At 68.3% G+C, this 56,885-nt stretch carries 49 protein-coding genes (1 of these 49 running past the window's edge); 26 read left to right on the top strand and 23 right to left on the bottom strand.

All coding sequences use genetic code 11. The features are described from left to right. On the bottom strand, positions 1-4,181 hold the 5' portion of the coding sequence (locus tag VGC13_RS31175) for a DEAD/DEAH box helicase (RefSeq protein ID WP_331129260.1). The gene continues 280 nt to the left of window position 1, outside the view; the window shows 4,181 of its 4,461 coding nt (coding positions 1-4,181); the start codon lies at positions 4,179-4,181; its stop codon lies beyond the left edge, outside the window. 343 nt (positions 4,182-4,524) lie between these two features. Between VGC13_RS31175 and VGC13_RS31170 the strand changes: the two genes are divergently transcribed. The 8 genes from VGC13_RS31170 (at position 4,525) to VGC13_RS31135 (ending at position 13,767) form a co-directional block, all read left to right on the top strand. Continuing rightward, the gene (locus VGC13_RS31170; RefSeq protein WP_331129259.1) at positions 4,525-5,592 is read left to right on the top strand and encodes a site-specific DNA-methyltransferase; all 1,068 of its coding nucleotides are present in this window, start codon (positions 4,525-4,527) and stop codon (positions 5,590-5,592) included. A gap of 184 nt (positions 5,593-5,776) precedes the next feature. Further along, positions 5,777-7,279 carry a hypothetical protein gene (locus VGC13_RS31165; RefSeq protein ID WP_331129258.1) on the top strand — a complete coding sequence of 501 codons (1,503 nt, stop codon included), beginning with the start codon at positions 5,777-5,779 and terminating at the stop codon, positions 7,277-7,279. An 8-nt stretch (positions 7,280-7,287) separates the two neighbouring features. Further along, on the top strand, positions 7,288-8,307 hold the full coding sequence (locus VGC13_RS31160; RefSeq protein ID WP_331129257.1) for a caspase family protein: 1,020 nt from the start codon (positions 7,288-7,290) through the stop codon (positions 8,305-8,307). Position 8,308: 1 nt separating this feature from the next. Next, the gene (locus tag VGC13_RS31155) at positions 8,309-10,066 is read left to right on the top strand and encodes a hypothetical protein (protein WP_331129256.1); all 1,758 of its coding nucleotides are present in this window, start codon (positions 8,309-8,311) and stop codon (positions 10,064-10,066) included. 436 nt (positions 10,067-10,502) lie between these two features. Further along, entirely contained in the window at positions 10,503-10,808 is a 306-nt protein-coding gene (locus VGC13_RS31150) for a hypothetical protein (RefSeq protein ID WP_331129255.1), read from the top strand. Further along, positions 10,808-11,158, top strand: coding sequence for a hypothetical protein (locus VGC13_RS31145; protein ID WP_331129254.1), 351 nt, complete (start codon positions 10,808-10,810; stop codon positions 11,156-11,158). The genes VGC13_RS31150 and VGC13_RS31145 overlap by 1 nt, the downstream gene beginning before the upstream one ends. Then, complete coding sequence (locus VGC13_RS31140) at positions 11,155-12,522, top strand: ThiF family adenylyltransferase (protein WP_331129253.1); 1,368 nt, start codon at positions 11,155-11,157, stop codon at positions 12,520-12,522. Before VGC13_RS31145 ends, VGC13_RS31140 begins: the two co-directional genes overlap by 4 nt. 528 nt (positions 12,523-13,050) lie before the next feature. Continuing rightward, the gene (locus tag VGC13_RS31135) at positions 13,051-13,767 is read left to right on the top strand and encodes a restriction endonuclease (protein ID WP_331129252.1); all 717 of its coding nucleotides are present in this window, start codon (positions 13,051-13,053) and stop codon (positions 13,765-13,767) included. Between the two features lie 45 nt (positions 13,768-13,812). Here the strand turns inward: VGC13_RS31135 and VGC13_RS31130 are convergent, their stop codons facing one another. From VGC13_RS31130 to VGC13_RS31115, 4 genes are all read right to left on the bottom strand, one after another. Then, positions 13,813-14,331: a hypothetical protein gene (locus VGC13_RS31130; RefSeq protein ID WP_331129251.1), complete on the bottom strand. Its 519-nt coding sequence runs from the start codon at positions 14,329-14,331 to the stop codon at positions 13,813-13,815. A 529-nt stretch (positions 14,332-14,860) separates the two neighbouring features. After that, the gene (locus VGC13_RS31125; protein ID WP_331129250.1) at positions 14,861-16,795 is read right to left on the bottom strand and encodes a poly-gamma-glutamate hydrolase family protein; all 1,935 of its coding nucleotides are present in this window, start codon (positions 16,793-16,795) and stop codon (positions 14,861-14,863) included. Positions 16,796-17,187: 392 nt separating this feature from the next. Continuing rightward, the gene (locus tag VGC13_RS31120) at positions 17,188-17,856 is read right to left on the bottom strand and encodes a hypothetical protein (RefSeq protein WP_331129249.1); all 669 of its coding nucleotides are present in this window, start codon (positions 17,854-17,856) and stop codon (positions 17,188-17,190) included. A 182-nt stretch (positions 17,857-18,038) separates the two neighbouring features. Beyond that, a complete protein-coding gene (locus tag VGC13_RS31115; RefSeq protein WP_331129248.1) occupies positions 18,039-18,980 on the bottom strand; it encodes an ABC transporter ATP-binding protein in 942 nt (313 codons plus the stop codon). A 216-nt stretch (positions 18,981-19,196) separates the two neighbouring features. Between VGC13_RS31115 and VGC13_RS31110 the strand changes: the two genes are divergently transcribed. Next, positions 19,197-19,424, top strand: a complete 228-nt coding sequence (locus VGC13_RS31110) for a DUF3072 domain-containing protein (RefSeq protein WP_331129247.1) — start codon at positions 19,197-19,199, stop codon at positions 19,422-19,424. Between the two features lie 268 nt (positions 19,425-19,692). Then, positions 19,693-20,202, top strand: coding sequence for a nuclear transport factor 2 family protein (locus VGC13_RS31105; protein ID WP_331129246.1), 510 nt, complete (start codon positions 19,693-19,695; stop codon positions 20,200-20,202). A gap of 60 nt (positions 20,203-20,262) precedes the next feature. On the opposite strand, the gene VGC13_RS31100 is transcribed toward VGC13_RS31105, so the two are convergent. From VGC13_RS31100 to VGC13_RS31090, 3 genes are read right to left on the bottom strand one after another with little or no spacing between them, the layout of a single operon-like run. Then, positions 20,263-21,114 (bottom strand): hypothetical protein, encoded by an 852-nt coding sequence (locus VGC13_RS31100; protein WP_331129245.1) that lies wholly within the window; start codon positions 21,112-21,114, stop codon positions 20,263-20,265. After that, entirely contained in the window at positions 21,111-22,889 is a 1,779-nt protein-coding gene (locus tag VGC13_RS31095) for a DUF4153 domain-containing protein (protein ID WP_331129244.1), read from the bottom strand. Before VGC13_RS31095 ends, VGC13_RS31100 begins: the two co-directional genes overlap by 4 nt. After that, on the bottom strand, positions 22,886-23,068 hold the full coding sequence (locus tag VGC13_RS31090; RefSeq protein WP_331129243.1) for a hypothetical protein: 183 nt from the start codon (positions 23,066-23,068) through the stop codon (positions 22,886-22,888). Before VGC13_RS31090 ends, VGC13_RS31095 begins: the two co-directional genes overlap by 4 nt. Positions 23,069-23,686: 618 nt before the next feature. Between VGC13_RS31090 and tnpC the strand changes: the two genes are divergently transcribed. Continuing rightward, positions 23,687-25,096, top strand: coding sequence for an IS66 family transposase (gene tnpC, locus VGC13_RS31085; protein ID WP_331129242.1), 1,410 nt, complete (start codon positions 23,687-23,689; stop codon positions 25,094-25,096). Positions 25,097-25,339: 243 nt separating this feature from the next. Here tnpC and VGC13_RS31080 read toward each other — a convergent pair whose 3' ends face one another. The 8 genes from VGC13_RS31080 to VGC13_RS31045 form a co-directional block, all read right to left on the bottom strand. After that, positions 25,340-26,062, bottom strand: a complete 723-nt coding sequence (locus tag VGC13_RS31080; protein WP_331129241.1) for a di-trans,poly-cis-decaprenylcistransferase — start codon at positions 26,060-26,062, stop codon at positions 25,340-25,342. Positions 26,063-26,093: 31 nt separating this feature from the next. Beyond that, positions 26,094-26,468, bottom strand: a complete 375-nt coding sequence (locus VGC13_RS31075) for a winged helix-turn-helix domain-containing protein (protein ID WP_331129240.1) — start codon at positions 26,466-26,468, stop codon at positions 26,094-26,096. Continuing rightward, positions 26,461-27,090, bottom strand: coding sequence for a hypothetical protein (locus VGC13_RS31070; protein ID WP_331129239.1), 630 nt, complete (start codon positions 27,088-27,090; stop codon positions 26,461-26,463). Before VGC13_RS31070 ends, VGC13_RS31075 begins: the two co-directional genes overlap by 8 nt. A gap of 476 nt (positions 27,091-27,566) precedes the next feature. Beyond that, positions 27,567-28,316 carry an ABC transporter permease gene (locus VGC13_RS31065; RefSeq protein ID WP_331129238.1) on the bottom strand — a complete coding sequence of 250 codons (750 nt, stop codon included), beginning with the start codon at positions 28,314-28,316 and terminating at the stop codon, positions 27,567-27,569. Further along, positions 28,313-29,281 (bottom strand): ABC transporter ATP-binding protein, encoded by a 969-nt coding sequence (locus VGC13_RS31060; RefSeq protein ID WP_331129237.1) that lies wholly within the window; start codon positions 29,279-29,281, stop codon positions 28,313-28,315. Before VGC13_RS31060 ends, VGC13_RS31065 begins: the two co-directional genes overlap by 4 nt. Beyond that, entirely contained in the window at positions 29,278-30,165 is an 888-nt protein-coding gene (locus tag VGC13_RS31055) for a hypothetical protein (protein ID WP_331129236.1), read from the bottom strand. The genes VGC13_RS31060 and VGC13_RS31055 overlap by 4 nt, the downstream gene beginning before the upstream one ends. Further along, on the bottom strand, positions 30,149-31,090 hold the full coding sequence (locus tag VGC13_RS31050) for an ABC transporter ATP-binding protein (protein ID WP_331129235.1): 942 nt from the start codon (positions 31,088-31,090) through the stop codon (positions 30,149-30,151). The genes VGC13_RS31055 and VGC13_RS31050 overlap by 17 nt, the downstream gene beginning before the upstream one ends. 765 nt (positions 31,091-31,855) lie before the next feature. Continuing rightward, a complete protein-coding gene (locus VGC13_RS31045) occupies positions 31,856-32,125 on the bottom strand; it encodes a hypothetical protein (protein ID WP_331129234.1) in 270 nt (89 codons plus the stop codon). Between the two features lie 1,268 nt (positions 32,126-33,393). On the opposite strand from VGC13_RS31045, the gene VGC13_RS31040 reads away from it, so the two are divergent. The 7 genes from VGC13_RS31040 (at position 33,394) to VGC13_RS31010 (ending at position 40,580) form a co-directional block, all read left to right on the top strand. After that, the gene (locus tag VGC13_RS31040; RefSeq protein ID WP_331129233.1) at positions 33,394-34,464 is read left to right on the top strand and encodes a M20/M25/M40 family metallo-hydrolase; all 1,071 of its coding nucleotides are present in this window, start codon (positions 33,394-33,396) and stop codon (positions 34,462-34,464) included. A gap of 13 nt (positions 34,465-34,477) precedes the next feature. Then, positions 34,478-35,227, top strand: coding sequence for an ABC transporter ATP-binding protein (locus VGC13_RS31035; RefSeq protein ID WP_331129232.1), 750 nt, complete (start codon positions 34,478-34,480; stop codon positions 35,225-35,227). After that, on the top strand, positions 35,224-36,861 hold the full coding sequence (locus VGC13_RS31030; protein WP_331129231.1) for a putative ABC exporter domain-containing protein: 1,638 nt from the start codon (positions 35,224-35,226) through the stop codon (positions 36,859-36,861). Before VGC13_RS31035 ends, VGC13_RS31030 begins: the two co-directional genes overlap by 4 nt. Before the next feature lie 26 nt (positions 36,862-36,887). Continuing rightward, positions 36,888-38,171 carry a sialidase family protein gene (locus tag VGC13_RS31025; protein WP_331129230.1) on the top strand — a complete coding sequence of 428 codons (1,284 nt, stop codon included), beginning with the start codon at positions 36,888-36,890 and terminating at the stop codon, positions 38,169-38,171. Continuing rightward, a complete protein-coding gene (locus VGC13_RS31020) occupies positions 38,171-38,719 on the top strand; it encodes a TlpA disulfide reductase family protein (RefSeq protein WP_331129229.1) in 549 nt (182 codons plus the stop codon). Before VGC13_RS31025 ends, VGC13_RS31020 begins: the two co-directional genes overlap by 1 nt. A 12-nt stretch (positions 38,720-38,731) precedes the next feature. After that, entirely contained in the window at positions 38,732-39,079 is a 348-nt protein-coding gene (locus tag VGC13_RS31015; protein ID WP_331129228.1) for a 4a-hydroxytetrahydrobiopterin dehydratase, read from the top strand. Between the two features lie 172 nt (positions 39,080-39,251). Continuing rightward, positions 39,252-40,580: a hypothetical protein gene (locus VGC13_RS31010; RefSeq protein ID WP_331129227.1), complete on the top strand. Its 1,329-nt coding sequence runs from the start codon at positions 39,252-39,254 to the stop codon at positions 40,578-40,580. 384 nt (positions 40,581-40,964) lie between these two features. Here the strand turns inward: VGC13_RS31010 and VGC13_RS31005 are convergent, their stop codons facing one another. Further along, the gene (locus tag VGC13_RS31005; RefSeq protein WP_331129226.1) at positions 40,965-41,465 is read right to left on the bottom strand and encodes a hypothetical protein; all 501 of its coding nucleotides are present in this window, start codon (positions 41,463-41,465) and stop codon (positions 40,965-40,967) included. Between the two features lie 67 nt (positions 41,466-41,532). After that, on the bottom strand, positions 41,533-42,210 hold the full coding sequence (locus tag VGC13_RS31000; RefSeq protein WP_331129225.1) for an ankyrin repeat domain-containing protein: 678 nt from the start codon (positions 42,208-42,210) through the stop codon (positions 41,533-41,535). Between the two features lie 61 nt (positions 42,211-42,271). On the opposite strand from VGC13_RS31000, the gene VGC13_RS30995 reads away from it, so the two are divergent. Next, on the top strand, positions 42,272-42,736 hold the full coding sequence (locus VGC13_RS30995) for a MarR family transcriptional regulator (RefSeq protein WP_331129224.1): 465 nt from the start codon (positions 42,272-42,274) through the stop codon (positions 42,734-42,736). 6 nt (positions 42,737-42,742) lie between these two features. Here the strand turns inward: VGC13_RS30995 and VGC13_RS30990 are convergent, their stop codons facing one another. The 3 genes from VGC13_RS30990 to VGC13_RS30980 all read right to left on the bottom strand — a co-directional run bounded on the left by VGC13_RS30990 (position 42,743) and on the right by VGC13_RS30980 (position 46,802). Continuing rightward, a complete protein-coding gene (locus VGC13_RS30990; protein WP_331129223.1) occupies positions 42,743-43,027 on the bottom strand; it encodes a hypothetical protein in 285 nt (94 codons plus the stop codon). A 330-nt stretch (positions 43,028-43,357) separates the two neighbouring features. Then, complete coding sequence (locus VGC13_RS30985) at positions 43,358-45,181, bottom strand: DegV family protein (RefSeq protein ID WP_331129222.1); 1,824 nt, start codon at positions 45,179-45,181, stop codon at positions 43,358-43,360. A gap of 229 nt (positions 45,182-45,410) precedes the next feature. Next, complete coding sequence (locus tag VGC13_RS30980) at positions 45,411-46,802, bottom strand: PIN domain-containing protein (RefSeq protein ID WP_331129221.1); 1,392 nt, start codon at positions 46,800-46,802, stop codon at positions 45,411-45,413. 212 nt (positions 46,803-47,014) lie between these two features. On the opposite strand from VGC13_RS30980, the gene VGC13_RS30975 reads away from it, so the two are divergent. The 6 genes from VGC13_RS30975 (at position 47,015) to VGC13_RS30950 (ending at position 54,054) form a co-directional block, all read left to right on the top strand. Continuing rightward, on the top strand, positions 47,015-47,920 hold the full coding sequence (locus VGC13_RS30975) for a deoxyribonuclease IV (RefSeq protein WP_331129220.1): 906 nt from the start codon (positions 47,015-47,017) through the stop codon (positions 47,918-47,920). Position 47,921: 1 nt separating this feature from the next. Beyond that, entirely contained in the window at positions 47,922-48,437 is a 516-nt protein-coding gene (locus VGC13_RS30970; protein ID WP_331129219.1) for a CAP domain-containing protein, read from the top strand. After that, positions 48,434-48,706, top strand: a complete 273-nt coding sequence (locus VGC13_RS30965; protein ID WP_331129218.1) for a hypothetical protein — start codon at positions 48,434-48,436, stop codon at positions 48,704-48,706. The genes VGC13_RS30970 and VGC13_RS30965 overlap by 4 nt, the downstream gene beginning before the upstream one ends. Next, the gene (locus VGC13_RS30960) at positions 48,703-49,158 is read left to right on the top strand and encodes a YhcH/YjgK/YiaL family protein (RefSeq protein ID WP_331129217.1); all 456 of its coding nucleotides are present in this window, start codon (positions 48,703-48,705) and stop codon (positions 49,156-49,158) included. Before VGC13_RS30965 ends, VGC13_RS30960 begins: the two co-directional genes overlap by 4 nt. A 489-nt stretch (positions 49,159-49,647) precedes the next feature. Next, a complete protein-coding gene (locus VGC13_RS30955; protein WP_331129216.1) occupies positions 49,648-52,677 on the top strand; it encodes a SusC/RagA family TonB-linked outer membrane protein in 3,030 nt (1,009 codons plus the stop codon). Positions 52,678-52,680: 3 nt separating this feature from the next. After that, on the top strand, positions 52,681-54,054 hold the full coding sequence (locus VGC13_RS30950; protein ID WP_331129215.1) for a RagB/SusD family nutrient uptake outer membrane protein: 1,374 nt from the start codon (positions 52,681-52,683) through the stop codon (positions 54,052-54,054). 227 nt (positions 54,055-54,281) lie between these two features. Here VGC13_RS30950 and VGC13_RS30945 read toward each other — a convergent pair whose 3' ends face one another. Both VGC13_RS30945 and VGC13_RS30940 read right to left on the bottom strand, forming a co-directional pair. Continuing rightward, the gene (locus VGC13_RS30945; RefSeq protein WP_331129214.1) at positions 54,282-55,535 is read right to left on the bottom strand and encodes a GGDEF domain-containing protein; all 1,254 of its coding nucleotides are present in this window, start codon (positions 55,533-55,535) and stop codon (positions 54,282-54,284) included. Between the two features lie 78 nt (positions 55,536-55,613). After that, complete coding sequence (locus tag VGC13_RS30940; protein WP_331129213.1) at positions 55,614-56,285, bottom strand: DUF1707 SHOCT-like domain-containing protein; 672 nt, start codon at positions 56,283-56,285, stop codon at positions 55,614-55,616. Positions 56,286-56,465: 180 nt separating this feature from the next. On the opposite strand from VGC13_RS30940, the gene VGC13_RS30935 reads away from it, so the two are divergent. Then, on the top strand, positions 56,466-56,672 hold the full coding sequence (locus tag VGC13_RS30935) for a hypothetical protein (RefSeq protein WP_331129212.1): 207 nt from the start codon (positions 56,466-56,468) through the stop codon (positions 56,670-56,672). The last annotated feature ends 213 nt before the right edge of the window (positions 56,673-56,885 follow it).

Raw genomic sequence — 56,885 nt, 5'->3', positions numbered from 1 at the left:
TGACCTTGGAATCGCTCGACCGTATCCACCGCAGCTCGTACCTGCGTCGCGGGATCCCCTGGGAAGAGTGCCTGAAGCCGACCGGCGATCAGGCTCATCTGTGCACGGTGCGGGACGACGATTCCGATGCCACGTCGCCAGAATTCAGCCGGAGCATAGGGTGCGGTCGGTTCCGGAACCGGGACAACTTGATTATGGGCATTGAGCTCGTTAGCCAGCCCACGATGGAGATGCCGCCGAAGAAGCCACACGAGCGAGGCCACGGCATCCGCTTCGAACGGATTGCTCTGCGCGCTCATCTGATCATCGTAGACCACGCATACCGCAGGATGCTCGGGATTGAGCAAGCGGTGGAAATCGTCGCTCCAGGGGAGCTGGTCCGGCCAGTCGGCGGGACGGGTGCTCGGCACATCGTGCCGGATCCTGAGCGCTGGCGAATGCGCGTACAGGTGTGCATCATAGCCGGCCGAGCGGGTGAAATCGATCAGCGTTGAGTTCGAGCGGAAGCTCGCATTCAACGGGACAGGATCCACGTTCTGCCGCCTCCGGATGTAGTTGTACACCGAACCGACCACGGCCTCGAGGCCTTCCGGCGGCACTGCCTGGTGGATCGGGGGCAACTGCAGGTCGTCGCCGGCGAGAACGCATCCGCCCCCTCTAGCACGCGTGGAAAAGACCAGGGTTGCTGAAGCCACATCCAACTGGGACGCCTCATCTACGACCATCAGGTCGAACCACTCTCGCTGTGTATGCTGCGCGGTAGGCTTTCCGCCCCCCGCGGTCGCCAGATTGTACATCTGCTGCGCTGGAGCGCCGACGATCACGATCTCTCTCGGCCCCGGCTGCTCCAGGCTGTTCCGCAGCGCCAAGGCGGCTGCACTGGGCTTGCTTCTGTTGAGTTCGATATTCTCCACATCCGGGTACGTAGTCACAAAGTCGTGCTCGACCGCCCGGTAGCTGCTCTGCACGCGCACAAGCCTGTATGGGCGTTCGCCCTGCGCCGGGATCAGGGTTCGGAGATCGTCTTGCAAGCGCAGGAGCAGGTTGTCCACCGCTGGATAGGTGTTGGCGGAAATCAGGAGCCGTAGTGGTTTCTCGTGTGCAACTGCATCCAGAACGGCTCCCAGCACCAGCGCACGCAGCGTGAAGCTCTTTCCTGTACCTGGAGGGCCCCAGATCAGCGTGAGGAGCTGGCGCAGTCCCGTTTCCCATGCCCCCCACTGGTCCGGCATGAGAATGCGTCCGTGGCCTGCCAATGCAGGTTCCAATTGGGCACGTAGTGCCACTACGTCTCTGCCGCTCGGTTCTGTTGCTAACTGTTGAGCGTCCCACAGCACCTCGGCAGCAGGCCGCACGGGAGCGGTGCCTGGCTGAGTGTTGCGAGGGAGCCCAAGCGCCTCGAGTGTGCGATCGTCATGCAGGGCGATAGCGGGATTCCCGATTCCAGCCAGGGTCAGCCGGACCTTGCTTGTCAGGAAATCCTGGTGCACGGGATCGAGAACGATGTCCTCATTGAAGTCCAGCCGCGCACCGGTGGTGCGATCGCGCGCGGATCGCGCGAGAGCGCGGATCGCACTGCGACCCCCTAACCGAAGGGCGATCGTTCCATTGGTGCGATCAATCGCTTCGACTGTCACCTCGGTGAGATGAGCTTGCTCGATCGAATCGCCCCAAGCCTTGATGGACGTGCCCTGTGTGAACAGGTAGGGATGCTGATCCAGAAAGCCCGCGGCGCCGCGAGGCGAGAGCGCGTAGCTGAAGTCTCCTGGACGCGCGTTGAACTCGCGCGAGTCCGCGTTGAGTTCGTAGACGAGGAGGTTCGGTCCAGGCGCAATCCCGTTCGGGACCGAGTTGGACAGCGCTGCGAGGGCGGTGAGTCGCTCAGTACCTCGGAGGCGGCGAACCAAGCAAGCGGACCGGAAGCGTGCCTCCCGCTCATGCGGAGGCATAGCACGCACGCGATGCACCTCGAGGGATTCCACCGCAGCGTTCAACTGGGTGAATTCCGCCCACAGGTACCCCTCAGGGGAAAGGCCGGTCGAACGCGGCTGCCTCTTCGGGAGATTCGGCGCCGAGAGACGTGACAACTGCCCCCGCAAGTGGCGCTCCAGTGAGGCGACCACCAGACCCAGTGCGTATATCTTCTTACGATTGGTCGCCTCGATCTGCTCCCCATGTTCGCGGCGGTATCGGGATTCGCGGTTCAGATCCCAGTACTCATGGATTCGCTCGGCGGGTACCAGGTTGCTCATGGACTCTGTATAGAGCGGATGCAGCGAAGGCGCACCGAGATTTGTGGAGTTGAACGTCCGGGCTACCTCGATCAACGTGTAGTGATAAGGGGTGGGCAGAGCAACTGTGTTCTGCACCACGTCGTGGACCAGCGTGAACGGGCTTCTCCGGGATCCGTCGTCAGGGTTCGGAAGGAGTTCGGGAGGTGGGAACAGCCACGCGAGGTGGCGAATTCCGGGATCCGCCACGATGTCTGCGAGGTAACGCGAAGCCAGGCGGACGAAGTGCCGGTATTGCGCCTCGTCCCAGAGATAGATCTGGTACGTGCTTTTGGTTGTTTTCTTGTCGCGGCGGCCAGCTAGAGTGTCTTGCTCATCCTGACTGGCCACCCACTGGAGAATTCCCTGCAGGTGACGCAGGAAAGCCAGGAACTCGCGCTTCTCAGCGCGCCCCGTGCGATCGTCCGCGAGCCAGACCTCTTGACCTCCCGCGTTGCCGCCCCACCGCCGGACCTCCCCCTGCTGCCCAAACGGACGCGGCTCGTGCCACTTCGCACGGCATCCCATTGCGACTGTCCTGGCCGTCGCGGGATCGTAGTCGATGAACAGGTACAGCCGCAGCGAAGGCCATTGCGGCATCAGTGCGTCACCACCGCTGTCAGGGATCACGCCCGCGAGGGCTTGCTCAAGAGCGTGCGCACGATACGGATAAATCGTACGGCGTGCCTTCAGGCCGTGATGCTTCTGCAGCGCCATTTGCTGCGTTTCAGACGAGCTACCCCCGGGTGCCAGCAGGGCCAGCACAGGAACATCAGGGACATCGTGGGCGCGGAGCACTTCGCTGGCGCCACGCGTCAGCCCGACGACGCGCGAAAGGTGGTGAGTGCGATCGGCGTCGGGCCAGCAGTGTCGTGGGTCCTGCGTCGGAACTCCGCCTTTGCCGCGGATGTGGGGATCACCGAGGAATTCGCACCCCTTGCAGCGGAAGCTGACGTGGTAGGGCAGTTCTTCCCAGGGGTGAGTGAGGAGCGCCGGAAGACGTGTAGCAAGCAGTTCCCGGATTCGCGGTGCATAGGCTTCGACGGCCGCGATCTCCAGATCAGACTCGAAGGCGGCCGACAACTCGGGCGCGGTCGGGACCCGGCCCGCTGCCGCCCAAGCCCTCGCTTGCGTCACCAGGTGCGAATCATTCGTAGATCCCGGAAGCACCGCCGGCGCAGCTACCACCGCGTATTCGTCAGCAAGCCCGTGTTCTCGCAGCCATGCTGCGAGCGCCATCGAATAGAAAACCACTTCCGCAAAGTAGTGAGCGCCAGGCTCACTGGTCATCTTGATGTCTGCCACCCTCAGCCGCTTCCGCGTGTCGGTGACGGCATCCATCAAAACGGTGCTGCCGTCCGGAAGGACTTCCTCGCGAAACCGGGGCGACACGGTAGAGTCGTCAATGACGTGCTGGGCGAGCGAGGGGAGGACCTGAATGAGGTCAGGCTGGAGGGAGCTTATGCTCAAGCTGTTTCCGTAGACATCCTGAATATCCTGAAGCCCAACAGATTGCCGGAAGATGCTCGTATCGCCTTCGAACTCCGCTTCCACCACGAAATCATAGGGGTTCAGCGAACCGAGTACCTCCGCGAGCGGGAGTGGGTTGGGGCGGCCGGATCCATTTGTCGCGGGGTTGATGTGAACACGATTGTTGCCGAAGATTGCTCGGATCTCCCGCACTCTCTCGTCCTGGTGCTCGTACCCCGCGCGTCCCACCAATCCCAGCCCTGCGCGGCCGACCTGGCGCGGCGGCATACCGCTCCACTCGCGCGCGAGATCGTTGTAGAGGTACAGTACGAACTGCCGCTCGCACCCAACGCGGAAGAACAGAGATAGCGCGCGCTTGCTCAAACGAAGCGAGGGAGCACGGCTCACCGGCGGGGTGACCAGGACGATCGGCGAAGGCATGGCGGGCTATTCTGATGGAGCACAACCGGGTAGAAGCACACAATATAAGGGGAGAACCGAAGTTTCTGGAGTGTGTGGCAGTCCCGGATGTACATTCAGTCATCTTCAGCCGTGCTTTTACATCCAGCGCCAGCCCCCGCCCTCTCGACGAGTCGACGAGCCGCTATTAGATTGTTGCGCCGTGAGGCGCGACCCACCTCGCGTCTCAACCGGATCAGCGGAGAACGGACGGGGGCAGCCCAAGCCCGCCGTCCGTTCCGCTCGTCGAGCCGTCTCGGCTCTCCCACCATCCATTAGGCATCCAGGCATGGCTGCACGCCAGAAGCTCCGCCCCAGCCGGACGATGTACATGGCTGCCGGCGACGCGCGCCGACTGCCTCTCTCAAACTCCTCCGTCGACCTCGTGGTCACCTCGCCTCCCTACTGGCAGAAGCGGGACTACGGCTTCCCCCAGCAGATTGGACGGGAGCGAACGGTCGAGGAGTACGTCGCCTCACTCCTGAGTGTGTTGAGTGAGCTCCGGCGAGTGCTGACCGCCTCCGGTTCTGTGTTCCTGAACATTGGAGACACGTACGTCGACGGGAGCTTGGCAGGCGTACCTTCCCATCTGGAAATCGCAGCTCGCCGGGCAGGGTGGCTCATTCCCAACCGGATTGTTTGGGCCAAGCCATCAGGGATGCCCTCTCCGCACCGCACGCGCCTGGTTGCGCGTCATGAGGCGATCTTCCACCTGACACCGAACGCGGATTACTTCTACGATCTAGACGGCTATCTGCAGTCCATGGACGATCGGGTTGACTCGGGAGATGTGTGGACGATTCCCTTACGCCCCAACAAAACACGGCACCTGGCGCCGTTTCCGCCTGAGATCGCGGAGCGAGCGATTCACCTTGCCTGTCCCCGACGCGCATGCGTGCGGTGCGGCCGGCCGGAGCGTCGGCGCGTAGAGGCCACCGCAGAGCTCAACCCCGCACGACCGCAGGCTCGCCGTGCGATGGAGCTCGCGCGCGAGCGAGGGATCACCGACGACCACATTCGCGCCATCAGAGCCACGGGGATCTGCGATGCCGGCAAAGCTCAGCAGTGGCAGACTGGGGCCGGGAAGAATACTGACCTGATCCAAGTCCTCGCTGCTGAAGCTAAAGAGAAACTGGGAGGGTATTTCCGTGAGTTCACCTTCCCGTTGCGCAAAACCGTGGGATTCCAGCCGTCATGCCGCTGCAGGCAGGGCATGCGCCGCGGAATCGTCCTCGATCCCTTCGCCGGAACGGGTACATCCCTCCAGGTTGCCGCCTCGATGAAGCGGATCGGAATCGGTTTTGATTATGAAGTAGAGCACCTCCAGTTGGCGGAAGCTCAGGCAGTCGGTGCGGAAGCCATCCCCGGAAATGCCGGACATGCTGCTGCTTGATGAGGTGTGCACCGCACTGCTGTTGGCGAGAGGAAGTAAGCGCGGCAGCCGGCCGGCCGCTGCACCGCAGGGGGGGCGCTCGGACCCGGAGCGGAGTGCGCCGGCCGACACGCTTGCCAACGGCCTGTTACCGCTTTAATACAGGAGAATAGAATTCGTCCCCTCCTCTGCTGCCCATCCCATCATGCCCGACGTAAAGCTTCCTCCTGAACACTTCCTCGACCTCGTGGACGGCCGGTTCGCGCAGACCACGACGGCAGACCTCGACAACGTATTCCAGCGTTTGGATGCCCACCCCGGGAAGCACCTGGTGGTGCACTTTCACGGTGGGCTGGTGTCGCGCGAGGGCGCGCACGCTTCAGGAAGCGTGCTCTTGGGCACCTACCGCGACGCCGGTACTCATCCTGTGTTCTTCGTCTGGAACACAGACCTGCTTACGGCCGTGGGTCGCAACCTGGACGAGATCGCGAAAGAGCGGGCGTTCCGGCGGCTGGTCCTTCGCGTGGGGCAGTTGGTGCTGGGAAAGCTCGGGGAGTCGTTGCTCCCGCCAGGCGCGCGCAGCACGGAGACGCTGGATCCTCCCTCTCTCAAGGATCTGCCTCGGGAGGACGACCTGGAGGCGCTGGAGCGGGCGCTGGATGATCGTGCGGCTGCTTTGCGTCCTGATCTGTCACGACTGGACGAATTGACGCCCCAGCAGGAGGAGCAGGCACGGCGGGAACTGGCGGCGGACCGTGTGATTAACGAGGAGGCGCAGAGGATCGCCGCTGGTTTGCGAAACCCCGCTGCCATCGAGGCCGAGTTGCGGACCCGCGGCTCGTCAACTGTGCGGGGCTCCACCACCACGCTGATGTCGGCTAGCATCCTCCGCGAAATCGCTGAGGAGACGCCTGAGCCGGGTGCCCGAGGCTTCGCCACCCTTATTACCCTGGCCCGCTTTGGGGCGAAGGTGGTGCAGGCGGTTGTGCGGCGGTACAGCTCCGGACGGGATCACGGGCTTTACGCCACCGTGGTCGAGGAGGTGCTGCGTGCGTTGTACATCGACAACGTGGGCGTGCTGGTGTGGAACGCCATGAAGAACGACACCCTGGACTCGTTCGGGGAGGATGGCGCCGTCCATGGCGGCACCGCGTTCCTGGAGCGCTTGGCTGCACACTGGCCGAAGGAAGGGCGTGTGACGCTCGTGGGGCACAGCACGGGAGCTATATACATCGGCCGCTTTCTCGAAGCTGCCGACCGCGTGCTGCCGGAGGACTGCAAGTTCGATGTCGTCTTTTTGGCTGCGGCCTGCAGTTTTCCCTTCCTTCACGAGCGGCTGGACCTGTTCCGCCGTCGCGTGGCCAACATCCGCTCCTTCGGGCTCTCCGACGAGGCGGAGCGGGCATACTGGGAGTTCCCGCCGGTCATGAAGGGCTCCCTGCTGTACTTCGTCTCCGGCGTGCTGGAGGAGGACGAGCCGGATATGCCCTTGGTGGGGATGCAGCGATACTTTTCGGCCGAGGGCCCGTATGACCGCCCTGACGTTCGCGAGGTGGCGGCGTACCTGGGGCCGGACGCGCGCGTGTGGGCCGGGGTGGACGACCCGCGTCCCGGCCGGCGCTGTACCGGCCCCAAGCACGGCTCCTTCGACGATCAGGACGAAGCCATGCGTGAAAGCCTGGCGCACATCCTCCAGCACGGGTTCTGACGTACTCTATGCCGAACACCGAGGATTTCGCCCTGGTTGTTGGCATCAATGACTACCGGTCGTTGGATGCTCTGGACGGGGCCAAGAATGATGCGAACGCCTTCTTGGGGTGGCTGCGGAGTCCTGTGGGGGGCGACGTGCCGGAGGAGAACGTCGGAGTCTTTCTCTCCTCCCCAGAGCCGTGGGCCCCGGGGCTGGAAGAACTGGTGGATTGGATGATCGACCTGGTGGCAAGGCGGTCGCCGGGGCTGGATCAGCGGATCGGGCGGCGGCTGTACCTGTTCATGGCTGGCCATGGGATCGGCCCCGACGTGGATGAGGCAGGACTCCTGGTCCCTACCACCTCGGCCGTGGCTGTGAAGTACCTGGCGGGAAGCCGGTACGCCAACTTTTTCCGCGCTGCCGCGCTGTTCGACGAGGTGCTGCTTTTCATGGACTGCTGTCGCGACCACGACTGGGAGCTTCCCGACGCATACTTCCCGTTCCGCGCGCGACCAGACCCTGCGGCTGCCCACCGGGTGAAGATCCTGTATGCGTTCGCTACGGGTTTTGGTAGGAAGTCGCGTGAGCGGGTGTTCGACGAGGGCGATGGAAGTGTTGGGGGCGTATTCACTCGTGCCCTTTTGGACGGCTTGGCCTGCAAGGCAGCGGCGCCTGACGGGCGGATCACGGCGGAAAGCCTGAAGCGGTACGTGGTGCGGCAAGTGGAGGCGCTACGCCTGCCGGGAACGGACCAGCGTCCTGACGTACGTGTAATCGATGACTTTGTCTTGCGTCAGGGTTGTCCCCCGCCACGGGTGACGGTGGTCGTCGAATTAACCCGGCCGGATCTCGGCTTTACTGTCCAAGATGCTGGGAACCGCATGGCCTTGGTGGACATCGCGCCACGCCAGCTGGACGGCGGGCAGATAGCAGTGGACCTGGTGCCCGGCCGCATTTACGTCTTCCGGGTCATGGAGGGCGGCCAGCAGGTGGCGGAAGACAGCTTGGAGGTCACGGAGACGGGGGATCACCATGTCCGCTTATGAGATGCCCGGCGCCACCGCCCTGCTGATCTGTGAGCCAGGCGAGGCCGAGCACGTGGAGGTGGCGATCTACGATGGGCTGCTGCAGCCCCTTCCCCTGGCATACAACCTGGGGCGGGTCGAGGTGCAGGTGGTGCCCGGCGCGTACAAGGTAGAGTTCCGAACCGGCGCACAAACGCGCTCCCGCATCGCTGTGGTGGCGGAAGGGGAGGTGCGTGAGGTATTCCTGGACGAGCGGCTGCCTGTTGCGTCGGCCGCGCCCATGGACGGCAGCAGCACTAGCCACGAGTACCAGATGGGCCCTGCCGCCCGTGAATCGCGGGAGCCGCCCCTCCCTCCGCCACCTCAGCAGGTCGGGGGAAGCCACCTCTTCCTGTTCGTCCGTGACCACGAGGAGGAATCCTGGTCCGGCGAGAACCCGGCTGCCGGGCTCTCGCTGCACCGGCTGGACGGCAGGCTGCTGTACGACCTTGGGCGTGCCGGCGCCCGAGACGACTCCCACGGGCGGTACGACGCCCAAGGTCACTGGACGTCGCTGCACGCCGATCTGGATCCCGGCGTGTATCTCCTGCGGCTGGAAACCGCGACCAAGGGGGTCGTGCAACAGGTGGTGCACCTGTGCCGAGGGTGGCAGACGCAGGTGTTCCTCCTCGCTCGCAGCTACGGTCGTGGGCACGAGCGGCGGCGACAGGCGGACCTGGCCCGCGGATCCGTGTTTATGGCGCCAGCGGGGGTTGGCTTTCGTCCGGCGGAACGGCAGTTGTATCTGACGGAGGTGGCGCTCAGAGCCTTGGCGGACGGGCGGGCCGTGCCGGGCGCGGAGCGCACACAGATGATGGGGGCGAAGTTCGAGAACCCCATGTTGGGGCTATATGGCGCCTTCCTGCATCTGCGGCGGCCCCGGATCGACCCCGATCTCATGCGGACGGTGTTCCACAACCTGTTCTGGATGCTGGGGTGGCACCCCGATGTGCTCGCGTTGGGATGGGCGCTGGTGGCGCGCTGGGCCATAGAAGGCCACTCGGAGAAGGCACTTGGGGACATTCGTTGGGTCGTGGAGAACGCCGGTGCGATGAGGGTCCCGCCCATGCTGCGGACGGCGTGTGACGCCGTGACGGCGGCCAGCTTCACGAACCCAGGTCTGGTGGCGCCGGACTCGCTCGCGGAGCGTGTCACGTCGCGAATGTTGCTCTCCGGTCCTTGGCTGCTTTGGACCGCTACGGCTGACGAACTCCGTGAAACGCCGCTGCCGCCCGCAGCAGCTCCGTCAGTGACCGACATCCTCGAGAACCTCCGGCCACAGATGACGACCAGGAGGAGAAGGGACAAAGGTCGCGCTACCGTGAACTCTATCCGGTTTGGAGAGGCGATACAGGAATGGGAGGCGGTGCGCGGTCCCGATGACCCGTTCTCGTCGGTTGGAATTGGTATAACTGACCGTGGTCCTGGAACTGTGCTGGCCCGGCTGCAGCGGAGCCTGGACGAGGTTTCGCACCGTTTGCAAGTTCAGCCTCACATTGCCAAACGCTTGGTGGACGATCCCTCGCTCACGCCCCTGGAGCGCCGTGTAGTCCTGGCGGCGTTCCCCGAGGCAGACCCCCTTTTTGGAGCGATGCTTCGTCGGGGATCGCCAGGCATGACGGCGCTCCTGCAGTCGACTCGTCCCACGGCGGCCGACCTTGCCGCCTCGTTGGGCGCACCGGCGGGGACGCTGTCGCGCGCCGTGCTGGCCATCACGGATCGGGTGTACCGGCTCATGTGAGCGCAGATAGGCGGGCTGATGCTTAAGCAGGGCCGAGCGGGCACCCGCGCGGCCCTGCTGTTCTTTGGGGAGGGGGTTTGTCCTCCGGAACCTGCAGACGGCCCGCAGCGGTTCGATCCGGGCATGATGGGCTCACGCTCCTGAGTGGTATCTCCACCTATTCCTCCCCGATACATACGCGTTCACTGCTGGACGTTTTAGTCCGCCGCTCGGTTACGACGGGCGCGGAGCGATGCACTGCGTAATTTTCAATTCACCCCAAGGGTTATTGCTCACGCTTGACCGCAGAGCCCGCCGGCGCTAACTTCGTCCGTGTCGATAACCCTTAGGGTTACGACTTCTGCCAAGAGGCAGGATAATCCGGCGCCGGAGCTGGCAGGTGTGCGATCCGGTGCCAACCACGACCCGCTCTTTGGCGGGCGACACGGAGGCATGAATGAGCCAGGAAGTGAAGCAGGGGGGTGTGTCCCCCGGGAAGGAGAAGGGTCGTTCGGACGAGCACCGCCAGGACGAGGTGGAAATCGTCATCAACAACACGCCTCGCATGATCCACCGGGGGCACCAGGCCGAGCAGGAGATCAAGCGCGTGGGCAGCGTGGCGCTGGCGGACGAACTGGTCCAGATCGTGGACGGGCAGCTCGTAGTGCTCGCCGACAGCGCCGCGGTGGTAATCAAGGGGGGTGAGCGGTTCCTGAGCCAGCCGCGTGACAGCGCGTCCTCGCACGACGACGGGAGGGCGTGATGGCGCATGCGGAAGAGCAGGTCAGGGAGCTCGCCGCCCTCTTCCCGGATGTGCAGCAGGCGGATGAAGGCGGGGTCACGTTCTACATGATCCCCGCCCACCGGCTGCCGGAAGGCTGCACCCCGGGCGAGGTCGATCTGCTGCTGTGCCCGGCGGCGCGGGACGGATACCCCTCCAGGCTGTACTTCTCCGCCCAGGTTCAGAGCGGAACGGTTCTGAACTGGAACGCGGTGCACCACATCCTCGGCCGCCGGTGGTACGCCGTGTCGTGGAGGACCCGTGAGGGGCTGCGCCTCGCGCAGATGGTATCCGCCCACCTGGACGCGGTTCGTCCGCGGAGGGCGGCATGATCGCCACGGCCACGCGTACCGAGCCGCCGCTCGGCCCCGTGCGGCTGCGGATTCAGCGCGAGCTTTTCGACCGCATGAAGCGCGACCTTACGCGCCCGCACCCCCACGCTGCTGAACGGGTGGGTTTCCTGTCAGTCGCGACGGGACGAGGTGAAGCGGGCGAGCATGTGCTCCTTGGCTGCGCGTACGATGGTCTCGACGACACGCGGTACCTCGAAGACGAGCACGTCGGTGCACGCATCGACGGCCGGGCGATCCGCGACGCGATGCAGCGGGTCCTGGATACCGGGCACGGCATCTTCCACGTCCATGTCCATCCCCACTCAGGGGTGCCCGGCTTCAGCGGGACTGATCGGCGGGAGCAGCCGCGGCTCGTCGAGAGCCTTGCGAATGCAGGGCCGAACCTCGCTCACGGCATGCTGGTCTTGAGCGAGGACGCCGCTCACGCGTGGGTCCGGCTGCCCGGGGAGCTGGAACTGGTGGTGCCGGCAGAGATCTCGATCATCGGTGACCCCATGGCCATGTTCTGGCCCGGCGAGGTCCGCGGGCACGGGGACGGACGGTTCTCGCGTCAGGGTTTTCTCGGTCCCGACGCTGAGTACATCCTCGCGAAGGCACGCATCGGAGTCGTAGGGATGGGTGGCGGGGGCTCTCACACCGTCCAGCAACTGCTGCATCTCGGGGCGCGGCGCCTTCGCGTCTTCGACCACGATCGGACCGAGTGGAGCAACCTCAACCGTATGGTGGGCGCCACCGTCTGGGACGCGGAGGAAGGCACGCGCAAAATCGGCATCGCCCGACGGATTGCGGCCGGGTTGCGGGCTGACGACGAGTTGAAGGTGTTTCCCGAAACGTGGCAGGATCACGCGGATGTGCTCGCTGGCTGCGACATCGTGCTCGGCGCGGTGGACACGTTTGCGGGGAGGCGGGATCTGGAGGCATTCTGCCGGAGGTTCCTGATCCCGTACGTCGACATCGGCATGGACGTGCATGTGGTTGATGGAGAGCCGCCGCGCATGGCGGGGCAGGTGATCGTCTCCCTTCCCGGAAACCGTTGCATGCATTGCCTCGGGTTCCTCACCGAGGAGCGATTGGCTCGCGAGGCGGCAAACTACGGCGCAGCCGGCGGGCGGCCACAGGTGGTCTGGCCGAACGGGGTGCTTGCTTCGACTGCGGTAGGAATTGTCGTCGATCTGCTGACGGGGTGGAGCGGCATTCGAGATCGTGAGATGTTCCTCTCCTACGACGGCAACCGCGGGACTATCGGACCGCATCCGCGGTGGCCGTACGTCGGTTCAGGCCCGTGCTCCCACTATTCGCTCTCTGAGGTGGGCGAGGCCCGTTTTCGAGCTGTGCTCAGGTGATCTTGCCAACTAGGTGGATGCAGAGAGATCCTCGGGGCCCTATCGTGCCCGGAGGATCTCTCTGTTGTGACTAAGGTCTAGGTCGGCGGCTGCGTGATCGATGCGGGTGAGGCGGTCACGCCAGACTTGCTTGCCGGTCGCACAGCGCGACATTAGCCTGACACACCAAAAGATTGCGGATCGGTATAGCTAACTACAGGATGTTGTGAGGACGGTACGCTTTTGCCGACGGTATGCCAGTCGCGGCGGGTTTGCGCCGGTCCAGGCTGCTGCCGTTGCGCATGTCTTGGTGGGCACTGCAGCCCTAGCGGGGAGATGGTCTTGATGAGAAGCGACCGAGCCGTGCGTCACTCCGAGTTCGATATCGCGTTCGACAGCGGCGATGGATGGCACCTGCGTGGTGATCGGCCACGCCGGCTCGTGTCTGCGAACGCTCGCGCTTTGCTGAGGACCATGGCCGGGCGGGAAGCCCAGCCCGGCAAGTGCCCGTTCTGCCGTACGGCCATGGCTGATTGCGGAATTCCTGCCGTGGATCCCGAGTCGTACATGGAGGGGGACGGTGACCTGATCGGCTTTGGGCTGCAGATGTGTTGGCGATGTGCGTACTGGAGATTCTGGTCTGCGAACTACGTCTGCATGGACCCGTCACTTTACGCTGTTGCTACCTCGGTCGCTGGACGGTTCTCGCCGGACCTCCCGGAAGGCTGTTCCGTCGAACTCGCACGAGCACTGCGCCAGTGTCCCAGACGGTGGCACGCGGTCACGCCTCCGGCCCTGGAGCGGTTTGTCGCGGATGTCTACCGGGCGAACCATGCCCTCTGCGAGGTCCAGCACGTGGGAAAGACGGCCGACGGTGGGGTCGACGTAGTGCTGATCACCGGAGGCGGGAGTCGCACGCTCATCCAGGTGAAGCGGCGTGCGCTGGACACAAAGCATGAGCCGGTCTCGACGATTCGTGAGCTCCTCGGCACGCTTGTGCTGGAGAACGGGAAAACTGGCATTGTCGTCAGCACGGCGACGGCGTTTACCAAACCAGCCGTACAGGCTGCCGCGGACGCGAGGCGGTGGGGCTACGTAGTGGAACTAGTCGATCGAGGCACTCTCGACCGTATGGTGGGTCCGCTGGTCCCTCGGCGTCCTTGGGGCGAGCTCTTCGGGTTGCCGGAGCTTGGTGTCGTCTCCGGCCTTATCCAGCCTCTGGTCGAAGAATCCTTCCAGCCTGATCAACTGGCGTTGTTCGAATAAATCGGCACGCCGACGTATGGCACCTCCGGAGGGGACCCGTGTGCCTCAGGTTCCGGGGTCCCTTCGCGGGTACGCCTGCTTCAGACGCGTGATGATCCCACGCAACGACTTCTCCACAACGTACGCTGCCCGCAAGACAAGTTCTGGTTCGACGACCAAGTGGCCATCGTTGATCCCCAACCCCTGGAATCTCCTCATCCACTGTCCCCGGATACGGCGCTCCACGTTGTCGTTCAGCATCGCTATCTCACCGTTGGCGTGCGCGACTGCCGACCGGACATCATTCAGCATGCGCATGAACTCTTCTGATTTCGCATCATCGAACAGCGGCACCTGAAGCTTATCTTGGTAATAGCGGACCGCGTTCGAAATGAAGTCTCCTCGCTTGGCCCTTAGAGAATCCGCACCCTCCTCTGACGGGAGCCACTTCGCTTCCGGGAGACGCTTAACTACTGACTCGAACACGGCAAAAAGCACGAACACGATTCCATAGAGCTCCAAGCGGGGTAGTTCGTCCTCCAGCAGGTAAATCTCGTGGAAACGCCGTGTCGCGCTCGACCTCATCGTCCCCAAAGGGGGATTGCTCCAGTTCGGACAGCACGAGCGTGCGGATCTCGTCTGGAGTTCCGCTGAGTCGCTTGAGGGCGAGTTCGGCGTGACGGCGCGCCACCAGTCCCTGCGTCGCGATGATGGCATAGCGCAGATCGAAATAATCAAGACGTGCCATAGGTTTCTGCCGAGTGCCGTTGAGTGGATGTGGGCGGGGTTGATCTAGACGGGTAGACTGGGTGGGTTGGGAGAGGTAGAAGGTGGGGTTCTGCGCCTGTTTTCCGCCGCGGATTCTGAGGCCTTTCTCGACCTTGTCCGTGACAGAATCGTGACAGAAAGGTGTCACGAGCATGGAGGGGATGGGGCATTCATCCCGGCCAGTGGTACGAGCAACGCACCACGATCGCCTGTGCGGCGTTCATCGGTTATGCGAAGGCTCTCGCACTGAGAAAGCCCGGCAATACCTGTCTCTTCACCAGCACGAGGAGCCCGGTACCCACCACGTCATGGTCGTCGATCAGCACGATCCGCAGCTCCCCGCACTTCACTTGCGCCGGATCGTATGCGGTGGCCTCGCAGCCGGGGCTGGCGACGTACCCGCGGCTGGCGACATGCCCAGGGCGATCGGATCGGTGATTTGCTCGCCGGAATGCGGATTCGCCAGCCCGTCTCGCAGCGCAGCCGCGTACGTCTCCGCCACCACGCGCGCCACGAGGTCGAAGCCGAAGCCCACGTACTCGGGGTCGTCGTTGGACGACTCGCGCGCGGCCACCGACTGCTCGATCTGGATGCCGCAGCTGCTGAGCCGGTTCACGATGTTGTCGCGGCTGCTGCCGCCCAGCGCGCTCCCCGGCGCCGCGATCGCCACGCGAACGTCGTCTGGCGCTTCCCGTAGCCGGCTGGCAATCTGCTCCTGCAGCACGTGCAGCTCTTCCGTGCGGTTGAAGCCCTTCGCGTTCTTTCCCCACGCATTCCCCCCGATCAGGATCTCTGTTCCCGGAGGCAGCCCGCTCTCGCGCGGGGAACCGTCTCCCCGGAATCCGTGGAACGATACGGCGTAGCGAAAGGGCTGCATCACCTTCTTCAGCATCGGGAAGGAGTGCTCGGAGATGTCCGCGGAGGTGATGTGCCACCTGGCGGAGGCTCCGCCCCCGGCTCGATACCCCTTGCAGGTCCAGCACTTCACGCCGTCCACGCCCGCGATGTTCAGGTCCATTAGCCGCTGGAGCATCCGCTCTGCCTGCGTGTCAGTGTGCTCCTCGATCATTCCCCCGTGCGGAGCGATGACCACCAGGTCAGTCCCCGTGCCGGAACCGGTCAGGTGCTCCGTGAATTCCGCCGCGGGAAGGATATCGACCACGCGGCGGTCCACCGTCGCGGTGATCACGGGGCCGGAGAACGACGCGCCGATGCGTTGGACCCCCGCGTCCGACATCTGCACCAGCCCCGGTTCGGCGCCGTGCGTCCCGGTCACGGTGTACAGGGCGTAGTCGGCCGCGCTGCGCCGCACGCGGAGCTGGAACCCCCGGCCAGCCGCCAAGCTGTCGATCGCGTCCTGCATCTCGCCGTCGCCGTTCAGCGCGGCTAGCACGTTCGGCGACACTAGGCAGTGCTCGGCCGAAAGCGGGCCGCTGGTCCGGACGACGGTGACGCCGGCGGTCGCGCTGCCCAGGTTGCTGTCGCCGGCCGGGTTGGCGGACGCTGCGGTGTTCAGGTCCAGGGGAAAGGGAGTGACGATGCCCTTGAGGATCTCGGTTCCGGAGGGGCACTCCCGCCGGTACTGCCAGACGTCGGCGGCCGTAAATGCCCCGTTCGCCCAGGGCGGGAGCTCGCCGTCGGGGATCCTGCAGTCCGTCGCTTCCGCGTCGCGGTACACCCAGAACCGTACGTCTATGCCCGGCACGCTGTCCCTGATCTGCTGGGCCGCGTACGCGGAGCAGTAGATGCCCGGGCGGTAGCTCCTTTCCCCCGCGAGCGTTCTGATCCAGCTGGAGGCGTACGCGATGGTGTTGTCTCGCAGCCGGTCGCCGTGCGCGGGGTCGGGAGATACCCCCTGCTCCACGTCCAGGTACAGCACCGTGCCGGGTGGAAAGCCGGCGCGGCGCGCCAGGGTCACGGCACTCTGGCCGGGGCCGGCCCGTTCCGCTTCCACCGCGTCGGCCTCCCCCTCGCGCGCGGCCTGCGCCAAGTCGGCCGAGATCACCTCGTCGGGGTCGTCGGATCCCCTGAAACGATCGTGGGACTGCTGGCGCCCGTAGTAGATCGGAAGCGGACCCCACCCGATCTCCTCCAGCTCCTGCCGGGGACCGGTGGGGTTGCCGTCGGGCATCCAGCTCGTGTTCCCGGGGAGCGCAGCCCTTCGGCTCGGGGCAGGGGCCAGGTAGAACCCGACGCACCAGAGCGGTGTGCCGGACCACCACTGCTGCATGATGCTCTTGCCTGGATACGCGTAGCAGTCGAAGCCGAAGAAGCGAGACATGGAGATCCTCCTGGATGGATTGGGCGCCGGACCGGAAGCTCCCGCGCCCGGCCCACCTGTGCACCAGGGATGCCCCGGGTTTTGTCGTTTGAGGACGGTAATAAAACTGTTGCGCACGCTGAAAGTTCGTGGCGTTGTCGCAGTTGCAGAGGCAGCCGCACAGCGGCAGAGGTACCTCACCTGAGACAGGCGTGTCTCGGACGGTGAGGTGGCGCGGCAGCCAGATGCCTGCTCGTGAGAACTTCCGTGAGAAGCAGGTGGTTGAGGCGATGAATAAGCAGTCGTCCAGGCGCCTCTCACCAGCGCATGCCGGCCCAAAGGTGTCCTTCGTTTCTACTGCCCCGGCATCTCCCTAGTAGATTGTCCGTGACAAAACTCGTGACAACTTGGTGTCACGGGCATGGCCGGCATGGGGTACCCATACCGGCGGCTGGGGTGTCCACCATGCGACGACGACCGGCATCGCTCCTCGTTGTGAACTCGAAGGCGCCCTCACTGAGGAACCCTCGCAATATCTGCTTCTTCTGCCGCATCTGCACCAGGCCAAAGCCCATCCCCCACATCCCCGTCGACATCAGGTTCATCCCGATCAGCCCCGGGATCACCCAGTCGATGTAGCGCCCGCCCGGCCGCCGCTCGCGGTCGTGCAGGGTGGGAACGCGGTCGGTGGAGCCCGCCGCGCGCTGCACCACCCGGTCGGCGATCAGCTGCGCGCTGCGGCTTTCGGCGCGGGCGGGGTCGTAGCGGTAGGTGAGCGCGTCGCGGCCGGCCAGCAGCACGGCCACGTCGCCCCTGCGGATGGCGCGCTCCGCCGAGTCGGCGGGGAGCATCGTCACCTCGACCTCCTTCGAGGCGGCCAGCGCGGGGGCGTAGCGCTCGGCGATGGAGCCGCGCTCGATCCCCACGGCGGCGCGGTCCGCCGGCCGCTCGCGAAAGGCCAGGCCCAGCCCCACGGCCATCATGATGGGGAACCCGAAGGTCCAGAACAGCGCCTCGGGCTCGCGCACGAAGCTGCGGATGCGCGCCAGCGTAAGCTCGCGCAGGGGACTGGGACCGTGCATGCCTCGGAGTGTCTCTGGCGGGAGAAGATTCGGAATCCGCGACGACCGCCGCCCTGATGCACGGGGCTTGCCGCGTCATCGTGCGGTGCAACGACTACACCGATGCGGAGGTAATCGCCGGACGGTAGCGCACGGCTCCGATCTGCCGACAATAGGTGCCTGGACCCACCCCTGTCCCCCGCCTACTCCTCCCGCAGCGCCCGTCCGGTCATGGCCAGGAACACGTCGTCCAGGGTGGCGCGGTGGGTGGTCAGGGCCGTCAGCTGGCCGCCGGCCGCGTTGATCAGCGCCAGCAGCGGGGGGACGGACAGGTGCGGCTCGTCCACCGCGATCAGCGTGCTCTCGCCGCGGTGGGTGACGCTCGTGGCGCCGGGGAGCGCGGCCAGGTCTTCGTCGGCCACGGGAACGGTGGAGGCGAACTCGATGACGTGCGCGCCGCCCAGCGAGCGGATGAGCTCCTCGGGCGTGCCCTGGGCGATGATCTGCCCGCGGTCCAGGATGGCGATGCGGCTGGAGAGCTTTTCCGCTTCGTCCATGAAGTGCGTGGTGAGCAGGATGGTGCCCCCGCGCGCCAGAAACGCCTCGCACACGTCCCACAGCTGCCGGCGCGACTGCGGGTCCAGCCCCGTGGTGGGCTCGTCCAGGAACAGGATGTCGGGCTGGCCGGCCAGGGCGCACGCCACCGACAGCCGCTGCCGCTGCCCGCCGGACAGGTGCCGCACCTGCGCGTTCGCCTTTTCGCCCAGCTGCACGAACTCGATCAGCTCTTCGGGGGTGGGGCCCTGCTGGTAGAACGAGCGGAACATCCGCACGATCTCGCCGGCCGTCATGCGGTCGGGAAACTCGCTTTCCTGCAGCTGCACGCCCAAGCGCTGGCGGATGGCGGCCTCGTCGCGGTCCCAGCGCATCCCCAGGATCTCCACCTCGCCGCCGTCCGCGGGCTGCAGCCCCTCGAGCACCTCGATGGTGGTCGTCTTTCCCGCGCCGTTGGGGCCCAGCAGGCCAAAGCACTCGCCGCGCCGCACCTCCAGGTCCAGCGAACGCACCGCCACCGTCTCGCCGAAGCGCTTGTGCAGGGCGCGGCAGCGGATGGCCGGGGCACCGGGATCTATGTCTGCCGTCATGCCGTCAAAAGGTGCGGATCAGGGATCAGGGGCATCGGATGATGAGGGCCGTTGATCTTCGCACGTGCGGTGCCGCCGTTCAAGCGGATCAGGGGTCCGTGGAGCAGCCGACACTCATTTGTTTGCTTCGGTGTTTGTTTGGTACACTTCCTGCACTTGGTGAGGGACAAGCGTTTGGTATGGTGGCACTTGAACCCGATCGCGGGAGTGGGATCGATGACGGATCGCAAGACGCAGGAGACGGCCGAGGAGAACCCCGGCAACATGATCAAGGACCCGGACAACTGGGTCACGGGCGACCAGCCGATGACCGGCGCCCAGCGCAGCTACCTGCACACCCTGGCCGAAGAGGCCCACGTGGAGGTGGACGACGATCTTACCAAGGCCGAGGCCAGCAAGAAGATCGACGAGCTGCAGGAGCAGACCGGCCGCGGCGTCGACTGACGATCTGAACGGTCGCCCATCCGTACCCGCCCGTTCTGAGGAGTCGACGGGCTGAGATACGGAAGTGGGGTACAGAGGAACAGAGAAGACAGAGGAAAGCCTTGGAGCGGCCCTCTGTTTTCTCTGTTCCTCTGTACCCCAATGCCGTTGCGGATCTGTTATGCGGCTGCAAAGCGGAGCGTTATCCAACAATCCGCCCATCAGCCATCATCTCACCTGGATAGGCGTACTGCCGCCGCACGTCTCCCTTCATCCTCCAGAGAATCCCATGCGACTTCTTCGTCTTGCCGCCTGCCTTCTGCTCGCGGGGGCGGCGGTGCACGCGCCGGCTGTGGCGCAGCAGACCGTGACCCATGGTCCTCAGAACGATGTTGAGGCGCTGCGGGCGCTGGTCATTCGCTCGGGCGATGCGTTCAACGCCAAGGACCCGGCGGCGATCATCGCGCTCTACTCCCGCGACGTGATCCTGACGTATCCCGGCATCCCCGACCAGGACTACGAGACGCTCGACGCCGGGTACCGCGAGATGACGAACGTTCCCGCGGGCGTCACGGTCACCACCTCGCCCAACATCGAGGAGATCATCGTCTCCGGCGACCTGGCCGTGGTGCGCGTGAACTGGACGACGACGACAGTGCAGGCCCAGCCCGCACAGCGCAGCACCCGGCTGCTGCGCGACATGCAGGTGTGGCGCAGGGAGGCGGATGGATGGAAGTTTTTCCGTGGCGTGCACTTCCGTGTCCCGCAGCCGGCTGCGGCGCCGCCCGCGAACCCCTGACGCGCATCGGCGGATGAACAAAAGGCGGTGACCCGGTCCTCCGGATCACCGCCTTTGCACTCACCGTTCGCCCGGCAGCACGAGGTACCATCCGCCGCCCAGCGGATCCGCGTGCCAACGGCGGAGCTCGTTCGTCAGCGGCGTTCGGGGGCGCGGGACCGCGGCGCCTGGCGGCAGATGGAGCAGCCAGTGCGTCCCCCCGCTGGCGGGCGTGAACAGGAGCCGTCCATCCGCCCGCTCAACCGCGTTCACCCCCGCGCGCTCCAGCTTGCCCAGGTACGCCTGGAGTTCCCCGCGCGAGATTCCGTCGCGCATCAAGATACCCGTCAGCACCTCCGGCTGGTTTGGCAGCCCGTCCAGCCATCCATCACTACCCGTCAGCGGGCCGTTGAAGCCGTTCAGCGACACCCGGTCGGGCCCCGCCCTGCCGAGGTCGCGGATGCGCACGTCGCGCAGGACCTCGTCCGCCAGTGGCTGCAGCCGGGGGATCATCGCCGCCGCGTGCACCTCGCGTGAGATGCGCTGCAGCAGCGGCGCGGACGCGGCCACCACCCCCAGCGAGGCCAGGGCCAGCAGCAGGTGCCGGATCTTGCGCTCGTTGGGCCGGTAGAGCGTGTGGATCAGCACACCGAGCCCGCCCAGCCCCACAAAGATGATGCCGATGGGGAACAGCGCGTACCACGCCCCGCCCTGCACCGCGGTGGTCCACGTCCCCGCCACGATCGCCACCAGCCCCAGGTACCCCAGCACGTAGAAGAAGCGGTGCGCGTTCACCGGCCTGGGCAACCCCGGCGACACCTCCATCCGCGCACGGTCGCCCACCACCGGCACCAGCGCAGTGGAGACCGGCACCAGCGCGGTCGAGTGGACGGAAGACGCCGCCGCCTCCGCGTGCCGCGCCTGCGTGCTCACGGCGCCCTCCGCGGCTTCGCGCCGGCCATCGGCGCCGCGGTCTGCGCCCCATCGACCAGAGCGGGCGCGGCGGCACCGGACGTGGGAGCGACGCCGTTCGCCTGCGTCGCCACGGCCGCGGGGACGACGTCACCCGGCGGAACAGTCGCGTGCTGATATCCCGGCATGATCGCCATGTCCGTGGCCGGCGCGGCGACCGCCGGCCGGGACGCCGGCACGACCACCGTAGCCGGGGTGAGGGTGGTGAGCACCGGCGCGCACGGCGTCATCGACTTCAGCTCCTGCTGCCGCCTGGCGACGGCGGCGCGGGCACGGCCGCGGGCCAGACTCCAGCTGCGCCAGTCCGCGTCCGCCGTGTGCCAGCGGTCCAGCAGCCGCTCCGCCGCCATGCAGCGCAGCTCCGGGCGCACCGCGGGAAGCGCGGCCAGCAGCGGCGGCACCGCGTCGGCGCTCAGCGAGGCGGCGTAGGGCGCGTCGAAGCGGGTGGGCGCGTCGGCGCGGGAGGCGTTCACGCGCACGATCATCCCGTCGGGGTTCACCACGTGCAGCAGCACCAGCGCCTCCAGCGCCGTGGTCAGCGCGCCCCAGGCAAAGCGCTCGCGGCGCCCGCGCAGCACCGTCCAGCCAAACCAGCAGAACACCACGCCCAGCCACAGCATGAACGCCGTGGTGTACAGCCGCAGCTCCGTGAGCCCGTAGGCACCCTGGTACAGCCGCATGCGGTGCAGCCCGCTTCCCATGATCACGAACAGCAGCGCCACCTGCACGCCGGCCAGCACGCGAAAGACGCGCTCGTGCCCCGCGCGCTCGCGCCGCAGCAGCCAGTCCGCCGTCAGCAGCATCGGCAGCACCAGCCCCGCCACGGTCACCAGCTCGAAGAAGCCGCGCCGCGCGTACTCCGAGAACGTCGCCGTCCCCGGCTGTGTAAGCGCCGCGCCCGAGCCAAAGAAGTAGGGAAGCTGGACGAGGACGAAGGAAAGAAAGAGCAGGTCCAGCAGCCCGATCACCATCCCCACCTCGACGATCCCCAGCGACAGCACCTCCGGCCGCGTGATCTTGGGCCCCGGCTGCTCGCCGCCCATCGTCATCGTGCGCAGGATGCCGCCCGCGATCCACGCCACCAGCAGGGCGAACAGCACGTGCCCCAGCACCACCGGCAGGTCGAAGCTCACGCCGCCCACCAGCCGCTGAAAGCGTGCGTCCGCCGCCGCCAGCAGGCTGCCGAACACCAGCAGCAGCGGCACCGCCAGCGCCCCGCCGCGCAGCACCGCGACCCCCTGCCGCGCGGCGCCGTCGGTGCGCAGCTCGCTCCAGCGCACGTCGCCAAACAGCAGCCGCGCCGCGCCCACCGCCGCGTCCCCCGCCGAGGCGGCGACGCCGATGGCGTGGTGCGCCAGCCCCGCCAGCTTCACCTCGCCGCCGCGGGCGCGCATCATCGCCAGTCCCAGGATGGTCCCCAGCGCCGCCAGGTCCAGCGCCTTGAGCGTGTACGAGTCGCGCCAGGCGATCATCGCCGCCGTCCCCAGCGCCAGCGGAATCCACCCCGCCGCCGCGTCGTCCGTCCCTGCCCAGCGCTGCAGTCCGGCGATGGCCAGCGCCAGCGCCGCGGTCCACAGCGCCAGGTTCAGCCCCCAAGGCGCGCTTCGCAGCAGCGCGTCGCCCGCCATCCCCAGCGCCAGCGCGGCGCCGGCCACCCCCACGCGCGTCCGCTCGCTCACCCGCACCGCACCGCCCACCGGCGCCGCCGCTGGAATGCCGCTCTCCATCGTACTCATCGCGCCGCCGTCCTTTCGGTGCCCGCCAGCCGGAACGCCGTGCGGGAGTGGAAGAGGCTGTTCTCGCGGCCAATCAGCAGCCACTTCTGGGGGGGTGATTCCGTCAGCAGCAGCACCGTCCCCGCAAAGGCCATCCGTGAAAGCATCGCATTGCCCTGGAAGTTGAACACCGGTTCCATCCCCCACCTCCACTCGAAAAGATTTCCGATTCCCGCATCCACTGCCTGATTCCATCACTCCATCCGACGTCCGACTCGATCACTCGATTCCAACCACCCGATTCCAACCACCCGAGGCCGATCGATCACCCGATCCGACCACCCGAGGCCGATGGATCACCCGATTCCAATCACCCGAGGCCGATGGATCACCCGATTCCAATCACCCGAGGCCGCCCAGCCCCGCGCGACCCAGGCGAATGAATTCGCGGCTGGGACAACGCGATGTCGGCCTTCGCCGACGGGTGTGCGCCGAGCGGATGCGGCGGTGCGTTGTTGAAGCCTCGCGCAGTTTGCGAGGCTTTCCGCGGTTGTTGCGGCGGCTTCAGCCGCTCCCGCACCCACCGTCCGGTCCGATCCTGCCCCAGCCCCACGCCGCCCAGGCGAATGAATTCGCGGCTGGGACAACGCGATGTCGGCCTTCGCCGACGGGTGTGTAGTGAGCGGATGCGGCGGTGCGTTGGTGAAGCCTCGCGCAGTTTGCGAGGCTTTCCGCAGTTGTTGCGGCGGCGTAACCGTTCACGGGGGTAGTACAAGAGTGTAGACTTTGTTCACGTGGGCCACTACATATTGTGTCCCATGAGCATCATAGAGCAGCTGGAGGCGGCTGGTGAAGTGCTGTCGCCCGCGGTGCGCGCGGCGATCCAAGGGCTGGAGGCGACCGTTGCCCTGCTGCAGGAGCGCGTGCGCGAGCTGGAAGCGCGGCTGGCGCAGAACTCAACGAATTCGTCCAAGCCTCCGTCGTCGGATCCGCCCGGTGTGGTCCGGCCTGCGAATAAGCCGAAGGGAAAGAAGCGTGGAGGGCAGCCGGGGCACCGGGGCCACCACCGCGCACTGCTCCCGCCGGAGCGCGTGGAGGAAGTCGAGCACGTGCCGGAGGCGTGCAAGCACTGCGGGCACTCGCTGGCGGGTGCGGAAGAGGGCCGGCCGGTGCACGCGCACCAGGTGATAGAACTGCCGCCGGTCCGCGCGGAGGTGAAGGAGCATCGGATGGTGTGCCTGCGCTGTCCGAAGTGCTCGAAGCTGACGCGTGCACCCCTGCCGGCGGAGGTGGGCGGCAAGCACTTTGGACCGCGGCTCACCGCGTTGGCGGGGCTGCTGGTCGGGCACTACCGGATGAGCCGCCGGTCGACGGTGGACCTGCTGAGCCGTCTGCTGGACGTGCCGGCCCCGTCGCTGGGGAGCACCGAGGCGTGCACGCAGGAGACGAGTGCCGCACTGAAGGCGGCCTATGGGGAAGCGCGCTCGGAGGTGAGGTCGAGCTGGTGGGCCGGGGTGGATGAGACGCCCTGGAAGCTGCAAGGGAAGAAGATGTGGCTGTGGGTAGGGGTGGCGCAGCGCGCGACGGTGTTCCACCTGGGCCGGAGCCGGGGCGCGGATGAGTTGAAGGCCTTCCTGGGTGACTTCAAGGGGATCGCCAGCAGTGACCGCTGGTGTGCGTACCAGATCTACAGCCGCCGGCAGCTCTGCTGGGCCCACCTGCCGAGGAACTTCCGGAAGCTGGGGCTGCGGGGCGGGAAGGCGGCGGAGTTCGCGGCCAAAGGCGAGAAGGTGTGCGACGGGGTGTTCGAACGATCGCGAAAGTTCCGGGAAGGGAGCCTGGACAGGGAGGGCCTCAAACGAGAGATGGTCCCGATCCAGGCATCCTTCCGGCGCTTGGTGGAACGTGGGGCGAAATCGATCAACAAGCGGGTGGCGGGACTGAGCCGCAACCTGCTGAAGCTCTGGCCGTCGCTGTGGACCTTCCTGGAGGAGCCCATTGAGCTGACCAACAACGCGGCGGAGCGCGCGTTGCGAAAAGCCGTGCTGTGGAGGAAGGGCTGCTTCGGCAACCAGAGCGAAGCCGGGCTCCGCTATGCCGAGCGGATCCTCTCGATCAGCGCGACCTGCCAGCAGCAGCAGGTGCACCCGCTCGACTTCGTCGCCCTCTCCATCGCTGCCCTGCGATCCGGCAAGCTCGCGCCTAAGCTCCTGCCGGCCGCCACCTGAACGGTTACGCGGCGGCTTCAGCCGCTCCCGCACCCACCGTCCGGTCCGATCCTGCCCCAGCCCCACGCCACCCAGGCGAATGAATTCGCGGCTGGGACAACGCGATGTCGGCCTTCGCCGACGGGTGTGTAGCGAGCGGATGCGGCGGTGCGTTGGTGAAGCCTCGCGCAGTTTGCGAGGCTTTCCGCGGTTGTTGCGGCGGCTTCAGCCGCTCCGCACTCACGCACTTTCGCACTCACGCACTCACGCACTCTTCAGCGTCCCGAACCGCCGCTCGCGGCCGGCGAACCACTCCACCGCCTCGCGCAGGGCCGCGGGGCCGAAGTCCGGCCACATCCGGGGGGTGAAGTACAGCTCCGCGTAGGCGCACTCCCACAGAAGGAAGTCGCTCAGGCGCTGCTCGCCGCCGGTGCGCACCAGCAGGTCCACGTCGGGCGCCGCCTCGTCTTCCCCCATCGCCTTGCCAAGCAGCGCGGCGAACCCGTCGCGGGTCGGCTCGCGGCCGCCGGCCAGCGCGGCGGCGCGCAGCAGGGTGTCGCGGGCGCTGTAGTCGATGGCGATGCGCAGCGTCATCCGCGCGCCCCCCGCCGTGGCCGCCTCCGCCGCCTGGATCTGCCGCAGCAGCACCTCGCCCAGCCGGTCGCGCCGGCCGATGACGCGCAGCCGCACACCGTTCTCCACGCAGCGCGCCGTCTCCGACGCCAGGAAGATGCGGAACAGGCGCATCAGCGCGGTCACCTCGCGCGGGGGGCGGCCCCAGTTGTCGGACGAAAAGGCGTACAGCGTCAGCGTGCCGATCCCCAGCTCCGGCGCCGCCTCGACCACCCGCCGCACCGTCCGCGCACCCTCGCGGTGCCCCGCCACCCGCGGCAGCCCGCGCATGGACGCCCAGCGGCCGTTGCCGTCCATGATGGCCGCCACGTGCAGCCCGCTCCGCCCCGTGCCGACTCGGAAAGTTCTTTGCATCGTAAAGTCACCGGGTAAAAAAAGGGACGGTTCAGCGGTCGCGCACGGCCTGGATGAGCGCTTCCATGTGGTTCAGGTACGCCTCGAGCGACGCGCGGCCGCTGTCGGTAAGGTGAAAGTCGGTGCGCGGCGTGCGCCCCTCGAAGCTCTTGGTGCACTCCAGGTAGCCGGCTTCCTCGAGCTTGCGGGCGTGCACGCTCAGGTTGCCGTCCGTAAGCCCCAGCATGCTCTTGAGCTCGTTGAACGAGAGCGAGCGGTTTACCGCCAGCGCGCTCACGATGCCCAGCCGCACCCGCTCGTGGATCAGCCGGTCCAGCTCGGGCGCGCCGTCCTGGGCCGCCCCCGCGACGCTGCGCAGGACGGACGACGGACGATCGGGATCGATCGCGCGGTTCGCCTCAGCCACCGTGCCTCCTTGCGATCAGGGTTCCGAAGATGACGTGCAGCCCGCCAAAGCCGGCCGCCATCCACGCGTCGCCCCACGCCACCGGCGACGCCAGCGCCGCCGCGCCAAACACCATGAAGCACAGCCCCATCACCGGCACCGCGCTCACCGAGAACGCGCCCGCGGTGATGATGCCCGCGCCGTACAGCAGCATCCACATCCCGGGAAGCAGCTCCACCAGCCCCGCGCGGAACAGGAACACGGTGAGCACCCCGCCGGCAATCAGGGGCGGCGCCAGGCTGAGCATGAACTTGCGGCCGGGCCCCGAGAGCATGGGCATGCGCGCCGCCCGCGCCTTCATGGCCGTGGTCAGCACCCCCACGAGCACCGAGACGACGGCGGCGCTGGACCAGGTGGCCAGCCAGTTCTCCGGCGACGCCTGGCGGCTGGCCACCCACGACGCCAGCGCGCCGGTCACGCCAATCACCACCTGCCCCCAGCCGCTGAGGGCCGTAAAGCTTCCCGCGCGCTCCATGGTATCACGGATGAAGCGCAGGTTGTCCATGGCCCTCGCGTGCAGATCGAGCGAGGGCTCCTGGTCCTCCGGCGGAGGCAGCGGCTGAATGGGATGGATCTTCGCCATGGGGATACGATGCAGGGGCGGAGGTCGCCTGTCAAGTGCTTTGCGATGTAAAGCAACTCGCGTGCCCTGAAAAACACACTTCCGATACGGGATCGGGATCACGGATCGGCGAAAGGCATCGAACTGGCGCCGGCGGAGTGCCCCTCCCCCGGCCCCTCCCCGTTCGTTCCTCACGGAGAGGGGAGAATTCGATCGCGTTGGGACAAGCGGAGTTGCGAGTCCACGACCCGCTTCGAAACACATCGAACTGGCGCCCGACAGGGCCCCCTCTCCCCCGGCCCCTCTCCCCCGCGGAGCGGGAGAAAGGGGAGAATTCGATCGCGCTTCGGCGGGCGCCGAGGCGGGGGAAACGCCTCGGACCCGGCGGATCGCGAGAAGGTGAAGCCCCGTCCGGTGACGCGTCAGCGGCACCGGGACGGGGCTTATGGCCCTTCTAGCCGCGGACTTCAGCCCGTGGCGGCCTTCACGCGCGGCACCTACGCCGCTTCGCCGATCTCGAAGCGCTGCAGGCGGCGGATGGCGTATACGGTCACCAGCACGGTGACCGCCGCGGCCATGGCGAGCGCCGTCTTCACGTCCAGCCGCGACATGGGGCTGCCGGGCGCGCTGGACAGCGCGTCGGCCAGGGAGAGCGTGTACTGGCGAATGCTCAGGGCGCGGCTGCCGCCAAAGGTGTTGCTCAGCAGCCCCTCCCACACCACCACGTAAATCAGCCCCGCCACCAGCGCCCGACGCGTGCTCAGGCTGAGCGCCACGAACAGCGCGCAGTACAGAAATCCACCCACGAACACGGCGGCAGTGAACCCCGCCGCCACGCCCGGCGCGTCCACCCCGCGCAGGCCCAGCACCATCGACAGCGCCGTGGCGGGCACCAGCACCGCCGCCGTCAGCAGCCCGGACACCACGATGCGCGTGAGCACGATGCGCCAGCGCGGCACCGGCTTGCCCAGCACGTAGGTGATGGTGCCGTCGTCCACTTCGGCCCCAAAGACGCTGGTGCCCACCACCAGCGCCACGATGGGAAGCAGCACCGCCACGATCAGCACCTGGTACATGCCCATCATGTCCTCGAGCGCGTCCTTCAGGTCGCGGCCCGCCTCCATCTGCATCAACAGCGCGAGCAGCACCGGGATGGCGGCCAGCACCAGCGCCCACAACGCGCGCCGGCTTCCCATGAACTGGCGGACGGCCAGCCGCGCCAGCGTCAGTTCCACCGAGTGTCTCATCGCTTCACCAAGTAAGAGAACACGCTTTCCAGCGATTCGTCGGTGGGGCGCACCTCGTACAGGGTGATCCCGGCCTCGCGCGCCGCCCGCGGCAGGTACTGCGCAAAGCCCACCCGCTCCGCCGTGCGCACCGTGATCTCCTGCGCCCCCAGCTCCACCCCCTGCACGGACGCGTTCGCCATCAGCGCCGCCGCCAGCCGGCGGTCGTCGCTGGAACGCAGGGTAAAGGTGTGCGGCCGGTCCGTCATCAGCCGCCGGATCTCGCGAAAGTGGCCCGACGCCGCCAGGCGCCCCGCCACCACCACCAGGACGTTGTTGGCCAAGTGGTGCAGCTCTTCCAGGATGTGCGTGGAGATCAGGATGGTCTTTCCCTGCTCGGCCAGCCCCCGCAGCAGCTCCATCATCTGCATGCGCTGGGCGGGGTCCATTCCGTTGAACGGCTCGTCCAGCAGCACGATGCGGGGCTCGTGCACCAGCGCGCCCGCGATCTTGGCGCGCTGCCGCATTCCCTTGCTGTATCCCCCGATCTTGCGGTGCATGGCCGCGCGCAGGTCCACGATGTCGATGGCCCGCTCCGCCGCCGCTTCCGGGTCCGGCAGCCGGTGCAGCCGCGCGTTCATCAGCGCGAACTCGTAGGCGGTCAGGTAGGGGTACACGGCCTCGCGCTCGGGAACCAGCCCCAGCGAGCGGTACATCTCGGGGTTCTTCCACGCGGGGCGCCCGTCCACCAGCACCTCGCCCGCGGAGGGGGCCAGAAAGCCGGCCAGCATGTGCAGCAGCGTGCTCTTGCCCGCGCCGTTGGGCCCCAGCAGCCCGGTGATGCCGGGCCCCAGGGAGAACGACACGTCGTTCACCGCCACCACGTTGCCGTACCAGTGCGACACGTTGCGCAGCTCCACGGCGGCGCCGCGAGACCGGGCCGGCGCCGCGGAGGGCGCGGGCGGGTTCAGGGTCTGCACGCTCATGCGCGGATCCTCCGGTAGCGGTTCAGCAGGAGCAGCGTGAAGAACACCCCGTACACCACCGCGGCGCCGTAGTAGGCCTCCGGCGGCAGGTCCGCCCGGCGCAGCGGGCTGCCGCGCTCGTGCCGCTCTCCGAACAGCTCCCAGATGGCGCCGTTGCCCAGCAGCACCGGGTTCAGCAGCACGCCCCACCTTGCCTGCAGCGTCCCCATCAGGATGTCGACCAGCGGGGCCGTGAGCAGAAAGACGCCCAGCACCAGCGCGCTGGCCAGCCCCCGCCGCGGCACGTACGAGGCAAGCGACACCGACAGCGTGCCGAACACCAGCGCGCAAATGGCCGGCGTGGCCAGGATGGGCAGGAAGTTCCTGGACTCTTCCCTGAACGCCGCGCCGAAGTCCGCGGGAAGCCCCAGCCGCCCGGCCAGCACCACCAGCAGCGGGGTCAGGATCACCAGGAACACCGCGGTCCACATGGCCAGCAGCTTGGCGAGCGCGTAGTCGCCCTGGCGCAGCGCGCGGCTGAAGTACAGCGGCAGCACGCGGTTGTACTGGTCGCGGCTCACCAGCTCCGGCGCCTGCGCGGCGCAGAACAGCGCCAGCATCATCGAGTCCCAGATGTAGATTTCGTGGTAGTCGATGATGTTCTTGATCATCCCCCCGCTGATCCCCGCCACCGCGACCGTGACGATGCCGGGAAAAAGCATGGCGGCGAACAGCGCCCAGGGGATGATGAGCGCCTTTCCGCCGCGCCCCAGCCCGAACAGGCTGCGCAGCGAGTGCACGTACAGCGTGCGAAAGGCGTAGCCGCGGCCCAGCCGCGCGCCCTCGTAGTTGCGGTAGCCGATGTCGTAGATGGTGCCGGCGGCGGCATCAAGCGCGTGTGACATGCGCTCCCTCCGTGGTGTGGGCGCCCGCGGGGGCGCGGAAAAGCTCCTGCAGGGTGTGGCGGCGCCGCTCCATGCGCACCAGGGCCAGCCCCAGGTCGGCCGCGGCGTCGCGCACCACGTCGTACGGCCGGTCGTCCAGCAGGGGAATGATGATCAGCTCGCCGTCCTCTACCGCGCTGAGCCCCGCCGCGGCCAGGCGCGCCACCAGTTCGCCGCCCCCCTCGTCCACCTCCACCGCCAGCAGCGCCTGCTCGCCCGTAAAGCTGTCCAGTGGCGCGGCGCTCTTCAGCCGCCCGCCGTCGATGGCCACCAGGAAGTCGCTCACCCGCTCGATCTCGCCCAGCAGGTGGCTGCACACCATCACCGCGATGCCGAACTCGCGCCCCGTACGGCGCACCAGCTCCAGCATCTCTTCGCGGCCGGCCGGGTCCAGCCCGTTGGTGGGCTCGTCCAGCAGCAGAAGGCGGGGATCGTGGACCAGCGACTGGGCCAGCTTCACCCGCTGCTTCATCCCGGTGCTGTATCCGCCGATCTGGCGGTAGCGCTCTTCGTACAGCCCCACGTGGCGCAGCATCTCGGCGGTGCGCTCGCGGGCGGCGGCCCTGGGCAGGCCGGAAAGGCGGCCCATGTGCGAGACGAAGTCCGTGGCCGTCATGTCGGGCGGCAGGCAGTCGTGCTCGGGCATGTAGCCCACGCGCTGGCGGATCTGCAGGCTTTGCGTGCGCGCGTCCAGGTCAAAGACGCGCACGTCCCCCGCGGTGGGGGTCAGCAGGCCCAGCAGGATCTTGATGAACGTGCTCTTGCCGGCGCCGTTTGCGCCGACGAACCCGATGATGCCGGGTTCCAGCTCCAGGGAAAGCCCGTGGAGCGCCGTCACGCCGCCCGGATAGGTGTGCGTGAGGTCGCGTACGGAGATCAGCGACATCCGGTGCTGGGGGGTTGCGGGAAGAGGGCCGCGCGGCGCCAGAGGGGAACGGGCGCGCCGCCGGTGCATGGGGATGAACGGCAAAGGTACGCCGGAAGTTTCAGCGGGGAAACGGCCACGGCCGGACGCGTCCCCCTGCGGGAGCGAGTGAACTCGCCGCAACGACAGCGGAAAGCCTCGCAAACCGCGCGAGGCTTCACCCGCCACACCACGCCATGCATGCGGCAGGGACGCGTCGGCGCAGGCCGACATCGCGTTGTCCCAGCCGCGAATTCATTCGCCCGGGCGGGGTCGGGAAGGCGGGTTCGGAGGGTGGGCTGGATGCGGCCGTCCGTGGTCCTGGCGAGATGCTGGCAGGGTGACGTGCCGGCCGGCCAAAGGGCGAATGAATTCGCTGCAACAAACACATGAAGACCGCCTTCGCGGGCTGTAAGGCCCGGAGTGAGCTTTCGGGTTTCGTGCACGTGGCGGGGCTCGCTGGCTACCCCGCGACGTGCACGGCCGCCTGCCCCACCTCCCCATCCGACAGTCCGCGAAGGCGGCCTTCGTGTCGTCGTTGCAGCGAATTCATTCGCCCTTGCCGCAGGGGCCCCGCTCGGCATCATCGGATGAATGTGCTCCCGCACGAACGCGACAAGCCCCGTCTCGGCTCGCTTGCGCGTGCCGAACGGGGCTTCACCGTCCATCGCACCGACGCGTCGCCGTGTGGCCGCCTCTCCCTCGCTGGCGGGAGAGGGCGGCGCACCGCGGCGGATCGGGGGCAGACTAGGCGACCAGGCGGCGGCTGCGGGTGTCACGCGCGCCGGCCTTGACGCCCAGGCCGACGGCGGCGCCAAAGAGGAGCGCCGTTCCGCCGCCCACCAGCGGCAGCAGCCCCACCACGGGCATGGCCACCAGCGCCGCGGCCGCGCCGGCGAGCACCGGGGCAACGCCGGTGTGCACCGCATCCACGTAGGCCAGCTTGCGGCGCACGAAGCCGCGGGTCTGCAGGTATCCGAACGCCGATGCCGCAAAAGCCAGAGCGAGGGTAATCATCGCAGGGTCTCCAGGTTCAGGAAGAAAGCCGTCAATCCGATCCGCTGCAACGGGTACGGCAGGATGCGCCGGAGAGTTTCACGGACCTCCCGCATCCATGGGAATCCATCTCTCCGAGGATGCTGAGAAGCCTCTACATCCCACGCGGGAGCTTGACCTTATGAATCCCGCAGCGCTCCGCGGACCCTGCGGGATGGAAACAGGGCCTGTCATTCCGAGGCCCGGCCACGCTGCCGCCAGACGAATGCGACGCAGGTTGCAGGGCCGAGGAATCTACTGTCGGCCGGCGCGAGGGCGGACGCGGTAGCCCGCGCCGTTGCTGCGGCGGCGAAACAGCCAGACAGGGCCAGCGTGGAGCGTCGCGGCTGTCCACGAGGAAACGGACAGTAGATTCCTCGGTCGCGCGACGGTTCCATGGTCGGGGAAGGTGCCGGGTGTGCGCTCCCTCGGAATGACAGATTGGGTGGGAGCAGGTTTTTCATTTCATTCAGACGGGCGGCGCTCCGCGGACCCTGCGGGATGCAAACAGGGGGCTGTCATTCCGAGGCCCGGCCACGTTGCCGCCAGACGAATGCGACGCAGGTTGCAGGGCGGAGGAATCTACTGTCGGCCGGCGCGAGGGCGGACGCGGTAGCCCGCGCCGTTGCTGCGGCGGCGAAACAGCCAGACAGGGCCAGCGTGGAGCGTCGCGGCTGGCCACGAGGAAACGGACAGTAGATTCCTCGGTCGCGCACCAGGGTCTGTGGTCGGGGAAGGTGCCGGGTGTGCGCTCCCTCGGAATGACAGATTGGGTGTACGGCCAGTGATTTCCTGAGGGAGCGCACCACGTGTAACCATAAGCCACACAAACGCCTGCGCGCGACCGAAGGACCTGCTCTCGGCCAGCAAGGGGCTGGCTTCCGGGCGCACAAGCCAGCCCCCGGTTCTGCCGGCGAGGTCCTTCGGTCGGCGCCAGAGTACGGCGTATCAGCAGAATCCGGAGCGGCGCCTTCCTCAGGAAGTCAATTGCGGGCAGAAGGTTAGCGCGTGGAGGGCTTTCCGTGGCTCCCCCGGCTTCGTGTGAGTTGCCCACCGGCCCCGCAGACCCTTGTCCAAGGAACCTGGGTCGGCCGTGGCCGCTCCCGACTCGCCGTTACCGGCTATTCCCTATTCCCCATTCCCTATTCCCTGTCAGGCGCTCAGGCACGCGGCGTTGCAGGGGGACGGCGGTGCGGCGCATATTCCCTCATCCCGCCGTCCGACCCTTTCTCCCGCGATCCCGTCAGAGCATGCGCCGATTCCATCATCCCGCCCTGCTGGCCATTGCGGCGCTGGCCTCGCTCGCGGCGTGCAGCGGGGCGCCCGCGCCGGCCACCGCGCCGCCGCCGCCGCAGTCCGGCGCGCGGCCCACGGAGGTGCGCGAGGCGGACGTGCGCGAGCAGCTGGGCGCGTTGGCGGCGGACAGCATGGAGGGGCGCATGACGGGGAGCGCCGGCGGCATGCGCGCGGCCGTGTACCTGGCCCGCCGGCTGGAGGCGCTGGGCGTGCAGCCCGCGGGCGACATGGGCTTCTTTCAGCTGGTCCCCGTCGCGGCCAACGCGCAGGGGCGCGGCATGCGGCTGCTGCCGACGCTTGAGGCGCTGTCGGAGCTGCCGGCGGAGCAGCGGCGGCAGGCGTTCAACGTGGTGGGGATGATTGCCGGCAGCGACCCGGCGCTGCGCCACGAGGCGGTGATCGTCGGCGCCCACTACGACCACGTGGGGATCGGGCCGGCGGTGGCGGGCGACAGCATCTACAACGGCGCGGACGACGACGGCAGCGGCAGCGTGGCGGTGCTGGAGGTGGCCCGGGCGCTGGCGCGGGGGCCGGCGCCGCGCCGCACCGTCGTCTTCTTTCTGGCCACGGGCGAGGAGGTGGGGATGCTGGGGACCCGCTGGTACCTGGACCACCCCGCGGTGCCGCTGGACAGCACGGTCGCGGGGCTGATGATCGAGATGATCGGCCGGCCCGACGCGCTGGCGGGCGGGCCGGGGCGCGCCTGGCTCACCGGCTACGAGCGCTCCACCGTGGCGCAGATCCTGGCGGGCGCCGGCGTGCCCATCGTCCCCGATCCGCGGCCGGACCAGGACTTCTTCAACCGCAGCGACAACACGCCGTTCGCCCTGCGGGGCGTGCCGGCGCACGCGCTGTCGTCGTTCGGCCTCCACGCGGACTACCACCAGCCGGGCGACGACGTGGAGCACATCGACTTCGGCCACATGACGCGCGTGGTGCAGGCGGCGGTGGACGCCACGCGCGCCCTGGCCGACGGACCCCGCCCCGCGTGGGCGCCCGGCGGCCGGCCCGGCGCGGGGAACTGATCCGCATCCCCCGATGATCGAAGTACGGCAGCTGACCAAGCGCTACGAGGGGCGCACGGCCGTGGACGGGCTGAGCTTTGCCGTGCGCGGCGGCGAGATCCTGGGGCTGGTGGGGCCCAACGGCGCCGGCAAGACCACGACGCTGCGCGCCATCGCCGGCATCCATCCCCCCAGCGACGGGTCGGTGGAGATCGCGGGGTTCGACGTGGAGCGCCAGCCGATCGAGGCCAAGCGCCGCCTGGGGCTGATCCCCGACGAGCCGCAGTTGTTCGGCACGCTGACGGTGTGGGAGCACCTGGACTTTACGGCCCGCGTGTACGGCGTGCGCGACTGGCACCCGGCGGCGGAGCGGCTCCTGGCCGAGCTGGAGCTGGCGGACCGGCGCGACAGCATGGCCGACGAGCTGTCGCGGGGAATGCGGCAGAAGGTGGCGGTGGCGTGCGCGCTGCTGCACGAGCCGCAGGCGCTGCTGCTGGACGAGCCGCTGACGGGGCTGGACCCGCGCGGCATCCGCACGCTGTACGGCCTGCTGCGGCGGCGCGCGGCGGAGGGCGCGGCGGTCATGCTGAGCTCGCACCTGCTGGGGCAGATCGAGGGGCTGTGCACCTCCTTCCTCGTCGTGCGCCAGGGGCGGCTGCTGTTCCACGGCACGCGCGACGAGCTGCGGGCGCGCTACGCGGACGAGGTGGGGGTTGATGCGACGCTGGAGGACATCTTCTTTCACCTTACGGAGGATGGTCCGCCGGCGGAGACGGCGGCGTGAACGCGGGGCTGCGCTACCTGCTGTTTGCCGGCATCCGCGGGCTGATGCGGCGCACCCTGCGGCGGATGCGCACCTTTCGCGGCTTCGTCTCCACGGCCATCGGCGTCCTCTTCTTTCTGTTCGTCGTCGGCTCGCAGCTGATGGCGGTGATGATGTCGCGCGAGGGGCCGCGGCTGCACGATTCCGTGCTGCAGGGCTTTTCGGTGGTGCTGCTGCTGTTCCTGGTTCCCGCGCTGGTGGCGGCGGACGCGCCGTTCTTCTGGCCCCAGGAGGCGCAGTTCCTGTTTCCCGCGCCGCTGCGCCGCCGCGAGCTGCTGCTGTACGCGCTGGTGAGCCGCGGCTGGGTGCAGCTGTTCAGCGGCCTGTGGCTGGGGCTGGTGGGAATGCGGATGGCGGTGCGCCCCGCCGCCGCCATCCCCGCGGTGACGCTGGCGGTGCTCTTCCTCTTCGTCGCGGCGCAGCTGGCGGGGCTGCTCAAGCTAGCGGTCGGCGACCGGCTGCCGGCGGCGGTGAACCGGGCGGTGCGGCCGGCACTGTTCGTCGGCGCCGGGGGGCTGGGGTGGGGGTTCTACCAGGACGTGCGTGCGGCGGGGTTCGGGCCGGCGGTGGGCACGCTCTTCCAGTCGCCGGGGGTGCGCGCGGCCCTGCTGCCGGTGCGGCCGTTCGCGGAGGTGTTCGCGGCGGAGACGGCGGGCGGGGCGCTGGCGTGGTCCGCGGCCTCGCTGGGGATCGTCCTCGTCCTCGCCGCCGCGGTGCTGGCGATGGACGTGGACTTTCGCGAGCGGTCGCTGGTCGCCAGCGCGCGGCGCTTTGAGCGCATCCGCCGGATGCGGCGCGGGCGCGGCGGGCTGGGCGCCGCGGCGGCGCCGGTGAACCGCCGGCTTCCCATCCCCTCCTTCCGCTTCCTGGGCGCCGCCGCGCCGCTGGCCCGGCGGCAGGCGTACGAGCTGGGGCGGGGGGTGCGGGTGCTGGGCACGCTGGCGTTCATGGCGGGTATGGCGTTCGTCTACGTCATCCTCCTGCCCCGGTGGATGAACCCGGAAGAGAACGCCGGCCCGCTGGGCACGTCGCTGGTGGTGCTGGCCGTGGTGTTTCCCCTGCTGGCGACGGGCGGCTTTTCCATCGACTTTCGGCGTGACGTGGAGCGGATGGCGTACCTGCGCTCGCTTCCGCTGCGCCCCGCCGCCGTGGCCGTGGGCCAGGTGTTCGTGGCCGCCGCCATCATCGCCATGGCCAACCTGCTGCTGCTGGGCGGGGCGGTGTGGATGGCGGACGGATGGGTGGAGGGGCGGATGGCGCTGCTCGCCGCGGCGGTCGCCGTCCCTGTCTCCTGGCTGGCGGTGACGCTGGAGAACTGGATCTTTCTGATCTTTCCCACCCGCGTGCAGGCGGATGGCGTGCAGCAGAGCGCGTTCGTGGGCAAGCAGCTGGTCAAGATGTTCTTCAAGCTGTGCGCGCTGGCCGTGGTGGCCGTGGCCGCGGGGCTGGCGGCGCTGGCCGGCGGCTGGCTGGTAGACACGGCCGGCGCGGCGGCCGGCGCGGCGATCGTCGTGGCGCTGGCGTGCTGGGCCGCCACGCTGCTGCTGGCCCGCGCCTACCGCGGCTTCGACCTGACGATGGATGCACCCGCGTGATCTTCCGCATCACCCGCATCGGACCCATGACATCGATCCGCATCCCCCGATCCGCCCTCCCCGCCGTCTGCGCGATGGCGATGCTGCTGTCCGCGTGCGGTGATCGAGATCCGCAGGCAAAGGGCGGGGGATCGTCATCCCCCGAAGCCGCGGAAACCGGCGTGCGCGAGATCGCCTCCCCCGCGGCGCCGGGGAGCGCCGAGCCCAACCTGACGGCGGGGCCGGACGGGCGCGTGTACCTGTCGTGGATCGAGCCGGCGGCGGACAGCGCCCACGCGCTGCGCTTCGCCGTGCTGGAGGGCGAGCGCTGGTCCGCGCCGCGCACGGTGGCCAGCGGGGGCGACTGGTTCGTCAACTGGGCGGACTTTCCCAGCCTGGAGGTGATGGGGAACAACACCATGGCGGCGCACTGGCTGCAGCGCAGCGGGTCCGGCAAGTACGCCTACGACGTGCGCGTGGCGGTGAGCCGCGACGGCGGCGCCACGTGGACGCCGGGGGTGGTGCCGCACACGGACGGCACGGCCAGCGAGCACGGATTCGTGTCGATGTGGCCGGAGCGCGGCGACTCCGTGGGACTGGTGTGGCTGGACGGCCGCAAGTTCGGCGCGGCGGCGGCGGATGGGCACGGCGCCGCGGGCGAGATGACGCTGCGCACCACGCGGGTGGGGCCGGACGGGCGCGCGGCGCCGGACCGGGAGCTGGACGGGCGCGTGTGCGACTGCTGCCAGACGGGGATGGCGGTCAGCGCGCGCGGGCCGGTGGTGGCGTACCGCGACCGCTCGCCCACGGAGGTGCGCGACATCTACGTCACCCGCTACGTAGACGGCGCCTGGACCCCCGGCCGGCCGGTGCACGACGACGGCTGGGTGATGCCGGCGTGCCCGGTGAACGGCCCGCAGGTGGCGGCGGACGGCGACCGGGTGGCGGTGGCGTGGTACACGGGCGCGGACAGCACGGCGCAGGTCAGGGTGGCGTTCTCGGGCGACGCGGGCGCGACGTTCGGCGCGCCGGCGCGGGTGGACGAGGGGAACCCCGAGGGGCGCGTGGACGTGGTGATGCTGGCGGACGGCGCCGCGCTGGTGAGCTGGGTGGAGCGCGTGGGTGAGAAGGAAGCCGCGGTGCGGGTGCGCCGGGTGGGGACGGACGGGCGGATGGGGGCGCCGCGCACGGTGGCGGGATCCAGCTCCGCGCGGTCCAGCGGATTTCCGCGCATGGTCCCCGCGGGCGGCGGCGTGGTCTTCGCGTGGACGGCGCCGGGCAGCCCGTCACAGGTGCGCACCGCGCGCATGCCTCTCTCCGACTTTCGCTGATGCGTACGATGCGCAGGACGACGATCCACATCCTCCGAATGATCCCCGCCGCGCTGCTGCTGGCGGCGTGCGGCGACGCGCCGGGCGGCGGGCGGGCGGGCGGGCCGGTGCGCGTGGGCGCCGAGGCGCCCGCGTACGCCGCGGAGACCCTGGACGGCGAGCGGATGGCCATCTCGCAGCTGCGCGGCCGGCCGGTGCTGCTGAACGTGTGGGCCACCTGGTGCCATCCCTGCCGGCAGGAGATCCCGGCGCTGGAGCAGCTGCACCGCACCTACGCGCCGCGCGGGCTGCACGTGGTGGGCGTCAGCATCGACCAGGGCGACCAGCAGCAGGGGATTCGCGAGTTCCTGCAGGAGTACGGCGCCAGCTATCCCATCTGGCTCGATCCGGACGGCGAGATCCAGACGGCGTACAGCACCATGGGCGTGCCCAACACCTTCCTGATCGGCCCGGACGGCAGGGTGCTGTGGAAGCACGTGGGCCCGGTGACGGCCGACAACGCGGAGCTGGTGCGGCTGATCGAAAAGTCGCTGCCGGCCGCTTCCTGAAGGGGGGGGATGATGACGGAGCTTGCGCGGCAGGCGTGCGAGGCGTGCCGGCGCGACTCGCCCCGTGTGACGCCGGAAGAGATGGAGACCTTGAAGCCGCAGGTGCCCGAGTGGACGGTGGCGGAGCGCGAGGGCGAGCTTCGTCTGGAGCGCCTGTTCGAGTTTCCGGATTTCGCGCAGGCGCTGGCGTTCACCAACCAGGTCGGCGCAATTGCGGAGGAGCAGGACCATCACCCGGCGCTACTGACGGAGTGGGGGCGCGTCACCGTTTCGTGGTGGACGCACACGATCCGCGGCCTGCACCGCAACGACTTCGTGATGGCGGCCAGGACGGACCAGGTGGCGAGCGGCGAGAGGTAATTCCCGGTCCGCAACAGACTGGGGGGGTACAGAGGAGCAGAGGGAAAAAGAGAGGAACAGAGGCTCGAACGCAGCTTCCTCTGTTCCTCTGTTTTTCCCTCTGTTCCTCTGTACCCAATGCCGTTCATCAGCCTGTCGATTTTGCAGGCTCATTCGGGATTGAACAAGCAAGATGAAGAACCGCAGGCTGCTCTCGATCGATCTCGGGAGCGCGTATACCAAGGTCGCCATCCGCAGGGACTGGAACGCCGGGTCGGACCTGCTTCGCGACCTGCCCCTGGCCTCGGACGAGGTGGACTTCTGCGTGCCCTCCGTCGTCGCGCGGATCGAAGGACAGGGCGGCACGCGGTGGACGATCGGCGCGGCGGCGGGCGCGCAGGCGCCGGGGGAGGGCGTCAGCATCTTTCGCTACTGGAAGGCGCGGCTGTTCTCCAGCACTCCGCTGGCCCAGGTGAGCCGCGACCAGATGGGGCAGTCGTCCGAGGCCCGCAGCACTGAAGACTACGAACAGGTCGCCATCCAGTTCTTCCGGGGGTTGCGCGAGAACCTGGAGCGGTCCGCGTACGGCGACGACATCGCGTCCAGCGCGGTGCGGGTGTGCGTGCCCCGCATCGACGGGGTGGACGCGGACGGGCGCATCGGGGGCATCCTGGACGCGGCCGGATGGAGGGCGGCGGGGGGGCGCGTCACCGTCTACGAGCCGGAATCCAACGCGTGCGGCATGTTCACGCGGGGACGCAACGCCACCTGGTATCCGCCGGCGCCCAGCTTTACCCCCCGCGCCGGGCGCTCGCTGCACCTGATGAAGATGCTGGAACCGGAAGGGCTTCTGCAGGCGCTGCGGCGGATGGAGGGGAGCTTTGGCGTGCTCGTGATCGACATCGGGGGGTTCACCACGGACTTCGGCTACGTGCAGTTCGACACCAGCTTCAGCTCCAACGACTGGCACCGCCCCACCATCGTCCAGCAGTCGTACGAGCTGGGCATCCGCGAGCTGGACCAGGCCGTCTACGACAGCCTGGACGAGGACGCGCAGCACGCCATCCGGCAGCTGTCGCCCAGCGAGTGGGACGCCGTGAAGGTGGACCTGTACCGCGGCGTCCCCGTCACCCTTGGCGACGCGCGTGGCAGGCCGCTGCGGATTGGCAGCGGGGAAGGGGCCGAGCGGACGGCCGAGGCGCTGCGGCGCTTTGCGGAGCGCGTGATCACGGTGCGCGACGCGTTCATCCGCGATCACGTGCGCGGGCCCATCAACGCGCAGACGCTCACCGGCGGCGGGTCCATGATCGACCCCGTGCGCACCGCCGTGGTGCAGGCCCTGTCCGCAGACGAGCAAGTCCAGGTGTTCGACCTTCTGGACGAGCAGGAGCCCCGGCGTACCCTTTCCCTCCGCGGCGGCGGCTACGTCGACGAGCGGGAGGTGGAAGCGCGCGCCCGCCGCAACCAGGAGCTGGTGCGCGGCGGCAGCGCCATCGGGGGAAGCAGCGTGTTCTTCGAGTGACGCTGGCGTCTCATCCCACATCCTGAAAAAGAATAGTCGTACAGAGGAACAGAGTCAGACAGAGTTTCATCTCGCGTTCTCTGTCTGACTCTGTTCCTCTGTACGATTAAGGTGTTGTTTTCCCGGATCGGTATCCCGGCGATTGACTTCCTGAGGAAGGCGCCGCTCCGGAGAGTGTCCTTACGATGGACTTTGGCGCCGACCGAAGGACCTCGCCGGCATAACCGAGGGGCTGGCTCCATACCCGGGAGCCAGCCCCTCGCGAGCCGAGAGCAGGTCCTTCGGTCGCGCGCAGCCTTGTCGTGTGACTTCTGGTTACACGTGGTGCGCTCCCTCAGGAAGTCACGTTCTCGCGTGACTTCAAACAACTGACGGCCGGCGCGCTCACTCCGGGACGGCGGCGTCGCGGAGGCGGCGGTGGCGGGCCTGGGCCTCGGCGGCCACGCGCGCCTCGTCCAGCCGGTTCAGGCGGGTGAGCAGGCGGATGAGCCGGTCGTAGTCCACGGCCAGCACACGGTGGTTGGGGTTGGGGACCCGCTCGTCGGCGCGGATGCCGGCCTGCAGCGCGTCCGCCGCCTCCCACTCGCGCCCCATCGACAGGTACGCGCTGGAGAGCGCCATGTGATAGCGAGACTCGCCGGGCATGCTCTCCGCGGCCAGGCGGTAGCGGTCGACCGCCTCGGCCCAGCGGCTCTGGCGGCCCAGCCGCACGCCCTCGTCGAACGCACGCTGGGCGCGCTGCATCCGCTGCACGGCCTCTTCCGCGGGAGAGGCGGCGGCGGGGGGCGGAGGCGGCGGCGCGGAGGGCGGCGCCACGGGCTGGCGGGGGTAGCACGCGGCCACCGCCAGCGGGGCCAGGACCAGGAGAATGCTGCGTACCTGCATGAGAATCCTGCGAATCCTGCGCAATCGGGGTTGAACGGGCGAACTCTACCGCGCGCCTCCTACCCCGTCAATCGGCGGATGTGGCGTCCGCGGCGCCGCGGGCGCGCAGGTGGTCCTTCACCCGGTCGTCGCGCGCCATGTCCAGCGGCCGGCGCCCATCCTCCGTGGCGGCGTCGACCCTGGCGCCGCGGTCCAGCAGCAGGTCGATGATCTCCGTCTTTCCGCTCTGCGCCGCCGAGTGCAGCGCGGTGAAGCCGCCGTGCTGCCGCGCGTTCACGTCCGCGCCGGCCTCCACCAGCAGCCGCACACCCTCCGCGGGCAGCGGGCCGGCGAGCGCGGCGTGCAGCGGTGTGTTGCGCATGGCGTTGATGGAGAACACGCCGGCGTCCGCGCCCCGCTCCAGCAGCAGCCGCACCGCGTTCAGGTGGCCGAAGAAGCCGGCCAGGTGCAGCAGCGTCCACCCGTCGTGCGCGAACTTCGTGACGAGCCCGGGCTCCGCGTCAAGCGCCGCGCGCAGCCGGCCGGTGTCGCCTAGGGCGGCGGCCTCGAAGGCGTCCGGCTGCCGGCCGTGCGCCAGCATCAGCTCCGCCAGGTCGCGCCGTCCGTGGTACAGCGCCATCATCAGCGGGCTGTCGCCGCCCTCGTCGCGCGCGGATGCCGCCTCCGCGTCACCCTGGAGAATGCCCCGCAGCCCGTCCGCATCCCCCGCCTTTACCGCCTCGATCATCCGCACAGCCACGCTCATTGATCCGCTCCGGTGGAACGTGAATCTTGCTTCGTTAGCAAAACTAAATATATTGTAGGCCATGGATGACACCGACGCAAGCATTTCGGTTCCGGGGGATGAGGACGCGCGGGCGGAGCGGCTGGCGGACCGGCTGCACTCGGCCAGCATTCACCTGCTGCGCCGCCTTCGCCGCCAGGACGATGCGTCCGGCGTAACGGCGCCGCACCTGTCGGCACTGTCGGTGCTGGTCTTCGGGGGCGCGCGGACGCTGGGGGAGCTGGCGCAGGCGGAGCAGGTGCGGCCGCCGTCCATGACGCGCATCGTCCGCAACCTGGAGCGCGACGGGCTGGTGGAACGCGAGCCGCACCCGGACGACCGCCGCTCCGTGCGCCTGCGCGCCACCGATGTGGGCCGCCGCATGCTGGAAGAGGGCCGCGCGCGCCGCGTTCACTCCCTGGCCGACCGCCTGCGCGCGCTGGACGCCGACGAACTGGCGTGCCTGGAGCGCGCCGCGGGGCTCATCGAAGGGATCGTGCGGGATTGAACGACGTCACCCTTCTTCCGCCGGCAGCGGCACGCCGGAGGGGAGCGAGGAGCCGGTGGCGTTCTCGACGGGAAAGTACAGGTTGCGGCTGGCGTGGCCCACGTACGATTCGATGAACCCCTTCACGTCGCGGATGCCCTCCGCCTCCCAGACGCAGACGGCGTGCGTGCCGTCGCGGGTGGGGATGCAGTGGTGCAGCGTCAGGAACGGGGGAAGCGCCCGGAAGGCGTGCCGGACGGCGGACCAGAAGGTATGGACGTCGCTTACGTAATGCTCCACCAGCACGAACATGCGGACCCTCCGGAGGGGTGGCGGCCAATCCCTTGCCGCCGCCGATCCCATGCAAAAAACGGGACCGGAGGACGTTCCGAATCCGCCGTCGCGTTCGCTTCTGAATCCTGCTCGATACCAGACCTTGAAAGAATGGGGGGTACAGAGGAACAGAGAGGAGCCAGAGGAACAGAGGAAACGCGTTCTTGATCCGTTCCTCTGCTCCTCTGTTCTCCTCTGCTCCTCTGTACCCCCAATGTTGTTGCGGTGATGGTGAAACGTACAGAGCCGGCGGAAACGATCATCCGCCGGCTCTGCGTGTTCTACGGGACGGATCTGATCAGACCGCGATCAGTCCTCCACCAGGTACGCGATGCCGAAGGCGCCTTCGCCCGCGTGCGTGCCGATGATGGGCGTGCCCGCCGAGGTGATGATGTCGACGTTGCCCCAGCGCTTGCGGATCTCGTCGGCCACCGGGTCCAGCATCTCGGGCGCGGCCACGTGCATGATGCCGAACCGCACCTTCTTTGCGCTCTTCGGCACCTTCTTTTCCAGGACCTCCAGCATCTTCGGCAGCGCGTTCTTGCGCCCGCGCACCCGGTCGATGGGGATCAGCTTGCCGGTCTGGTCGATGTCGAGCACGGGCTTGATGTCGAGCAGGCTGCCCAGCCACGCCTTGCCGCGCCCCACCCGCCCCGACGCCAGCGCCCGCTCGAAGGTGTCGAGCACGATGAAGAAGCCCGACTGCCGGCGCACCCGCTCCAGCTCGGCCACCACCTTCGCCGGCTCCCATCCCAGCTCGCCCAGCTCGCTGGCCTTCAGCGCCAGCAGTCCCTGCAGCAGCGAGCCGCCCTTGCTATCGAACAGGTGGATGGGCACCTCAGTGTCCGCGCGCTGCTTGGCGGCCATCTGCGCGCTGGCGAAGGTGCCCGAGAGCGCGGACGAGAGGAGGACCGCGATCACGCTCTCGCCCTCCTCCGCCGCGCGGCGAAAGCCCTCCATGAACGCGGCCGGCGTGGGCTGCGACGTGCTGGGGTGCGCGCCCTTCTTGAGCTGCTCCACGAACTCGTCGGCCGTGATGTCCACCCGGTCGCGCAGCACCTGGTTCTCGAAGATCAGGTTCAGCGGCACCAGGTGCATGCCGTGCGCGCGCACGATCTCGTCGGGGAGGTCGCAGGCGGTGTCGGTCACCACGCTTACCGGGCGCCGCGCCAGCGTCATGTGGCCGGCCGCCGCCCGCTCGGCCACGGCGTGCTGGGCGTGCATGTCCTCGGCCTTGTGCGACGCCAGCCGGCCAAAGCCGCGCAGGTAGCCGAACACCGCCTCGGGCTCGTCGGTATGCACGTGCACCTTCAGCATGTCGCCGCTGCGGATGACCACCAGCGAGTCGCCCCGCTCGCGCAGCCAGGCGCGCACCACGTCCTGCTCGGGAAGGGCGTCGCCGCGCACCAGCGCCTCGGTGCAGAAGCGGTACTGCTCCTCGGCCCCGAAGTCCGCCTCGGCCGCGGCAAAGACGGAGGGCTCGGCGTCGTACTCGGGCGTGTCCTCGAGCGCCACCAGCGGGTCGCCGGAAAGGTAGCCCGAGATCCCCTCGAGGATGTGGACGAAGCCCTTGGCGCCCGCGTCGACCACGCCGCGCGCCTTGAGCGCCGGCAGCAGCTCGGGGGTGTTGGCCAGCGCCTCGCGCGCCTTGACCAGCAGCCGCTCGAACAGCACCACGAAGTCGGAGTGCTGCAGCCGCTCGGCCTCGTCGGCGATGGCGCGCATGATGGTGATCATGGTGCCTTCCACCGGCTTTTCGAGCGCCTTGTAGACGTGCTCGGTGGCGCTGCGCAGCACCTGGCCGAACTCGCTTACCCGCAGCCGCGCCCGGTCGCCGATGGCGTCGGCCATCCCCAGGAGGAAGTGCGAAAGGATCATCCCGCAGTTGCCGCGGGCGCCCATGATCCCCGCGTTGGCGGCGGCGCGGGCCACGGCCCCCAGCGACATCTCGCTGCTGCGCTTCAGCTGGTCGGCGATGGAGCCGATGGTGAGCGCCAGGTTGGTCCCCGTGTCGCCGTCGGGGACGGGAAACACGTTGATGCGGTTGAGGTCCGCGCGGTGCCGGTTCACGTACTCGGCGGACATGATGAGCGCGCCACGGAGGCCCGCGCCGTCCAGGTATGTAGTGTCCATGCGGAAAATAGTAGCCTTCGGTGGGCGCGGCGGCCAGCGCGCACGCCGGTGTGGCGTGCCGGGCCGCCCCGCCGCGGCCCCCCGCGGGGGACCGGCCGGAGCCTTGGGGCGGGCGTGAAGAGCGTCCGCAACCTGCACCCTGAACACACCCCATGCAAGGGGCGGGCACATCGCCGGGTAGTACTTAAGCTTATCAAACGTTTGGATACCCACGCCCCGCCACCTAAGACTACCGCCGGGACCTTTTAGCAATGCGCTTGGGCTGAGCCTCCGCCTTAACCGGCACCACGTGAAGTTTTCCCGTAGCTGCGTCAGGAGCATTCACTGCTGCCAGACGGTACTCGATCGTGAATGCTGACGCCATTTCGTACGAAGGGAATCTGACATGTAAACCGGTCAGCGTCTCGGTTAAATGGTGGTTTAACCGCGGCAACACGTAGTGAAATTCCCAATGATCACCAACGTCCGTCCATCGCACAAAGCAGATCGGCCTCGGTGACATAGATGCCGTCTTCTTGGTCGTCGGAGTTGGCTTCTGCCCTGGTGCCGTCGGAGGAGTCGGAGGCGGCGGCAGCGCATCATCAGCAAAGACGCTGACAACCTTCGGAATGCGGAAAAAAATGTTGAGGTCCTCTGCTGGTACAGTTCCTGTGTTCGAAACGACGAGGCGCAGTTCTTGGGTGCGGCCCGTGTCGTTCGCATGCTTCCAGGCCAAGAGGTAATATTCTGCGCTCTGGGCGAAGTACCTTACCCGGGCTGTGTTGGCTTGCGTGGCCATGAACTCGCCAGTAGAGGCAAGCGCCTCCAGAAAGGGAGCGCTCAGTTCCAGCATCTCGCTCCTAGTCTTTGCTTGCTTTGCTAGTCCACGCCAAGACTCCACGCTCTTAGCTGGATGCAAAGGGGCAATCTGTGCCGCCACCCAACGCTGAGCATCCTCATTCGTAACAACCACATCGGGCTTGAGAGGGATCTCACAAGTGGCGCCTCCGCTCGGGAATCCGATGCTTAGGCGGGGGAGGTTAGTCTTAGCCTCTCGCAGTTGTTGCTTCAGGTCTTGGATCTGCTTCTGTCTCTTATCTGGCTGTGGGGGAATTCGGAGTTCTTCCCTCAGTGCCCTTGATGCTACACCGTAGGTATGCGCCCGGACGGCAAATGGATCATCGTCCGTGATGAGCACGACCTGCTCTTCGGGATGCTTCGCCCGATAGTCCAGAATCGCTGCCAGTATGCAATCATCTTGAGAATGAGCATCGAGTCCAATGGCAGCCATATCATATCCAACCAGCTGGGTTTCGCAGCTGAGTGTAACCGAACTCTCAATCGTGCCCTCTCCGTCGATTGCAATCTCACGGACTGCCCTCAAGGTTTTCCGTGCGCGATCACGGATGTGCTCTACCGGATGACTTTCTCGGTGTTTTGTGAGTTCCCAACTAACCACCCCAGCAATCTTCAGATGAACGTTATCGGCACCCAACTCCTCCGGCCAATCGATTTTCTCGAAAGCGCGGAAGTGCAGGAAGATGTTCGTGTCAGGGAAGGCCGTGATTGAATGCTTTCTGACCTTTTGCGACCGCGGAGGTGTCATCTGGTTACTGAGAAACAAGGTCCGGATGCGCAGCAACGATCCAAAAACCGTTGGGGAGACGGCGCGCTATGTGCAATTCCAATAGTGATAAGATAGTACCAGGCCCGCTGTCCAAGTAGGCCTCCCAAGGTGCCATCGGAACTCTGACCATCACGCGAGCAACGGCCCCCCCCTCGCGCGCGGCGCGGCGGCGCGGCAGGTTGTCCGCGGGGCTCCGCGCATCCCATCCATCCACCGGAAACCGACCGATGGCCCAGCAGCACTTCATTGGCGCCCACACCGTCGACAACGGCGGCATCCACATGGCCGCCCGGCGCGCCGGCAGCGCGGAAATGCGCGCGCTGCAGTGCTTTACCGCGATCCCGCGCTTCTACGGCGACAAGTCCACCATCAAGCCCGAACGGGTGGAGCGCTTTCAGGCGGCGCTGCGCGACGCCCGGATCAAGCCGGAGCACGTGGTCATCCACGCCGCCTACGTCCTGAGCGTGGCCACGGCCGAGCCGGAGAAGTGGGAGCGCGCCGCCGCCGGCCTTACGATGGAGATGAAGCGCTCCAACGCGCTGGGTGTGGGCGCCGTCTGCTTTCACCCCGGCTCCGCCACGGACGGCGATCCCAAGGCCGCGGCCAAACGCGTGGCCGACGCCATCACCCGGGCGCTCAAGGAATCGTTCGGCCCCACGCGCCTTCTCGTCGAGAACACGGCGGGGGCGGGAAAGACGGTGGGGCGCACGGCGGAGGAAGTGGCCGACATCCTGCGCCACGTGCCCGGCGAGCTGCGGGAGCGCACGGGGTACGGGCTGGACACCTGCCACCTGTTCGCCAGCGGCTGGGCGATTCACGAGTCGCAGGCCCGGCAAAAGGAGATCCTGGACGAGTGGGAGCAGACGGTGGGCGAGGCGCCGGGCTTCTTTCACCTGAACGACAGCGAAGGCGCGTTCGCCAGCAACCGCGACCGCCACATGCTGCTGGGCGACGGGCAGATCGGCGCCGAGCCGTTCCGCTGGCTGCTGGCCGACCCGCGCAGCCGCGGCATTCCGCTGATCCTGGAAACGCCGCAGCAGAACTACGAGATCGGGGACGACGACGACTCGGCGGACCCGTACGACCTGCGGATGATGGAGCTGCTGACCGGTTTCTCCAAACAGAAGAAATAATATGCGATGGATTCCGTCCGCCGCCGCCGCGGCGCTTCTCGCCTCGTGCATGGCCGTGCAGATGCCTCCTCCGCCGCCGCCCTCGTCCGGACCCGCGACGCCGTCCGGGTCCGCCCCTTCCAGCGGCCAGCGGCTGGTGGAGCAGATGGTGGAGGCGGTGAACGCCCACCGTCGCGCCGCGCGCTGCCCGGAGCTGGCGTGGCTCCCCGAGGCGGCGCGCGCGGCGCAGGCGCACAGCGACGACATGGCGCGCCGCGACTACTTCGACCACACGTCGCCGGACGGGCAGGGGCTGGCGGACCGGCTGCGCGTGCACGGCGTGCCCTGGCGCGCCATCGCCGAGAACATCGCGCTGCACCCGGGGGCGCCGCGCGACGTGCTGGCGGGGTGGGTGGCCAGCCCAGGGCACCGCCGCAACCTGGACAACTGCGTGTACACGCACCACGGCATCGGCCTGCGCGACGGGCTGTGGACGCACGTCTTCGTCACCCCGCCCCCCGCGCCCGCCGGCCGATGAGCGACGAGATCCGCGCGCGCCGCGAGAACCGGCGCCGCTTCCTGGAGCACCTGTATCGCTGCTCGGAAGAAGAGACGACGGAGTACCAGGACGGATACGACGTGGCCGACGAGCTGGGGATCACCCGCCAGGACGCGGAGCGCATCGTCCGCTACCTGGAGGACCACGGCTTCGTCACCAAGACGGGGCGCACGGGGCTGGTGCTGCGCATTACCGCGCAGGGCATCGACCACGTGGAATCAGCGGCAAGCGCATCGGAGGACGCGTGATCCTCACCTCCCTTTCGGAGTCGGCCCCGTACGAGGCGCTGGGCGAGCGGATCGCCGCAGGGCTGCGCTGGCTTCGGTCGATGGACCCGGCGATCGCGGACGGCCGCCACCCCATCGACGGCGACGCGGTGTTCGCGCTGGTGGCGACGTACGAGACGGGGCCGGGGACGGAGAAGCGCTTCGAGACGCACGTGCGCCACGTGGACCTGCAGTACGTGGCCGACGGGCACGAGCGCATCCTGCACACCCCCGCCGCCGCGCTGACGGTCGAGACGCCGTACGACGACGCGGCCGACATCACCTTCTACGCCGAGCCGCCCTTCGCCAGCTCGCTGCTGATGCGCCCGGGCGACCTCGCCGTCTTCTTTCCGGACGACGCGCACAAGCCCGGCTGCATGGCGGGCGGGCGCCACACCGTAAAGAAGGTGGTGGTGAAGGTGCGCGTGGACTGACTCACCCCGAGTCCCCCAAAAGAATAGTCTCACGCAGAGGACACAGGCCGCAGAGGAAACTTTCCCTCTGGGCCTCTGCGGCCTCTGCGTGCCACATTCTTTTGCCGTATCCGGTCCGTACCATTCCGCCATCCCACGCCCCGCCCTCCGCATCGATCGGCAAGGACACGGCGGGTGATGGGAAACGCCTGATCCGTGCGCACCCTCCTCTGGCGCCGGATTAACACCGAAAAACATCTCCTTGCATCTGTTACGAACCCATTGCATGTTACAAAGGCACTCACAATCCGTCACCATCCTGTCGTAGCGCCCGAACCCGTCGGTGCGTTCGGCCGAACGTTCGATCCATTGTGCGGTCCCCCCGCTGAGCCCTGCCGGGACGCCCCGGCGCATTCACGCAATCCATCCAGCCACACCCCGACCCGAGGAGGCCACGTTCCGCGCGCGGTTCCCGTCCAGAAAGACTCCCCGTCTTACCGAGGTAAACCGATGAGAAGAAAATCGTATTTGCTCGTGCTGGCGTGCGCCCTGGGGTTGTGGGCCGCGCCGGCCGCCGCGCAGCAGCGGCAGGTCACCGGCACCGTGACGGCCGAAGGGGGCGAGCCCCTGGCCGGCGCCCGCGTGGCCATCACCGGCACCAGCCAGGGCGTGCAGACCAGCGCCGGCGGACGCTACGAGATCAGCGTGCCCGCCGGCGACGTGCGCCTTACCGTGTCGCGCATCGGCTACAACACCCGCGAGGTGGCCGTCCCCGCCGGGCAGAACACCTTCAACGTGCAGCTGCAGGCCTCGGTGCTGAGCCTGGAGGCGCTGGTGGTGACCGGGCAGGCCACCACCGTGGCCCGCCGCAACCTGGCCAACGCCGTGGCCTCGGTGAGCGGCGACGAGGTGAACCGCGCCCCCGCCCAGACCGTGGACCAGGCGCTGGCCGGCAAGATCCCCGGCGCCATCATCAGCGCCAACAGCGGCGCGCCGGGCGGCGGCATCCAGGTGGACCTGCGCGGCGTGTCGTCCATCAACGCCAGCGCCGAGCCCCTGTGGGTCATCGACGGCGTGGTGATGAGCAACCTGGCCATCCCCAGCGGCCAGAACGCCATCACCGACGCCATCGCCGGCGATGACGGCAGCGTGCAGGACAACGCCACCAACCGCATCGCCGACCTGAACCCGGCCGACATCGAGAGCGTGGAGGTGCTCAAGGGCGCCTCGGCGGCGGCCATCTACGGCAGCAAGGCCAGCAACGGGGTGATCATCGTCACCACCCGCCGCGGCCGCGACGGCACCCCCCGCTTCAGCCTGAGCCAGCGGATGGGCTACTACGAGCTGTCCAACACGCTGGGCAGCCGCCGCTTTACCCTGCAGGAGGCGCTGGAGCAGTACGCGCCGGCGCCCGGCCCCGACGCCACCCCCGAGCAGATCGCGGCCCACCCGGCCAACGTGGCCAACATCACGGCCCTGTACGGCAACGGCACGCACTACGACCACGAGCGCCACCTGGCCGGCCAGCGCGAGCTGGGCCGCGAAACCAGCATGAGCGTGAGCGGCGGCAGCGGCGGCACCCGCTACTTCGCCTCGGGGCTGGTGATGGACGAGCCGGGGATCATCGAGAACACCGGCTTCGAAAAGCAGTCGCTGCGCGTGAACCTGGACCAGGCGCTGGGGCGCGGGGTCGAGATCACCCTGAACACCAACCTGCTGCACAGCCGCAGCGACCGCGGGCTCACCAACAACGACAACCGCAGCGTGAGCTACTACGTGGCGCTGTCGGGCACCCCGGCGTTCGTGGACCTGCGCCGGCAGGGCGCGCTGTTCCCCAACAACCCCTTCGGCCCCAGCAACCCGCTGCAGACGGCGGCCCTGCTGCAGAACGCCGAAGACGTGTGGCGCTTCATCGGGTCCGGCTCGGCGCGCGTGCCGCTGCTGGAGCGCGACGAGCAGTCGCTGCGCATGGTGTTCAGCGGCGGCGCCGACTTCTTTCGCCAGCGCAACCGCCTGCTGAGCCCGGTGGACCTGGAGTACGAGGCGGCGCTGGAAGAAGAGGCGGGCACCTCGATCCTGGCCAACAGCGACAACCTGAACCTGAACGGCAACGCCAACCTGGTGCACACCTGGGCGCCGTCGTCGTTCACGGCCACCACCTCGCTGGGCGTGCAGTACGAGGACCGCGACCTGGGCATCAACCGCGTCATCACCCGCGGGCTGGTGGCGGGGCAGGGCGGCGTGGACGACGGGCCGGCGCCCTTCGTCATCGAGAACCGGCAGCGGGTGCGCGACTTCGGCATCTTCGCGCAGGAGGAGTTCCTGGCGCTGGACAACCGCCTGCTGCTGACCGCCGGCCTGCGCGCCGACCGCAGCAGCAACAACGGCGACCCCGACGAATACCACCTGTATCCCAAGGCGGCCGCGTCGTACCGCTTTCCCGGCCTGCTTCCCCGCGTGGACGAGCTCAAGCTGCGCGCGGCGTACGGCGAAACGGGCAACCTGCCGCTGTGGGCCGACAAGTACACCGAGATGTCGACGGCCAACAGCATCGGCGGCTTCAAGGGGATCATCGTGCAGGGCGTGACGGGCGCGCCCGACATTCGCCCCGAGCGCATGCGCGAGCTGGAGGGCGGCTTCGACCTGGCCCTGCTGGACGGGCGTGCCAGCTTCGAGTTCACCGCCTACGACCAGCGCATCACCGACCTGCTGCTGCGCCGCACGCTGAACCCGTCGTCGGGCTTCGTCACCCAGATCTTCAACGGCGGCGAGCTGCACACGCGCGGCATCGAGATGGGGCTGGTGGGCACGCCGGTCCAGCGCGAAAACTTCGGCTGGACCACGCGGGCCACGTTCTACACCACGAAGAGCACCGTGGAGAACCTGCCGGTGCCCAGCTTTCGCACGGGCGCGTTCGGCAGCACCGCGCTGGGCGTGTTCCAGATCGAGGAGGGAAAGAGCTCCACGCAGATCGTGGGGCGCGACGTGGACGCCGACGGCAACGTGATCGAGCGCCAGCTGGGCGACGCCACCCCCGAGTTCAAGATGGGCTTCAGCAACGAGGTCACGGTGGGCTCGTTCAGCCTGTACGGGCTGGTGGACTGGCAGCACGGCGGCGACCTGATCAACCTGACCCGCCTTCTGTACGACGCGGGCGGGGTGAGCCCCGACTACGCGCTCCCCTCCGGGGTGGCCGCGCCGCGCGACGTCGCCGACTGCTACCCCGGCTGCTCGGGGATCGAGCGCATCTCGGGCTTCGGCACCTACACCAAGCAGTACATCGAGGACGCGTCGTACGTAAAGCTGCGTGAGGTGTCGCTGGCGTGGCGGGTGCCCGCCAGCCTGCTGGGGCGCGTCCCCGGCCGGGTGCGCGACGCCGGCATCACCCTCTCGGCGCGCAACCTGATGACGTGGACGGACTACACCGGACTGGACCCGGAGGTGAGCAACTTCGGGACGCAGCAGATCGCGCGTGGCGTGGACGTGGCGCCGTTCCCGCCCAGCCGCAGCTTCTGGCTCACCTTCAACTTCGGATTCTGAGCCATGACCAGACGAATGATCGGAATGCGGCGCCCGCTGGCCCTGCTGGCCGTGCTTTCGGCCACGGCCGCCGGCGCCTGCGGCGACCTTACGGTGCCGGACTACAACAACCCGGCGGTGGACGAGTTCGTGAACAACCCCACCCCCGGCGCCGTGCGCGCCGCGGCCACGGGGCTGCAGATCGGCGCGCGGCTGGGGCTTACGGACCGTACCGGGTACGTGGCCATGCTGGGCGTGGTGGGGCGCGAAAGCTACATCATCGACAGCTCCGACCCGCGCTACGTGAGCGAGCTGCTGCAGGGCCCGCTCAGCAACAGCGGCGCCTTCGGGGCCGGCATGTGGACGCCGCGCTACGCCAACATCCGCGGCGCCAACCTGCTGCTGGCGGCGCTGGAGAACGCGGAGGGCTTCACCCCGGCCGAGATGGAGGCCATCCGCGGGTGGGCCAAGACCTTCCAGGCGCTGGACTTTCTCCTGGTGATCAACACGCGCGACGTCAACGGCGCGCCGATCGCCGTGGAGGGCGACGTGAACGCGCCGGCGCCGTTCGTCGGCAAGGCGGCGGTGTTCCAGCACATCGTCGCGCTGCTGGAGCAGGGCCGCACGCACCTGCAGGCCGGGGGCGCCTCGTTCCCCTTCTCCATCGGCCGCGGGCTCAGCGGGTTCGACACGCCGCAGACCTTTCTGCAGCTGAACCGGGCGCTGCGGGCGCGGGTGGCGGTGTACATGGGCGACTACGCGGGGGCCGTCACCCTTTTTCCGCAGACGTTCCTGAACACCGCGGGCGAGCTGGACGCGGGGGCGTACCACACCTACGCCAGCTCCGAGGGCCAGGGCAACGACCTGGCCAACGAGTTCAACTACGCGCGGCCGGCGCTGGTGACCGACGCCGAGACGCAGGCGGGGAGCACGGCGCTGGACCGGCGGGTGCTGCAGAAGATCGGCCCGCACCCGTCGCCGCGCTCGCAGCAGGGCGTGTCGTCGGACAAGGCGTTCCTGATGTACCCCGACGCCTCGGCGGACCTGCCCCTGATCGACAACGAGGAGCTGATCCTGCTGCGGGCCGAGGCGCGCTGGTTCACGGGCAACAAGGCGGGTGCCATGGCCGACCTGAACCTGATCCGCGCCGAGGCGGGCGGGCTGGCCCCCATCGCGGGGGTGCCGGCGACGGACGCGGCGTTCGTCGACCTGCTGCTGAAGGAGCGCAAGTACTCGCTGATGTTCGAGGGGCACCGGTGGATCGACGCCCGGCGGTTCGGGCGGCTGGATACGCTGGGCCGCGACGTGTCCACCCACGTCATCGTGCCGCGCTGGGCCATTCCCGAGTCGGAGTGCCTGGCCCGCGGCCTGCCTTCCCCCTGCGACCTGGGCGCCTGACGCCCTCGCGGGACTGAACCACGAGGCGCCGCACGGACTTCCGTGCGGCGCCTTCAGTTCATCCCGCTCCACAAAAAGCGTGGGGGTACAGAGGAACAGAGGAAACGCCAGAGGAGCAGAGGCCCGCACGAAGGGTTCCCTCTGCTCCTCTGGCTTTTCCCTGTTCCTCTGTACCCAACCCTGCCCCGTCCGTCGATTCCCCGGACGGACGGGGGATCACCGCCGCCTCAGGCGATGATGCGGTGCATGGGGACCGTGATCCGCCGGTTGCGCGCCTTTTCCTCGTACATGGCCCTGTCGGCGCGCAGGATGGCGCCGTCGATCTCTTCCGCGCCGTCGAAGCCGGCGGCGCCGATGCTCACCTGCAGTTCCAGCGGCGCGCCGCCCTGGCCCGCCACCGCCGCATTGGCGGCCTCCAGCGCGGCGCGCACGCGCGGCACCACGTCGGCGGGAAGGGCGGCGGGGAACAGCACCAGGAACTCGTCGCCGCCCCAGCGATACACGCGGTCGGTGGGACGCACGCCGCCGCGCACCGTGTCGGCCAGCCGGCGCAGCAGCTCGTCGCCCGCGGCGTGGCCGTGGGCGTCGTTCACGGACTTCAGGTTGTCCATGTCCAGCATCATCGCCGTGCCAAAGCGCGCGCCCACCGCCTCCAGCCCCACGCCGTCCTCGTACGCGCGGCGGTTCAGCGCGCCCGTCAGCGCGTCGTACAGCGACACGCGCTGCAGCCGGTCGTGCGCCAGGGAAAGCTGCGCGCGGGCGTCGTCGGCCTCGCGCTTGGCGTCTTCCAGCAGCACCACCACCATCCCGTACCCCAGCACCACCTGCAGCAGCAGGTCGAAGTAGCTGTTGTACTGAAGGAGAAAGTCCAGCGGCCCCGCCGGCGGAGTGAGCGCCGGCAGGCCGTCCGTGGCGAACGCCGCCGCGTACCCTGTCCACAGCGTCGCGATCATCCCGAACACCGCGCCGGTGGCCCGGCTGCCCAGCGTGGCGCGGCTGGGCGGCAGCCGCAGCAGCAGCCAGGCGCACAGGGCGAACGGCCCCGCCACCAGCGGCGCCTGCAGCAGCATCACCCCGTTCAGCAGCACGCCGGGAAGCACGGAGGTGAGCACCGCGTACGCCACCACCGCGGGAACGGCGTGCCGCAGCACCCGCGCCGGCCGCACGCCCATCACGTAGTTCAGCGTGCCGCACACCAGGTGCACCACGAACAGCAGCTTGCCCGCCTGGTACAGCAGGTTGGCGCCCCGGATCGCGACGGGGCCCGCGTCCAGCATGGGCAGGACGGTGTACTGCGCCAGCACGCCGCACAGCGCGGCCAGCAGCCAGATCCAGGCGCGCGTCCACTCGCGAAAGTACGGCTGGCGCCGCGGATGGCTGCGCAGCAGGGCCGTGAACAGCCCCACCAGCAGCAGCGCGCCGCCGGTCTGCGTCAGCAGGCCGATGAAGGAGATGAGGGCGCCGATGTCGTCAGGGTACATGGGCGGGGATCTCTGGTTGGATGCGGCCGGGGCGGTGGGGACGTGCGGCCCCGGCCGGAAAGGACCAGCGGCGGAGGGTCAGCCGCCGGAAAGGCGCTTTCGCTCGCTGCGCTCCAGCTTTTCGCGGGCTTTGGCGTCGCGGGGGCGCTCGCCGGGGTAGCGGACGGTCACCTCCACCCCGCCCATCATGGCGAACCCGCCAATGCGCAGGATGGGTGCGTGGGGATCGGTGGGCAGCGGCACGGTGCCGTTCTGGCTGAAGCCGCCCATCAGCGCCAGGCCGTTCATGTCCACGTGCACGCCGGGGGGAACGATGATCTCGGCGCCGCCCATCACCGCGAACACGATCACCTCCGTGACGCCGGGGCCAAAGCGCGCCTCGCGAAAGTCCAGCTCCGCGCCGCCCATGAACGCCACCACGTAGATCTGCTTCGCCGGCGTCCACAGCCCCTTCTTCTCGGCGCCGCCCATGATGCCGATGATGATCTGCCGCTCCGACACGTGCGCGCCCACGGACGGGCTCACGAAGGTGCGCGCGCCGGGCGCCGGCGTGGCGTCGGCGGCGATCACCGGCAGGTCCGAGACCAGGCCGCGCAGGTCGTCGAGGGTGGCGGCCGAGTGGGCGCGGTCGAGCCGCTCTTCCAGCGCTTCGGCCGTCAGGTTGTCGTAGGCAAAGTGCTCGCACAGCTGGGTGATGATGCGCTCGCGCGTCTGCTCCAGCGGGACGGGTACGGGGGTGGGCTGGGACATCTTCAGGAACTCACACTGTAGGGGCGCACGCGAACAGGTGCGGCATCCGCGCAACGTACGCGCGGTGCCGGGGGGCGGCAAGCACGGCATGATGCCAGCTTCTACACACATTGGGGCACGCACGTTGCTTCTGTTACGCGTACCGCAGGGCTGGTCCTACACACGCGAGGGAGCAACACCATGCTGAACCGACTGATGACGATGGCCGCGCTGGCACTTGCGCTGGGCGCCGCGGCCTGCACCGCGAAGGTTGAAGACGAGGGACAGGCGCCGGACGTGGACGTGAGCGGCGGCGAGATGCCCAAGGTGGACGTGGACCCCGCCAACGTGAACGTGAGCACCGACACGCAGACGGTGGTCACGCCCGACGTGAACGTCACGCCCTGACGGCAGGCGGGCCGCATCGCGGCAGGCAATACGGCGCCCCCGGCGGATTGTTTCCGCCGGGGCGTTTTTAGTGCGGGAGTGCGGGAGTGCGGGAGTGCGGGAGTGCGGGAGTGCGGGAGTGCGGGAGTGCGGGAGTGCGGGAGTGCGGGAGTGCGGGAGTGCGGGAGTGCGGGAGTGCGGGAGTGCGGGAGTGCGGTTCGTGCACGGAGTGCG

Origin of the sequence: Longimicrobium sp. (genome assembly GCF_036399255.1) — a bacterium.
Lineage (GTDB): Bacteria > Gemmatimonadota > Gemmatimonadetes > Longimicrobiales > Longimicrobiaceae > Longimicrobium.
The sequence above is the reverse complement of the archived record's forward strand: the minus strand, read 5'-3'. Positions and strand labels throughout refer to the sequence as shown.

Bases quoted from the DNA above. Each gene is read 5' to 3' on its own strand.
- VGC13_RS31110 (WP_331129247.1), top strand. From the start codon at position 19,197: ATGACGGATCGCAAGACGCAGGAGACGGCCGAGGAGAACCCCGGCAAC.
- VGC13_RS30985 (WP_331129222.1), bottom strand. From the start codon at position 45,181: ATGGACACTACATACCTGGACGGCGCGGGCCTCCGTGGCGCGCTCATC.
- VGC13_RS31000 (WP_331129225.1), bottom strand. From the start codon at position 42,210: ATGAGCGTGGCTGTGCGGATGATCGAGGCGGTAAAGGCGGGGGATGCG.
- VGC13_RS30950 (WP_331129215.1), top strand. From the start codon at position 52,681: ATGACCAGACGAATGATCGGAATGCGGCGCCCGCTGGCCCTGCTGGCC.
- VGC13_RS31130 (WP_331129251.1), bottom strand. From the start codon at position 14,331: ATGAGGTCGAGCGCGACACGGCGTTTCCACGAGATTTACCTGCTGGAG.
- VGC13_RS30935 (WP_331129212.1), top strand. From the start codon at position 56,466: ATGCTGAACCGACTGATGACGATGGCCGCGCTGGCACTTGCGCTGGGC.
- VGC13_RS31035 (WP_331129232.1), top strand. From the start codon at position 34,478: ATGATCGAAGTACGGCAGCTGACCAAGCGCTACGAGGGGCGCACGGCC.
- VGC13_RS31160 (WP_331129257.1), top strand. From the start codon at position 7,288: ATGCCGAACACCGAGGATTTCGCCCTGGTTGTTGGCATCAATGACTAC.
- VGC13_RS30990 (WP_331129223.1), bottom strand. From the start codon at position 43,027: ATGTTCGTGCTGGTGGAGCATTACGTAAGCGACGTCCATACCTTCTGG.
- VGC13_RS31095 (WP_331129244.1), bottom strand. From the start codon at position 22,889: ATGAGTACGATGGAGAGCGGCATTCCAGCGGCGGCGCCGGTGGGCGGT.
- VGC13_RS31010 (WP_331129227.1), top strand. From the start codon at position 39,252: ATGAAGAACCGCAGGCTGCTCTCGATCGATCTCGGGAGCGCGTATACC.
- VGC13_RS30945 (WP_331129214.1), bottom strand. From the start codon at position 55,535: ATGTACCCTGACGACATCGGCGCCCTCATCTCCTTCATCGGCCTGCTG.
- VGC13_RS31125 (WP_331129250.1), bottom strand. From the start codon at position 16,795: ATGTCTCGCTTCTTCGGCTTCGACTGCTACGCGTATCCAGGCAAGAGC.
- VGC13_RS31015 (WP_331129228.1), top strand. From the start codon at position 38,732: ATGACGGAGCTTGCGCGGCAGGCGTGCGAGGCGTGCCGGCGCGACTCG.
- VGC13_RS31070 (WP_331129239.1), bottom strand. From the start codon at position 27,090: ATGGCGAAGATCCATCCCATTCAGCCGCTGCCTCCGCCGGAGGACCAG.
- VGC13_RS31105 (WP_331129246.1), top strand. From the start codon at position 19,693: ATGCGACTTCTTCGTCTTGCCGCCTGCCTTCTGCTCGCGGGGGCGGCG.
- VGC13_RS31020 (WP_331129229.1), top strand. From the start codon at position 38,171: ATGCGTACGATGCGCAGGACGACGATCCACATCCTCCGAATGATCCCC.
- VGC13_RS30995 (WP_331129224.1), top strand. From the start codon at position 42,272: ATGGATGACACCGACGCAAGCATTTCGGTTCCGGGGGATGAGGACGCG.
- VGC13_RS31025 (WP_331129230.1), top strand. From the start codon at position 36,888: ATGACATCGATCCGCATCCCCCGATCCGCCCTCCCCGCCGTCTGCGCG.
- VGC13_RS31065 (WP_331129238.1), bottom strand. From the start codon at position 28,316: ATGAGACACTCGGTGGAACTGACGCTGGCGCGGCTGGCCGTCCGCCAG.
- VGC13_RS31090 (WP_331129243.1), bottom strand. From the start codon at position 23,068: ATGGAACCGGTGTTCAACTTCCAGGGCAATGCGATGCTTTCACGGATG.
- VGC13_RS31165 (WP_331129258.1), top strand. From the start codon at position 5,777: ATGCCCGACGTAAAGCTTCCTCCTGAACACTTCCTCGACCTCGTGGAC.
- VGC13_RS30940 (WP_331129213.1), bottom strand. From the start codon at position 56,285: ATGTCCCAGCCCACCCCCGTACCCGTCCCGCTGGAGCAGACGCGCGAG.
- VGC13_RS31155 (WP_331129256.1), top strand. From the start codon at position 8,309: ATGCCCGGCGCCACCGCCCTGCTGATCTGTGAGCCAGGCGAGGCCGAG.
- VGC13_RS31080 (WP_331129241.1), bottom strand. From the start codon at position 26,062: ATGCAAAGAACTTTCCGAGTCGGCACGGGGCGGAGCGGGCTGCACGTG.
- VGC13_RS30955 (WP_331129216.1), top strand. From the start codon at position 49,648: ATGAGAAGAAAATCGTATTTGCTCGTGCTGGCGTGCGCCCTGGGGTTG.
- VGC13_RS31045 (WP_331129234.1), bottom strand. From the start codon at position 32,125: ATGATTACCCTCGCTCTGGCTTTTGCGGCATCGGCGTTCGGATACCTG.
- tnpC (WP_331129242.1), top strand. From the start codon at position 23,687: ATGAGCATCATAGAGCAGCTGGAGGCGGCTGGTGAAGTGCTGTCGCCC.
- VGC13_RS31055 (WP_331129236.1), bottom strand. From the start codon at position 30,165: ATGTCACACGCGCTTGATGCCGCCGCCGGCACCATCTACGACATCGGC.
- VGC13_RS31040 (WP_331129233.1), top strand. From the start codon at position 33,394: ATGCGCCGATTCCATCATCCCGCCCTGCTGGCCATTGCGGCGCTGGCC.
- VGC13_RS31060 (WP_331129237.1), bottom strand. From the start codon at position 29,281: ATGAGCGTGCAGACCCTGAACCCGCCCGCGCCCTCCGCGGCGCCGGCC.
- VGC13_RS31050 (WP_331129235.1), bottom strand. From the start codon at position 31,090: ATGTCGCTGATCTCCGTACGCGACCTCACGCACACCTATCCGGGCGGC.
- VGC13_RS30975 (WP_331129220.1), top strand. From the start codon at position 47,015: ATGGCCCAGCAGCACTTCATTGGCGCCCACACCGTCGACAACGGCGGC.
- VGC13_RS31150 (WP_331129255.1), top strand. From the start codon at position 10,503: ATGAGCCAGGAAGTGAAGCAGGGGGGTGTGTCCCCCGGGAAGGAGAAG.
- VGC13_RS31115 (WP_331129248.1), bottom strand. From the start codon at position 18,980: ATGACGGCAGACATAGATCCCGGTGCCCCGGCCATCCGCTGCCGCGCC.
- VGC13_RS30965 (WP_331129218.1), top strand. From the start codon at position 48,434: ATGAGCGACGAGATCCGCGCGCGCCGCGAGAACCGGCGCCGCTTCCTG.
- VGC13_RS30970 (WP_331129219.1), top strand. From the start codon at position 47,922: ATGCGATGGATTCCGTCCGCCGCCGCCGCGGCGCTTCTCGCCTCGTGC.
- VGC13_RS31140 (WP_331129253.1), top strand. From the start codon at position 11,155: ATGATCGCCACGGCCACGCGTACCGAGCCGCCGCTCGGCCCCGTGCGG.
- VGC13_RS31005 (WP_331129226.1), bottom strand. From the start codon at position 41,465: ATGCAGGTACGCAGCATTCTCCTGGTCCTGGCCCCGCTGGCGGTGGCC.
- VGC13_RS31170 (WP_331129259.1), top strand. From the start codon at position 4,525: ATGTACATGGCTGCCGGCGACGCGCGCCGACTGCCTCTCTCAAACTCC.
- VGC13_RS31120 (WP_331129249.1), bottom strand. From the start codon at position 17,856: ATGCACGGTCCCAGTCCCCTGCGCGAGCTTACGCTGGCGCGCATCCGC.
- VGC13_RS31145 (WP_331129254.1), top strand. From the start codon at position 10,808: ATGGCGCATGCGGAAGAGCAGGTCAGGGAGCTCGCCGCCCTCTTCCCG.